This window comes from Salegentibacter haimaensis, assembly GCF_054121495.1.
Window position 1 is genome coordinate 1 of record NZ_JBSYGH010000009.1, and the last position, 45,196, is coordinate 45,196.

Sequence of the window (45,196 nt, forward strand, 5' to 3'; positions counted from 1 at the left end):
CCCACGGGATTGTTCTAACGCATTTTCCTGTTCCCGCAAACAAGAATTAGTGAATACGGCACATCCAGCCGGCGGCCACTTTGGCCTTAAAAATTTATATTTGGTAGGGGCAGCGAAGCTTCTGGTTTAGAAGTCGCTTTGAGAGAAGAGTTTATCACACAAAAAAAGGCGTGAAAGCTCAACTTACCGACTTTGGGTACTGGTATACCGTGCAACGATAAGAGAGCCCACGCCCGGGTCGTGAGCATCCTTGCTTATCATCTCGTTGCATAAAATTACCAGTTTTAAAGTCGAGATTCAAAGCGAATGCTTCTAATATTTTTTACTAAAGAAGTTTCGCAAAAATAATAATAACATTCAAATATAAAATAAAAAATCGGTTCGCCAAAACGTACCGATAAAATATTTGATACTTCTTTAATTGCATATATGGAAAGGGAGTTAGAAGAGAATATAAAATTAAAGACTGCTATTAGTTTAAATATTCTCTTGCAAAAGATTAAAAGTCGGCAGGCCCCAAAAGCAGATGCTGCCTTTAGTTATGGGACGATTGCTTCTAGGGCTTTTATAAGAAAGGCCACTGTTTCTAATATTTTTAATGCCAAGACTAATCCAGGTACACCTACTTTAATTTTAATAATTGAAGCTATGGGATTTACAATTATTGATTTTGCTGAGATTTATGAGTCGTTTTCAGCCTTTGATCTGAAAGGACTCGAGGCAAAATTGAATAGGATTAAAAATTAAATTACTTTTCTTAAAAAAAGGTGCTTTAATGGGTTAGGTGGAAAATAATTGCTATTAGAATTTGTACTATAATTACAAATGAAGCTTGGTTATTTAATTCTAATTGATTACTAATTATATTTTTCAATAGGAATTATTAACCTGATAGAACTTCAGATCAACTATTAATGCTAAAAAAGGAAAATACCTATTAATTTACATTATCTCAACATTATAAATATTTTCTATTACAGACTTAATAAAGCTATGTAAATTAAATTGGTGACTGAATAGACTTAATATCCCCTCCCAAAATTTCTGAAAATTCCTTGGCACCCAAATCATTTAAATGAGTGCAATTATAATAATAATGATTTTGGGGAAAATGCTTTGAGTAATCCCAAAGATTTGGCAGCTGTAATTTTAACTTCTCTAAATAAGAGAGATTCAAAGTATTAGTACATAATGGCGCGGTGAAGTATATTATTTTAAGATTGCTTTGGAGGGCGAGGGAATCAATACGTTTAATGGCTATATTTTCTTCAGCTATTTTTGATGGGAGAGAAGTCTTTAAAGTATTATTTGAGTGTAACTTTATAGGAGAATAGCCTTTACTAAGATCAATAGATGGTTTATTGCCTATTGATGCGTTAAAAGCTTCTCTGAAACCTATCCTGAAATCGTATTTCATATACCGGTAAAATGGTATGTTCTTTAGATAGAAATAATCGGGATGTCTCTCTTTAATAATTTTATGTACTACTGAATTATTAATATATGGCATTAAATAGGAGGTCAAATATTCAGATTCCCCCTCTAAATTATAATTGTAATCTACCTGAATGAAAATTATTTCAGGTCTAATCTTTCTCTCTAGCATTAATTGAAGAAGATGATATGAGTCTTCTAGTTTGGCCCCCTGAATTCCCAAATTAATAGCTGTTCTACCAGTTTGAAGTTCTATTATTTCAGTGTCAATGTGATTGTCTACTCTTGATGAACCAAGAAAAACATAATCTATCTTTATATCATTTGTAGTTAACAAATACGAAACCTTATTTCGAGGAGTACCCGAAGTATAGGTAAAGGTGAACAAAAAATCTAATGCATATAGAATAATGACACTAAAGAGAATAATAAAAGAAATATATTTAATAAATTTTCCCATCAAAATTGAAAATAAATAAAACTTGAATGTTCACTATACACTCCTAGCACAAATATTAAAATGATGATCAGTCCTAGCTTTGGAAGTTTCGAGGGGCCTGAAAAAGGATGCTCTTTTTTTCTATGGAAATATTCAATTGCTACAAATCCAAAAAGCAAAAGTAATAGTTCAATACTATGCCGCTCTATACTTAAAAATTCAATATTGAATTTTTTATTAGTAAAAAGAGTTTTTAAATATTCAAAACTCTGTTGAATTCCTGGAGATCTAAAAAATATCCAGGCAAGGGAAACCAGGATGAAAGTATATAAAGCTTTTAGATACTTCAGAAATGACCAGGATGGTAGAACTGAAACTCTATTGTTTCTAAATATAATTACCGGTATAAAGAAAAGAGCGTGCAGTGCTCCCCAGAATACGAATGTCCAGTTAGCACCGTGCCATAGGCCGCTGATTAAAAATACGATGAGAATATTTCTAATTTGAAAAAAGGTGGTCCCCCTCGATCCACCTAAGGGAAAATAGAGGTAATCCCTAAACCAGGTAGATAGCGAAATATGCCAACGTCTCCAAAATTCAGCAATATTAGTAGAAAAATAGGGATATCTGAAGTTTCGCATTAACTTAAAGCCAAGTAATCGTGCTGTTCCTATTGCCATATTAGAATAACCTGCGAAATCACCATAAATTTGGAAAGCAAAGTAGATTGCGCCGAGCATAAGACTAAGTGAATTTCTATTCTGGTAATTATCAAAAATCACATTTACATAGGTGGCACAGCTATCGGCAATTACCATTTTTTGAAATAGGCCCCATATGATTAAATGAATGCCGCTAATTGCCAATTGTGGATCAAACGTTCTCTTTTTTTTAAATTGGGGAAGTAAATTTGCGGCACGTTCTATAGGGCCGGCAACTAGCTGAGGGAAAAATGCGACAAAGGCTGCAAAATTTATAAAATTGGAAGTGGGTTTTATTCTGCGATAATAAATATCGAGGGTATAGCTAAGCGTTTGAAAGGTATAAAAAGATATTCCAACCGGGAGAATGATATTCAGGGTCTCAAGGTGCATTTGAATACCTAACGATTCACCGGCAATTTTCCAGGAGTCTATAAAAAAATTGTAATATTTAAAAACACCCAGAAGACCGAGGTTGAATATTAAACTGCAGGCAATGAGAATTTTTCGTTTGTTTTCTGAAAAATCATTTTCCAGTTGTTTTCCAATTATGAAATCTATAGAAGTACTTAGAGCTATTAAAAATAAAAAGCGATAATCCCACCAGCCATAAAATAAGTAATTAATAAATAGAAGAAATATATTTTGTAATCTAACAGACCTATTAAAAACTTTCCAGTATAGGAAAAAAACAGATGGCAGAAAAAAAAAGAAACTTATCGAGTTAAATATCATTTTTAAATTTAGAGCATCATTTTTCTATAGTAAGCTCTCGTAAATCATTGCAATATAAGGATTGGAATTCAGATAATAAAAGAGCAAATCTGAAGTACCCCCATTTGTTAGGACAGCTTAGCTGCTAAATTAAGTTCTATTTTTCATTTATTATGCAGCTTTTCTTTCCTGTTTTAAATATCGGTTGATGGGTATATCGTTTTCTATTCCCTGATGTCTTCTTCGATGGTTGTAAAAATCAAAATAGTTACTCAGTTGTCGGTATAAGCCTACTCCAGATTCCGGTGGATTGAGGTAAATGTTTTCATATTTCACACTTCTCCAGAGCCGTTCTATAAAAACATTATCTATAGCCCTTCCTTTACCGTCCATACTTAGTTTAATATTCTTAGAGAGAATGCTATGAGTGAAGATTTCTGAGGTAAATTGACTGCCCTGATCCGTATTGAGGATCTCCGGTTTACCGTGAAGTGCGATGGCTTCTTCGACAGTTTCCTTGCACCAATGGGCATCCATTGAATTGGAGACTGACCAGTTTAGCACAAAGCGGCTATGGAGGTCAATAATGGCTACCAAATACATAAAACCTTTCCGCATAGGAATATAGGTAATGTCGATTGCCCAAACCTGATTGGGACGATCTACAGTGAAGTTCCTCAATAAATAAGGATAAACCTTATGTTCTTTGTGACGTCTGGAAGTATGTTTACCCGGCATAATCGCTTGGAGACCCATCACCCTAGAGTAGAGGCGCTCAATACGTTTTTTGTTGACCTGATATCCTTTGTCCAGGGTAAGCCAGGTATGCATCCGTTTGGCACCCTTAAACGGGTGATGGGTATAATGTTCATCCATTAAACGCATAAGTTCCAGATTGAGTTTACTTTCTCCTCGAGGTTTATAATAAAGCCCGCTGCGGTGGATTTGCAATAGTTTACATTGCCGCTGGAGGCTAAGTTTTGAATGACCCTTGCTTATCATTGTTCTACGCTCCTTTAAAGGTTTTATCGCAAGGCGTTTTTTAAAAAATCATTCTCCACTTTAAGCTCCCCAATTACCTTAAGAAGCTGGTCTTTCTTTTCCTCTTCCTCTGATTTTTTTGATTTTTCACCTTTTGAAAAAACCGTATCGGCTTCTTTTAGGAAATCGCGTTTCCAGGTATTGATTTGCTGTGGGGTGATTTCAAATTTTTGTGCTAGTTCCTTGACAGTTTGTCGCTCTTTTAGGGCTTCAAGGACTACTTTGGTTTTAAACTTTGAGGTAAATTTTCTTCGTGTCATAATACAGTAAAATTAAAGTTATTTTTGAACTTAACTTACTGTCCTGATTTTTGGGGGATGATCAATCTATGCAGAATATAAATTGAGAAGGTTAATGCTTCTAGAGAATTGATTAAATTTCTGATCGAAGTAAAAAGATTGTTTCTAAACCTAATTATTTCTAATGACAAAAGAAAAAACGGAACTATTTTGGTATTCCATACATAAATTTAGAAAAAGACCTCGTTTTCTAAGCAGACACAATATTAGGAGAATATTGGGAAAGGAGAAAGAAAATTATGGAGATTTACTTTCAAAATATCTAGTGGAAAAAATATTAGGTAGAAAAACTAATTGGTATAAACCACAAAGTTCTAAAAAGAAAACAAATTATCTTGCTATTGGAAGTATTCTAAATTATGCTGATAAAAAAAGTTGTATTTGGGGTAGCGGAATTCTAGATCGAAAACATTTAGTATCTTGTGATAAAATATTTGCGGTACGAGGCCCGTTAAGTAGAAAACGTTTATTGGATTTGGGAATTGATTGTCCCGCTGTCTACGGAGATCCCGCTCTATTATTGCCTGAATATTATAATCCCAAAATTAGAAAAAGGTATCAGCTAGGGATAACGCCCCATATAGTAGACTATAGGCGGGCTAAAAATCTAATCATAGACAATCCTAATATCAATATTATCGATTTATCCACATATAATATTGAGAAAACAACCAAAGCTATTTTAGAATGTGATGCAATTATCTCCTCTTCTTTGCACGGACTAATTGTTGCTCACGCATATAACATACCCGCTGTTTGGGTAAAGTTTTCTAATGACCTCTACGGGGATGATATAAAATTTTATGATTATTTAGCATCCGTAAATTTAAAGTATTATACACCTGAAAGAGTTTTAAACCCTCTAAATTTAGTAAGTTTAAAGAATATTTTGAATAATGTAAATAATATTCCAGATGTATTACAAGTGAATATGCTCAAAGAAGGTTTAATAGAAAGTTGCCCATTTAAATGAGTGTCATTTTAAAAGCTGAAAATATATCAAAACAATACCGTTTGGGTACTGTTGGTACCGGGAGTTTACAGCATGATATTAACAGATGGTGGCACAGGTTACAGGGAAAGGAAGATCCCTATTTGAAAATTGGAAGTGTAAATGATAGAAGTGCCAGGGCCACCGAAGATTATGTGTGGGCCTTAAGAGATATAAACTTTGAAGTAAAGCAGGGGGAGGTATTGGGGATTATTGGAAAGAACGGAGCCGGGAAATCCACGCTTTTAAAAATTCTATCCCGGGTTACCGCACCAACTACGGGGAGTATAAAAACCAGAGGAAGAATAGCGTCTTTACTGGAGGTAGGAACAGGATTTCACGGAGAACTTACCGGTAGGGAAAATATTTTTATGAATGGGGCTGTATTGGGGATGACGCGCACTGAGATAAAACAAAAACTGGATGAAATTATCTCTTTCTCCGGTTGTGAGAAGTATATAGATACCCCTGTGAAACGCTATAGTAGCGGGATGACTGTAAGGCTTGGATTTGCTGTTGCTGCCCACCTGGAGCCTGAAATCTTAGTGGTAGATGAGGTGCTGGCTGTAGGGGACGCTGAATTCCAGAAAAAAGCGATTGGGAAAATGCAGGATCTTTCTACGGGAGAGGGGAGAACGGTTTTGTTTGTTAGTCATAATATGCGAAGTGTTAAGAATCTATGTGATCGAGGAATTGTTTTAAAAAATGGTATAATATCTTTTAATGGCGATATTCAATCATCTATTGAAAGTTATTTAAGTGAGAATGTAACTAAACAATGGTTTTATATAAGTGAAAAGGAAACTCAAGAGATATTTATAAAAAAAATTGAAATAATTACCAGTTTTAAGAATGGTGTTCACAATTTTAATGAAGATATTAAGATCAGGATTGAAATCTATACCGATACGAAAATTGCAGATCCTGCAATCTCATATCAAATTTTAAATAATGATAATGTTCCTCTGATCCATGAATTAAATTTAAATAATGAAAATAAATTTTGCCAAGAAAAAGGAATTTATTGTTTAACCTCAACTATTAGTAAACTAAAGTTATATCAGGGCCATTACAAATTAAACGTCTATTTAGCTGATAGAAAAACAAAAAAAAAATTGGATGCGGTTATTGAAAAATGTTCTTTTGAAATTATAAATACTAAGTTTAGATCTTATTATTGGGAAAATGGTTCTGCATTGTATAAAGAGGATAACACTCATTGGGAAATAAGTAAATTAAAATAATGCGAATCAAAAATCCTATCAATCCAAAAAAGGGAACAGTAACCTTTATCGAAAACTTTAAGACAAAAGAAATTGTAGATCGGTATAAGAGGCTGGATATACAAGTTAGCCGATTCTTTGATAAAGAGAATATTCAACTTTATAAATGTGTCCAAACGGGTTATCGATTCTATTATCCATTTAGTATTATTGGAGATGCTAAGTTTTATGAAGATCTATCCAATAGTCGAAAAAATTACTACTCAGAAAGATGGGAACATACCAAAGCATTAGAGTTTATTCAAAAAGATAATATTACTCTAGAAGTCGGCTCGGGTTTTGGATCTTTCTTAAATTTATTAGATGCAAATGGTATAAAAGCTAAAGGTTTAGAACTTAATAGTGTTGCAGTTAGAAAATGTAAGGATCAGGGATTATTAGTTGAGAATAATTTGATAGAAAAGGAAGCAATAGATAATAAAGAAAAGTATGATGTAGTATGTTATTTTCAGGTTCTGGAACATATAGCAGAAGTAGGGAAGTTTATACAGGCTTCTCTTGATCTATTAAAGATTGGTGGGAAATTAATAATAGGAGTACCTAATAATAATCCATATCTCTTTAAAAATGACAGAATGCATACTTTAAACCTTCCACCTCATCATGCCGGACTTTGGGATGAAAAATCCCTAAAAAACCTTCAAGAGATTTTTCAATTAAGGTTGGTCCATATTGAATTTGAACCATTGGAATTATCCTATTCAGAATTTATTGAACAATGGTCTAATAACCAAAAGAACAGCCTTGCTAGAAAAATAACTAAGGTAGTGCACAAGAAATTTCCCAAAGTATTAAAGAAGGTTTGTTGTAAACTAATAAATGGTAGAAACATCTTCGCCGTATTTGAAAAAATTTAATATGGGTGAGTTTTTAGATTTGAAATTGAATAAGCGCAATCTTGATAAGTATTTTATAAGACAATCAATTTTAACCGCTTTAAATGAAATACTTCCACATTTTAAAGAGGATTTACTTGATATTGGTTGTGGCAAAATGCCTTATAAGGAATATATTTTAAAAAATTCACTAGTAAAAAATTATGTGGGTTTGGATATAGAATCGGCTTTACTTTATGATAAGAATTGCACTCCAGATTTTACTTGGGATGGAAAAACAATGCCTTTCGAAAATGAAAAATTTAATTGTGCTTTCGGAACTGAGGTTTTAGAGCACTGTCCTGGGCCTGAAATTATTTTAAAGGAGGTATATAGAGTATTAAAACCAGGGGGTATTTTCTTTTTTACAGTTCCATTTCTATGGAATTTGCATGAAGTTCCTCATGATGAATATAGATATACTCCATTTTCTTTAAAACGTCATTTATTAAAATCTGGTTTTCAAAATATTGAATTAAAAGCAACTGGCGGTTGGCACGCATCTATGGCACAGATGCTAGGATTATGGGTTCGAAGAAGTCCCCTATCACCGAATAGTCGAAAGATTTTTTCATTTTTTATAAAGCCAGTTATGGAATATTTAATAAAATTAGATAAACCAATGGAGGTGGAATTCAAAGAAGGTCAGATGATAACAGGTATTTCCGGTATAGCAATAAAATAATATTTAAATGAATATCGCCATAATTTCTCCTTCTAAAAATGCTTATTCAGAAACTTTTATACAAGCTCATAAAAATCTAAAGGGAAATATCTTCTATTATTATGGGGATAAAACATTTCTAAATTTAGAAGGGGAAGGTTCACTTCATAAAACTTCAGGGAGTTTTTTTATTAAGGTCAAAAGAAAATTAGGAAGAAAACCCTATGAATATTATTTTAATGAGCTTTTAAAGAAGTCTTTCATTAAAAATAAAATTCAGGTTGTTTTAGCGGAGTATGGAACTACGGCACAAGAACAACTTCAAGTTGTAAAGGAATTAAAATTACCACTCATAGTTCATTTTCATGGATTTGATGCTTCTAGAAAAGATATATTGAAGCGAACCAAAAATTATCGGGACGTTTTTGAATACGCGACTTACATTATAGTAGTTAGCAGAAAAATGTATGACGATTTACTACACCTGGGGTGTCCCGGGAATAAATTAATTTATAACGTTTGTAGTCCAAATGATGAGTTTTTTAAAATAGCCCCGCAATTTAAATCCCCACATTTTATTTCTGTAGGTCGTTTTGTAGATAAGAAAGCGCCGTATTATTCATTGCTAGCTTTTAAAGAAGTAGTATCTAAATTCCCTGAAGCAAAACTTAAAATGGCGGGAGAGGGCTATCTCCTAAATTCCTGTAAAAATTTGGTCCTTCATTTTGGCTTAGAAAAAAATGTAGAATTTCTTGGGATTATAACTCCGGAGGAATTCAGAGGCTATCTTGAAAATTCTTTAGCTTTTCTCCAGCATTCATTAACCGCAGAAAATGGGGATTCTGAAGGGACTCCTGTAGCTGTTTTGGAGGCAAGTGGTGCGGGACTTCCCGTAATCTCTACTTATCATGCGGGAATTCCAGATGTTATTACTAATAATGAAACAGGATTTCTTGTCCCCGAGCACGATGTGCAGGGTATGACAAAAGCAATGCTAACATTATTAAAGGACCCTACCTTGGCAAAAGAGATGGGAGATAGGGGAAAGAAAAATATAAGTATGAATTTTAATATGAAAAGCCATTTGGAAACTATAAATAAACTGGTTTACGAAGCTGTAAAATAATGTCCAAAATGCGCGAGGTTTGATAAAAATATATGAATTGTAAATTAGTTTCTATAATCATTCCTACCTATAATAGGGCGCATCTAATAGGTGAAACCCTGGATTCTGTCCTTGCGCAAACCTATCAAAATTGGGAGTGCATAGTCGTAGATGATGGCTCTAGCGATTATACCGATGAATTGTTAGAATTCTATTGTAAAAAAGATGATAGAATTAAATTCTATAGGCGATCGTCTAATCACCGAAAGGGTGCTAATGCGTGTAGGAACTATGGCTTCGAAATGAGTAAAGGAGAGTATATCCAGTGGTTTGATGATGATGACATAATGTTTAAAGAAATGATTGAAACGAAGCTAAAATTTATTGACGCTGGTCATTCTTTTATTATTTCTACAGGATATTTGGTGGATGAATTCCTTCTTAATAGCAAAGCTTTAAAACTTGAGTTGAAGAACGAATTATTTAAAGGAATGATTTTATGGAAAAACCAAATAATTACAAACTCTGTTTTATTCAAGAGAGAATTCTTATTAGGTCGTTCACTATTTAAATCCGCGATCACCAGAGGGCAGGAAGCAGAATTTTTTTCTAGATTATTTTTCAATTTAGATCCGCATAGTTATAATATTGTTGATAAGGCTTTATTCCTTTATAGGCAACACCAGTTTTCAAAAACTAACGAAGATAAATATTATATTAATTCTCATAGAGAATCTCGGAGTTATATAGCAATTGAAAATTTCAAAAAAAGTATAAAGATAAAAGACTTAGAATTATTTAATTATCTCTATAAAAATATCCTATTAAATTACTTTGAAAGTATTGATAACTCCCATTATAAAAATGCAAAGTATATTTTAATTAAAGTTACTTCCTGTTTAAAAAGTATTGATATTAAAGTTGCATCTAAATTTTTATTTTTTGGAGGGATTATTTTTAGTCTAAAAAGAAGAAGTTACAGAATTGAAAAAAAATTACTGAACCTTAACATAAAAATGTGAAGCCTTTAGTCTCTATTATAATACCTACGTATAATCGTTCCCATTTAATTGGGGAAACTTTGGATTCTGTAATTGCTCAAACATTTTCAAATTGGGAATGTATTATTATAGATGACAGGTCTGATGATTATACAGAGGAATTAATTAATCTCTACAAAGAAAAAGATCCAAGAATAAAATTTTTTCAGAGACCTCCAGAAATATCAAAAGGGGCAGCAAAATGTCGGAATATTGGAATTCAAAATTCCAGTGGTGATTTTATTCAATTTCTAGATTCTGACGATTTATTGGCTTCCAATAAATTAGAAGAACAACTTAAGATTTTAGGCAATAAAAAAAACAGTATTAGTATTTGTAAATGGGGATATTTTAATTTAAACAAGGATGCTTTTAAAAGGGTTAAATATCATTATAATTCTTATGGAGACTATTCGGCAGGGATAGATTTATTAGAAAAATTAGGAGAGAATAATGAGTTTTTACCTGCTCATGCTTATTTAATCTCTATGGAAATAATCAAAAAATGCGGATTGTGGGATGAAAATTTATCTAATAATGATGATGCAGAGTTTATGACACGAATTTTGCTAAAAGTCAGTAATATATGTATGGCGTATAATACCGTAGTTTGTTACCGTTATAATAATACAGCCTCCCTTAGTCATATAAATAATAAGGAAAAAATTGTTTCTGCTATTAGAAGTTGGACTCTAATTGAAAAACATATTCAAGCTGTTTTTCCAACTCTAATGTCCGAATATGTACTTTCAGGTAAGAGGGTTATATATAAAACTATTAAGAACAGCTACCCAGAATTGGTGAAGAAGAATTTTAATTTTTTTAAACCTATTCTCCCTTTTTATAAACAAATATTAGGGATTACTTGAAGACAGTATTGTTTAAAATATGGAAATTTCCCAGATTATCCGAAACATTTATTCTTTCGCAGATAATAATAGCGATAGAGTGTGGGTTTAAGGTTAAAATATTAGTAGAGGACTTGTATGATTTTCGAGAAAATATGCAAGAGGAGTTAATAAGAAAATATAATATTGAAAAAAAAATAATTATTGAAGATTATAAGATTCCTTCTAGTAGATTCAAAAGGTTTTTGAAAGCTTTATACCTTCTATTTATTAATATTAGGAACTGTTACACTTTACTGTTATTTATTCAATCAAAAGAGAAAAAATTTCAACTAAAATGGATTTTTCAGTTTAATTTTTATAAGCAATTTCAGAATATTGATATAATTCATGTACAGTACGGAACCAATGTTAAACCTGTTGATGTTTTAAAAAAAATAAATTTACTAAGGTCTAAGCTTATTGTTTCTTTTCATGGTCACGATGCCTTTTTCCCAATTAATGGAATAATACCTAATAATAACTACTATGCTGATTTATTCAATTCTGAGAATTATATTGTTGCAAATACTCCATATTTATACAAACAAATATTAAGCTTGGGTTGCGAGAAGAAGAAATTAAAGATTTTTCCTATAGGTGTTGATACAGAATTTTTTGTTCCAACAAATAAAGGTAAATCCAATTCTGGACAATTTCAAATCGTTAATGTTGGTAGATTAGATAAAGTTAAAGGGCACATATATTTAATTGAATTAATGAAAATTTTAATTCAAAAGGGCTATAAAGTCTTTCTGACTATAGTTGGTGAAGGGGAAGAAAGACCTGCTTTAGAAAGCAAAATTAAAGAATATAAGTTAACGGATTATATAAGTTTGGTTGGTAGTAGGAATCAAAAAGAGGTGAAACTCTTTTTACAAAATAGTGATTTATATATTTTTCCAGCAATTCCCGTTGAGAACGGTAGAAGGGAAACTCAAGGTTTAGCTACTTTGGAGGCCCAAGCTTGTGGTTTGCCGGTAATAGCATACAATTCGGGGGGAATTAAATATACTTTTCTGGATAAAGTAACTGGATTTCTAGTTGCGGAATTTGATTTTGATAATTTATTGATTAAAACAGAAGAGTTAATTAATAACCCTGTATTGAGAAAAAAAATGGGATTAGAGGCTAGAGTTTTTGTACAATCGGAATATTCTCAGAGTAAATTGAAAAGAGAATGGTGTGAACTTTATGAAAGTCTATAATGAACGAAAAGAAATTAATCTCAATAATTCTTCCAGTTTATAATGGGGAGATGTTTTTAGCAGAAGCGATTGAAAGTATTCTTATTCAAACATATGAAAACTTTGAGTTAATCATAGTAAATGACTGCTCGAAAGACAATTCTTTGAAAATTGCAAAACATTACGGGCAGAAAGATTCAAGAATAAAAATAATATCAAATGAAATAAATAAAAATCTTCCGGCAAGTCTTAACATAGGTCACAATTATGCTAAAGGTGAATTTATAACCTGGAGTTCTGATGATAATATTTTAAAAAGAGATATGCTAAAAGTGCTAATAAATTGCATCATTAAAACTAATTCTGATATCGTTTTCTCAAACTATGATGTAATTGAAACAAATGGTACATATAGAAGAACTCACAACTTTGGACCTGTTTGTAGTTTACCTTTTGGAAACAGTATAGGAGCAAGTTTCTTATACAAAAGAAAAGTTTTTGAGTGTCTTGATGGTTATGATAAAGATTTACATACTTTAGAAGACTATGATTTTTGGTTGCGTGCTTCGATTAAATTTAAATTTCATCACATGACGAGATCATTATATTTATATCGCATACACAAGAGCAACTTAACTTCTGCTATTTCTGAAGATTCCAAAAAGAAAAATACTTTTAGAAAAAAGCATAGAATAGTTTATGAAAAAATTTCTACAACTTTAAGCTGGTCAGAAACCACTATAACATTTTTGCATATGATTAGAGGCTTTGAAGTTTGGGATTGGAAATTTTTTAGGAATAATTTTAATACGACTGTAACTGATTTAAGCAAATTTCAAAATAGGATTAATGCTAATGATAAAAGAACTGCCCTGCAAAAAATGGATGGACTTTTAAGACATGTCATATTGAACAATAATACAGATAAAAAATATATAGCTTGGCTTTTGTTTAAGAGACCCGGAATTCTTTTTGATCCATATTATAGTAAAAAAACTAGTTTTGAAATTTTAAAGAAATACTTTGAATACAACTAACTATAAAGTGGCTATACTTTTATCTACTCATAACCGGGCTCATTTAATTGAAGAAACCCTGAATTCTATTGTAGCTCAAACATATAAAAATTGGGAATGTATTATAGTAGATGATTATTCCAGCGATAATACGAAAGAAACAGTAGAGCGTTATATTCATAGGGATAAGAGGTTTTCCTATCATTTAAAAATAAGTGATTATAAGAAGGGGTTATCCGGTACAAGAAACTACGGTTTAGATTTAGCAAGAGAAAGAGGAGCAGAATTTATTCAATTTTATGATGATGATGATATCGTACATCCTCAAAATTTGCAATTATGTATAAAAGAATTTAAAAGTAATAATTATGATTTTTGTAGGGTTGGAAGAGTAACTTTTACAGGTAATTTTACTAAGGACTTTCAGAAAATTAATAGTTACGAAATAAACACTTTAGATTTTACAAATTTAGAGGATATAATAATTGGAAAAATACCATTCAATTCCTGCCAGGTGATGTGGAAAGAAAAATGTTTTGAGAATAATAAATTCAATGAAGATTTATTGTATGCAGAAGAATGGGAATTGTACTCTCGAATTCTCGCAAATCTTAGGATAAAGGGTGTTAGTATTCAAAAAACATTATACTTTGCTAGAAAACATTCTAAGTCCAATACTGGAGAATTTTGGCGGGGAAATAAAAAAAGGTTCGATTCACAGATTAAAGCTATTAAGCTTGTAATTAAGCATTTGAAAGAAAAGGATTATTTATCAGAAACCTTAATAAGGTATTTTGTTCAAATGGGAATTTTCCTGAAAGAAATTTCAATAATTAATTATCTCTTTAAAAACGCTAATATTTCTCTTCCACTTAAGTTTAGATATTATTTATTATATTATTTCTACCCAATAATTGGAAGACTTTACCGAATTAAAAAAAGATTGACCAATGGCTAAGTTGGTTTCAATTATAACTCCAGTATATAATCGGGAAGAATTTCTCTCTGAGATGATCGAGTCGGTTATAGCACAAACTTACACCAACTGGGAACTTTTATTGGTAGATGATGGTTCTACCGATAAATCCTGGCAAATTATGAAAGCTTATGCAGAAGCCGATCATAGAATTCAGGTTTTAAAGAGACCTAAAGAGAGATTTAAAGGTGCAAACGCAGCAAGAAATTATGGTTTTGAAAAATCAAAAGGTAGTTTTATTAATTGGTTTGATAGTGATGATAAAATGCACCCCGAATTTATTGAGAGGAAAGTTAAGTCTTTCATTGCTGCTAAAAATCTTGATGTAGTATTTTCCAAAACTATTCGAACCAACTTTCAGGATCTCGAAATTTATGACAGGAGATTAAAGTGCTCAAAAAATTTACTGAGAGATTATATTTTGAGGAAGATTTCATGGTATATGCCAGACGGGATGTTTTGTAGATCTTATCTGGTCAATAAAAGTTTATTTAATGAAAATTTATTGGCTGGGCAGGATCGTGATTTTTATATACGCTTATTTTGTCAGGAGTTACCTAAAATTAAAATTCTTGATTTCCATGCAACGTTTTATAGGATTCATTCATCCAGTATCTCAGACAATATATATAGAAAGGGAAACTCTAGAATGCAACTTTCCCATTATAATAGTTTGGTTAACCAAATTAAATTATTGGAACAAAATGGGCTATTAGATGGTGAGTTAAAATACCATTATTTAAAAGAGATTAGCAAAAGGTTACCTGCTGTTATAAAAACTGATAGTAGTTTAAATGAATATATAGGAGTTTTAATGAATATATCAGAGGGTAATATGCAATCATCGAAGATTTGGGGTAAATTAATAATTTCCTATTTCAGTTTTAAGGTTTTTGGGAAGGGTGAAAAATTTTTAAGATAGCCATATGAAACTACTTCTCTGTTTTGGAACCCGACCAGAGGCTATTAAAATGGCTCCCGTTTTCCATGAGCTTAAAGGGAAAAATATTCCTTTTAAAATATGTATTACTGCGCAACACAGGGAAATGTTAGATCAGGTACTAAAGTTTTTTGAAATAGAGGTTGATTATGATCTGGACCTTATGAAGACAGGGCAAACTTTAAATGGGTTGAGTGCTGAAATTTTCAGAAGAATTGATGAGGTGTTTGATGATTGGTTGGGGCCTCTATCCTTCGACTCGCACTTAGGACAGGTTTCGGCAAGCTTGGGGCAGGTTAATTTAGGACTTCGACAGGTTCAGTCTGACGGTCTACTTCAACAGGCTCAGTCTGACGGTCTACTTCAACAGGCTCAGTCTGACGGTCTACTTCGACAAGCTCAGTCTGACGGTCCACTTCCCTCCGGTCAGGCTCAGCCTGAGGGGCTGGTTTTGGTACACGGGGATACTACTACTGCAAGTATGATAGCCCAAGCAGCTTTTCATCGAAATATCAAAATAGGTCATGTTGAGGCCGGGCTTAGAACATATAATAAATTTGCTCCCTTTCCTGAAGAAATCAATCGGCAAATTATCGGAAAACTTGCAGATTACCATTTTACTCCGACCAAAACAGCAAAGAAAAATTTAGTGAGAGAGGGAATTAAAGTAGAAAATATATTACTTACAGGTAATACTGTAGTAGATGCTTTGGAATGGGCGATTCAAAAAATTGAGAATAATAGTTTACCGGAAGAGGCAGAAAGGATTGGATCTATTTTGGATGTAAATAAAAAAACTATTCTGGTCACAGGACATCGTAGGGAGAATTTCGGAAAAGGACTTGAAGAGATCTGTAATGCAATAATAGAATTAGCGGGGAGTGGGAAATATCAAATTATTTATCCGGTACATCTTAATCCTAAAGTAAAGAATGCGGTGGAAAGGAGTTTAAATGACATGCCAAACATCTATTTAGTTCCCCCCGTTAATTATCCCACTATGCTATGGTTAATGGGAGTAGTTGACTTGATAATATCAGACTCAGGGGGTATACAGGAAGAGGCACCTGCTTTTGGTAAGATAGTACTGGTTACACGGAAAGTTTCTGAGAGAATGGAAGGGATAGAGGCAGGTTTTTCTTTCCTGGTGGGTACAGATAAGGAAAAGATAGTGCAATTAGTTGATGATTTAATTAGTAATCCGCCGGATTTTAAAGGGAAAGTTAACCCCTATGGGGATGGAAAAGCCTCGATGAGGATTGTGGAGTTTTTGTCTTCGGTCCTTTAACTTAAAAAGGCTTCGACAAGCTCAGCCTGACGTGAAGGCTTCGACAAGCTCAGCCTGACGTGAGGGCTTCGGCAAGCTCAGCCTGACGTGAGGGCTTCGGCAAGCTCAGCCTGACGTGTGGCTTCGACAAGCTCAGCCTGACGTGAGGGCTTCGACAAGCTCAGCCTGACGTGTGGCTTCGACAAGCTCAGCCTGACGTGAGGGCTTCGACAAGCTCAGCCTGACGGATTCTTTTGGCAGGTTGTAGTATTTCGTCACACTGAGCTTGTCGAAGTGTGGTTAGTAGTAGAATGCCATTTGAAAGAATATTGGTTGGTAAATTGGGCTTAAGAGATTATGTACTATTGAATTTTTTATAACTGGAAGGGCTTAAATAAGTCCCGAATGACGGTAGGGTTGCGAGGAGCAAGGCTTCGACAGGCTCAGCCTGACGTGGGGCTTCGACAGGCTCAGCCTGAGGGTAGGGTTTCGACAAGCTCAGCCTGATGTGGGGCTTCGCCAAGCTCAACCTGGCGCATTGGTTTAATGCTTGCATGAGTTTTAAACAGGCACGGACTAAGTTTAGGAAATTTTGCGCAAAATGATATCTTTACCCCAAAGCTTATAGCAATTGAAATCTAATTCCCCCAAAAGAATCCTCGTTGTATCAGAGTCGATTGATGTAAATGACAGTAGTGGATCTAAGGCCAATGTTGCATTGATCGAGAATTTGGCAAAGGCGGGGTTTGAAGTCTTGGTTTATCACTATACCCGGAAGGATATTCAATTAAATAATATTCGTTGTATATCGATCAAAGAAGACCGAAGGAGTTATTTGTTTCTACTTAGCAGGTTGCAGAGAAGGATTCAACATGGCTTTAATGTAAATTTGTCAAAATATCTTGAGCCAATTTTCGGGTTTTCATTTACCTTATTAAATGACTCCAAGAGTATAGCAAAGGCCTTAATGAGGGAAAAGGACTTCCAGCCCGATATAATTCTCACTTTGAGTAAAGGGGCCAGTTTTAGACCTCATCACGCAGTATTGAAGTTGCCAAACTTCCATCATAAATGGATGGCCTATATTCATGACCCTTATCCTTTTCATTATTATCCTGAACCCTATACCTGGTCTGAGCCTGGTTATCTATCGAAAATCGCATTTTTTGAAGCTGTTGCCGCCCAATGCAAATGGGCAGGATATCCCTCTTTACTATTAGCAGAATGGATGGAAGATCATTATCAAGATTTTAAAAATAAAAGGGTGATCATACCACACCAGTTAAATGCTGAGAAGAAGTTTTGTGGAGTATTACCGGACTGGTTTGATCCCGGAAAGTTCAACATATTACACGCAGGAAATTTGATGAAGCAACGGGACCCATTACCACTAATTAAAGCTTTCCAAAAATTTCTGTTAGCGAATCCAGGTGTAAAGAGAGAAGCCCGTTTACTACTAATAGGCAGTGCTTCCTATCATTTATCTGAATTAAAAGGACTGGAAGAGGTAGTAGAGGAGCTATATATAAGTGACGGATATGTTCCTTATGAGGAGGTATTGAAAATGCAGGAGAAAGCGGCTGTAAATGTTATATTGGAATCGGTAGCAGAGATGAGTCCTTTCCTGCCAGGGAAATTCCCCCATTGTATAGTCACAAACAAACCTATTCTGCACCTGGGGCCAGAGTTAAGTGAAGTTAGAAGGTTGCTGGGTGCAGGATATCCCTATTATGCAGAAGCCAATGATATAGATGAAATATCTTTGATGCTGGAAAAGCTATATTTTAGCTGGAAGGAGAATGGAGAAATACTTCAAGCGGAATGGAGTGAACTAAGCAAATATCTTTCTGCAGAACACTTAGAAGAGCAAATAAATAATTTTATGTAAAGATGGAAGCATCGGTATTAATTGTGTCTAAAAACCGCTGTACTGAGCTTCATAGAAGCCTTAAAATTCTTCAGGAATATATAGATAAGGAAAAACACGAAATTTTGGTATTCCTCGATGGCTGTACAGATAATTCAAAAAATCTTATAGAAATTTTCCCGGCGGTAAAATTCGAATTTTCAGAATATAGTTTGGGAGCATCCAGGGCTCGGAGCATACTTTACTCAAAAGCCAGAGGTAAGATATTATACGGATTTGATGACGACTCCCATCCACTAGAACCGGACTTTATTAAGATAACTGAAGCGCTTTTTTTAGAAAATGATAAGTTAGGCATTTTGGCATTCAAGGAAATAAAGGGTGTTTATGCTAGTGATAATAATATTCCCCTTGATTTAAAAGAAAAAAAAGAAGATTATTTTGTCAAGGATTTCCTTGGCTGCGGGTTTGCAATCAAAAAAGAAATATATGATAAAACCCGTGGCTTCCCGGTATGGATAGATATCTATGGAGAAGAGGTATGTGTAGCGATTGAAACCCTGGAACTTGGATACGATATCTTGTATACCCATCAAATTATGATAAATCACCGAACTGAAAAACAAAAGTTAAATAAATGCGGAGCCAATTATTACAGGTTCGAGAAACAACTTAAGAATACTGCTTCTTTTTATCTGGTTTATTATCCTATTTCTTTAGTATCATATAAGTTAGCCCGATTATTTATCCTTAATTTTCAGAAATATGGTATTAAGGATTTAATGTACCTCAAGGGGTTTTGGAAAGCCGTCGGCTTATTTATTTATAACTTTAAAAATATCACACTGCATCGTAAACCAGTTCCCATTAACATTATCAAAAAGTTTGAAAAACTACCTAATCCACAATACTAAAACAATTATTTGTGATTAATAAATTTAATTCTATAACCATCATCCCCGCCCGCGCCGGTTCAAAAAGAATTCTTAATAAGAACAAGGTTCTTTTGAATGGAGAAGCCTTGATAAAATATTCAATTAAGTATGCCAAAACAAATCTTCCTGAAACTGGTAGAATTATAGTTAGTACAGATGATTTGGAGATCAAACAGATTGCGATAGATGAAGGAGTGGAGGTAATAGACAGGCCAATAGAGCTGGCAGGAGATGAGGTGCCTACACTTGCGGTATTGCAGCAAGTATTAGAGTTAATTGATGAAATCTCACTCGATACTGTGATTTTATTACAGCCGACTAATCCGTTAAGAACCAAAGATTTATTGAAACGTGGTTTGGGAAAATTTAGAACCGGGGAATATGATAGTTTGATGAGTGTGAGCCGAAATTACCAGAAATTCGGAAGATTGGATGGCAATTGTTTTAAACCTTATAATTATACCATGGGGCAAAGAAGTCAAGACCTGGAACCACTTTATTTCGAGAATGGGCTCCTCTATATATTTAAAAAAGAATTGTTACAAAAAGGGGAAAGCCTGGGCAAACATAATTTTGCTTTAATCGAAAATCATCCAGTTGCCAGGACAGATATTGATACCTATGAAGATTTAGAATATGCAGAATTCCTGCTTGCTAAATATAAAGATGAACTTTTTTAAAAATTGCAGAAAATGAACCCGGTTATAGAAATAGCAGGTAGGAAAATCGGTTTGGATCACCAACCATTAGTGATTGCCGAAATAGGGATCAATCATGGGGGTTCATTAAAAGTAGCCAAAGAAATGGTAGATGCTGCAAAGCGTGCCGGGGTTGAGGTTATTAAACATCAAACACATATTGTCGCCGATGAAATGAGCAGCGAGGCAAAGCAGGTAATACCCGGAAATGCCGAGATTTCAATCTATGATATTATGGAAGCCTGTGCTTTAAGTGAGGAGGATGAATATGAGTTAATTCAATATGTGAAAGCTAATGGGATGATTTTTATATCGACGCCATTTTCACGTGCAGCTGCAAACAGGTTACAGGGCTTTGATGTTCCGGCATACAAGATAGGAAGCGGGGAGTGTAATAATTATCCTTTACTGGAACATATAGCCAAATTTGGCAGACCGGTTATTTTGAGTACCGGAATGAACTCTATAGGTAGTATTAAAAAAGCCGTTCAGATTTTTGATACCTATAATGTGCCACTAGCCTTATTACATACTACAAATCTTTATCCGACTCCGCCACATTTAGTCCGTTTTGGTGCTTTTCAACAATTAAAAGAGAGTTTTCCCGATAAGGTTATTGGTCTCTCTGATCACACTTTAAACAATAACGCCTGCCTTGGAGCAGTGGCTTTGGGAGCGTCTATACTTGAGCGCCATTTTACCGATCATATGAATAGACAAGGGCCTGATATTAATTGTTCTATGGATGAAGAAACCTGTGCGGCATTGATTAAAAACAGTGCTGAAATGGCCCTTATGCGCGGAGGTGAGAAGGTAGCGGCCAGTGAAGAGCAGGTGACTATAGACTTTGCTTTTGCGAGTGTTTGTAGTATAAAACCCATTAAGGCGGGGGAAGTTTTAAGCGAAGAGAACTTATGGGTTAAACGGCCTGGTAAGGGAGGAATTCCGGCCGTGGAGTTTAATGCTATACTGGGTAAAAGGGCTGCGAGGGATATTAAGGTGGATGTGCAGTTGAAAAGGGATGATGTGGAGGGTTTTGAAGGGACTTCGACAGGTTAGGCTTCGACAGGCTAGGCTTCGACAGGCTCAGCCTGACGTTATCACAAGGTTTTTCGCAATACTTCGTCACACTGAGCTTGTCGAAGTGTGAGTTAGTAGTTGAGAAGTAGGTTTGAAATCGTGGGTGTGTTGGTGAGTATAGCAGAGTAGTACTCTACAGGTGTTTTGCACAAAAGGCTAGGCTTCGACAAGCTCAGCCTGACGGGGTGGGAACGAAGGGCGGTTTTTCCCAAAAAGGGCTTCGACGGGCTCAGCCTGACGGGAGGGCGATGAGCGGTCTTCTTCAAACAGGGCTTTGACGGGCTCAGCCTGACGGTGGGGCTTCGACAAGCTCAGCCTGACGTTATCACAAGGTTTTTCGCAATACTTCGTCACACTGAGCTTGTCGAAGTGTGGGTTAGTAGTTGAGAAGTAGGTTTGAAATCGTGGGTTTGTTGGTGAGTATGGCAGAGTAGTACTCTACAGGTGTTTTTCATAATAGACTAGGCTTCGACAGGCTCAGCCTGACGGTGGGGGCTTCGACAAGCTAGGCTTCGACAGGGTCAGCCTGACGTGAGGGTTTCGACAGGGCGGGCTGCATCAAACCAGGCTTCGACAAGCTCAGCCTGACGGTGGGGGCTTCGACGAGCTAGGTTTTGACGGGCTAGGCTTCGACGGGCTCAGCCTGACGGGGGTATATTTATTATTTTTGGTATAATGAAAAAGTTTTTTGTGTATATACTGGAATGTAAAGATGGTTCTTATTATACGGGGGTCACTTCCAAACTGTGGCAAAGACTTGATGAACATAATGCAGGTTTACACCCTAAGTCTTATACTTTTAAACGAAGGCCGGTTATTTTAAAGTGGGTTGAGGAATTTGATGACTCTTTTTCAGCTTTTCTTGTGGAAAAACAAATTAAAGGCTGGAGCCGAAGGAAAAAGCTTGCTTTGATTGAACAGGATTGGGAAAAACTGGTGAAGTATTCGAGGAATTATACCGAGTATGGGAAGGACGGGGTAGCAAAGGGGATTACGGACAATGAGGATTGATTTGAGTTATTCGGACTTCTAAAACCTGGCTTCGACAAGCTCAGCCTGACGTTGAGGTCTTAGACAAGTTCAGTCTGACAGTGGGGCTTCGACAAGCTCAGCCTGACGTGGGGGCGATGAGCGGTCTTCTTCAAACCTGGCTTCGACAAGCTCAGCCTGAGGTGGGGGTTTCGACTAGTAAGGCTTCGACAGGCTCAGCCTGACGGGGTGGGTACGAAGGGCAGTTTTTTCCAAACAGGGCTTCGACAAGCTCAGCCTGACGATTGGGATGCGAGAAGTAGTTCCTTTAGACAAGGCTTCGACAAGCTTAGCCTGACGGGGTATTTCTTAAAACTCTATTTGTAGAAGTGTGAGTTAGAATTAGAGGTTTGGTGATGGGAGAGGATTTTGTAAATTCACGACTTTAATGATACATGGATAAGAAAATACTTTTTTTGACCGGGACCCGGGCCGATTTTGGGAAGATTAAATCTCTTATTCAGGCTGTAGAGAATGATGAAGACTTATCAGCATTTGTATTTGTTACAGGAATGCATATGCAATATGATTACGGTTTGACCCTTCTGGAGGTTGAGCGATGTAAGTTTTCTAATATTCATACTTTTCAAAACTTTACTCACGAGACAACTATGGATTTGAGCCTGGCAAAAACCATTGAAGGTTTGTCGGTGTATGTTCAAGAAATAAATCCCGATTTAATCGTGGTTCATGGAGACAGGGTGGAAACATTGGCAGGGGCAATAGTTGGTTCTTTAAATAATATTCTGGTAGCACATATTGAGGGGGGTGAATTATCGGGGACGGTTGATGAGCTTATAAGACATAGCGTATCCAAACTTAGCCATATTCACTTTGTTTCAAATGCAGCAGCGGCGCAACGCCTGAAACAAATGGGTGAGATGGACTCTTCAATTTTCGAAATTGGATCGCCAGATGTTGATATTATGTTCTCAGATAACTTACCTGATATTCAAAGTGTACTCAAGTATTATGAAATTCCTTTCGAAGAATATGGAATATTATTATTTCATCCGGTTACGACCGAATTTGAGAAAATAGAAGAGCAGGTTAACATTTTGGTGAAAACTATCATTGAGGATAATTACCCTTATGTTGTAATATACCCCAACAATGACCTTGGTAGTTCCAGGATTTTAAAAGCATATAATAGGTTAAAAGATCTTGAAAAAATCAGGCTGATACCATCTTTAAGATTTGAATATTTTCTCACCTTATTAAAAAATTCAAAATTTATTATTGGAAATAGCAGTGCCGGAATACGTGAAGCTCCCTATTATGGAGTTCCTGTAATTAATATAGGATCAAGGCAGAGGAATAGGTGTGAAAATCCGGATATAATTAATGTGAATTTTGAATATTCAAAGATATTATCTTCGCTTTCCAGGGTGAGGCAAATGAAGCGACCAGATATTTCAAATAAAATTTTTGGAACTGGCGATAGCACACTACAGTTTCTGGAATCAATAAAAACTGAGGAGTTTTGGAATATAGACCATCAAAAACAATTTAGAGACTTAACTAATCCACATAGCGATTAAATTGGCAAGTAGAGAAATGGCAAAGACATTAGGCCTTGTAATTACTGATGGGGTAGGTTTTCGGAATTTTATTTTAAGTGGCTTTTTGCGGCATTTAAAACGAGAATTTGATAGAACGATAATATTTTCTGCACTGCCCGGGGATGTTTTTCGGGACTATTTGGATGATGATTTAGTAATAATCGAAGAGCTGGTAGAATACCGGGAACCGGGAAGCACCTGGTTTTTTAGAAAATTAAAGGAGGTTGCGCATTTAAAGCGTAATGAGACCAATAATTTTGGCTTTCAGGATAACCTGGCGCTTAATGCTTCGACTGCTAAAACAAGGCGTGGAAAGCTTACCAGAATAATTTACAGGATTGCACAAGTTTTTAATTCTGAATCTCAGATTGACTTTTATTATCGCCTACAGCTAAAGTCGCTTTCGCAAACGAGTTTAAAAAAGCAAGCTTCAGAATTGCTGGGGTTTCATAAACCTGATCTTTTATTCTTTACCCATCAAAGGCCTCCCTATATTGCTCCGCTATTATTAGCTGCAAAAGAAAATAATATTATGACCAGCAGTTTTATTTTTAGCTGGGATAATCTGGCTTCTAAAGGCAGAATGGCTGGTGATTTTGATTTTTATTTGGTTTGGAGCGATTTGATGAAGGCTGAATTGCAGGAGTTTTATACCAGGATAAAGGCCAATCAAATTAATGTAGTAGGAACACCTCAGTTTGAATTTTACAGGTTGCCAGAATATTCTTCTAAAAAAGTAAGTTTTTTTGAGAGATTTGAATTAAACTACAATTTAAAAACTATTTGTTTTAGCTGCGGGGATGTTTCCACCAGTGCTAATGATGAAATTTATATTCGAACTATAGCAGAGGCAATAATTGATGGGAAATTAAGAGAACCAGTAAATTTTATTGTACGCACATCACCTGCAGAAGAACCAGATCGTTTTAAAAAAATAAAAGAGGAATTTGAATTTATAATCTGGAATTTTCCTAAATGGAAGCAAGCCAGAGAGGTTCACAGCGAACTATGGTCTCAGAGGGTGCCTACCCGAGAGGATTCGATAGATTTGAGAATGCTTCTTGAATATTCTGATATAGGAATAAATATGTGTTCAACCATGAGCCTGGATTTTATGGTTTTTGATAAGCCGGTTATAAATCCTGTTTTCGGGAATAAGGAAAATGCTCTTTATGATGATCAGCGGTTTTTAAAGTTTGCTCATTATAACCGGGTAGTTGAAAGTGGAGCAGTGGCAGTTGCTAAAAACAGGGAGGAGTTAATCAAGGAAATTAATTTCAGTTTGGAAAATCCGCTTTCTCGTCTGGATAATCAAAGAAAACTATTAAAATTACAGATAGGCGCTGAGCTCCAGGGAACCGGAGAACGAATAAGTCAAACCTTAAAAGATTTCAGTAAAAATTAAAAATAATAGATCTATAGCAGTAGTTTGTCACTATAGTCTTAACCCGAATAGAATAGGGGGGATGGATCGTTTTTTTGTGGCTTACGATTTGGCCTGTAAAAGTTTAGGCTTAGAGGTTACCTGGTATTTTAGCAACTGTGAAGCTCATAGTTTTTATGATAACATGAATGTCGTAAGTGCGGGAGATAAAACAGCCGGGGAATTATTTCTAGCGGAAATTAATTCTAAGAAATACGATGTTGTAGTAACTCATTTTGTGGAGTTATGTACTTCGTTTTATAAGCAGGTGAAAAATAATAGTAAACCTTATATTATAGCGGTAGACCATAACCCACGGCCGCTAAAAGGTTTTCCGTTAAAAAAGCGTCTAAAAAATAAGCTAAAGGGAGTTTTCTATTCCAGGTATATAGACTGTTTCGTTGGAGTATCCCAATATACAGCAGATTGTATTTTTCAGGATTATGGTAGTAAGCTGAGAAACAAAACAAAGGTTGTGTACAATGGAATTGACACCGGAGTTTATTTAAAACGAAGTGAAGAAAACTTTGGGAAATTTATTGTTGCTTCACATTTGAGGGAGTCGAAAGGCTTACAGGATCTAATAGAAGCCGTTCAATTACTTGCAGATGATCTAAAGAATAAACTTTCTATAGATATATATGGGGAGGGACCAATGGAAGGAGAATTAAAGGCGAAGGTTAGAAATTATAATTTAGAACGGCATATCAATTTTAAAGGTAGTTCTTCAAAATTACCTGATCTGTTACGGAGGTATTCATTTCTTCTGCAACCCACCTATATGGAGTGTTTTAGTCTATCTATTCTTGAGAGTCTTTCTGCTAATGTTCCTGTGATAACTACTCAGGTGGGGGGGAACAGAGAAGTGATATCACCGGGTGAAAATGGATTTATCTTCCAGGCCGGCGATATTGAAGGATTAAGGAGAATATTAGAAAAGGTGCTACTTAGAGAATTAAGGATAGAAAATGATGTTAGCAGTAAGATAGAACAAGAATTCTCACTGGAACAAATGGTTGAAGCCCACTTAAAATTACTGCCATGCATATAGGGTTTATCACACCTGAATATCCGCATCCACAATCTACTTCATCTGGAGGCCTGGGAACCAGTATTAAAAATCTGGCCATATCGTTGGTAGAGAAAAATGTAATGGTAAGTGTTTTTGTTTATGGCCAAAAACAGGATTTAAGAGAGGAAGAAGGCGGAATTAGATTTCATTTTATCAAACAGAAGGAATATAAATTTTTAGCCTGGTATTATTACCGAAAATTTCTTCAGCGATATGTCAATGGCTATATAGCAGCAGAAAAAATTGATCTGATCGAAGCGCCGGACTGGACCGGGATTTCTGCATTAATGGAATTTTCGTGTCCGCTGATTATACGAATGAATGGTTCTGATGCTTACTTCTGTGCATTGGATGGGCGAAAACAAAAATGGAAGAACCATTTTTTCGAAAGAATGGCGTTGAAAGGGGCAGATGGGTTGATTTCGGTGAGCAGGTTTACGGCTGATAAAACCCGGGAAATTTTTAGTCTGGAAAAGCCTATAAAGATAATCCCCAACAGTATTGATGTAAACCGGTTTTCGACCAGGGAGGAAGAGGTGGTTCCTAATAGAATTTTATATTATGGAAGCCTGATACGGAAGAAGGGGGTGTTAGAGTTGGCGAAAATTTTTAATCAGGTAATCAAGGAAGTGCCGCAAGCTGAATTATATTTAATAGGGAAAGATGTGCAGGATATATTTGAGCAGAGATCGACACTGGAGTTGTTTAAGGAAAATTTGAGTCCCCAGGCTGCAGGGCAGGTCGTGTATATACCTGAGGTAAGTTATGCAGAGATTGGGGAGCATATAGGCAGAGCTGCAGTGGTGGTGTTGCCAAGTTTTGCAGAAGCTCTGCCGATGACCTGGCTGGAGGCTATGGCGATGGAGAAAGCTTTAGTTACCTCCAATATCGGTTGGGCTAAAGAAGTTATGATTGATGGAGAAACGGGATACACGGTAGACCCGAAGGATCACCAGGCTTATGCCGGGAAAATAGTTGCCTTATTAAATAATCCTCGAATTGCTGAGGAAATGGGAAATAAAGCCCGACTAAGGATATTTTCAAATTTTTCAACAGAGGTGGTGGTAGAAAAGAATATTGAATATTATAAAAAATTGCTGGGTGCTTAATGTATGTATCTGAGTAGATCGAATGAAATTTCCAATTTTAATATGGAATTAAAGAATTATACTACTACAAATGGCGAAGTGCTTTTATATACTGGAAATCCAGATACAAGCCTTTTGGAAAACCTTGTAAAGGGTCCCGGGGATTTATGGCATAGTAGTTTAGACCAGGGGTATCTAAATATTTTTCCTGAACTGGTATATCAAACCGCAGTATTCTGGTGGTATCTTAATGATTTGCCGGAACTGGAGGAGTCGGTAAACTGGAGGATTAATCCCAATGCTTTTGTGATTAGAAAAAGGGTATGGGATTTCTTTAAGGGTTTTGACGAAAGCTTTGATAGTATCGCAATGAGTGGCCTGGATATGGGATATCGTATGTTGAGATTTGGGGGAGGTACTCCTATGTATGTTAAGGGTTTATTTCAAAGAGAGGCCGAAACCGTCCAAATTCCGAAAATAGATATTTATAGATTCTACAGGAAGAATTTTAAGGCCCGGCATAGTTTATATTTGTTTGCTCGCCAGATTCCAAATACTTTGCTTGAGAATATTAAAGCTTTTAATCAGGCTAAAGTAACCAAATTTGAAGCTTTTAAAACTCTACCTGCACGCCCCCTTGGAGATTTCAACGGAGAGCAGGGAGTAGATGTGATTATTCCTACGATGTCGAGGCAGGAATATACCTTACAATTATTAAAGGATTATAAGAATCAGAGCCTACTTCCTAACAAGGTGATCATTATTGATGCCACTCCTGAAAAAGAACGGCGTACAGACATTTATATAGACGAAGATTATCCATTTGAATTAATAGTTCGATGGCAGCAAAGCAAAGGAAGTTGCCGAGCCAGAAATGAAGCGATTAGGCTATGCACTTCCGATTATATAATTTTCGCCGATGATGATACCCGAATCTTACCAGATTTCGTCGAAAATCACATAAGATTTTTGCAAACCTATGGAGTTGATGCCTGTACCGGCCTTGATATCCAGGCGCAGCATTATAAGCAAGATCTTGAGGACCTTAAAATACTGATACAAGAGCAGGGAGAGAAAGCCAGGAAAAGTGGAGCAGCACAAGGTTTTAATAATGCCAATTCGTGTGTTAAGCGTGGAAAGGTAGAAGAATTAATAGGGAATGATGTGAATTTTGACGGAGGATATGGAGAGGACTCAGACTTTGGATATAGGTTAATCAAGAACGGCAATATTTTAATGTATAATCCGTATTCAATCAATTTACACTTAAAGCCCCCCTCTGGGGGTTATCGAGTATGGGGGTTGCAGGCCTCGGTATTAGGGAAGAAGCGTAAGAAACAGGCCTGGGAATTGGACCAGCCGGTGGGAAAAATTAAACCCGTACCTAGTCCAACTATTGTTTATGGCATCCTAAAACATTTTAAGCCAACGCAGGTTAAGGAGTATAAATATCGCTACTTGTTCTTATATTTAACCAAAGACTTAAAAAAACTTCCGATAAAATTATTTAAGCTTCCGTATAAAATCCAACAGTTCAATAAGGCATTGTTATATGCGGAAAAACTTAAGAGCCGGGGGGAACGATTCAGTTAAAATTTATGAATTTCACGCTAATAGTCTGTACTTATCAACGTCCCGATGCTTTATTAAAACTTTTGAAATCGGTTGGAAAACAGTCGATTTACCCTGACGAAATTATAATTGTTGATGGTTCTACGGATTCTGATACTGAGATGGTTTTAAAAGAGCATCAATTTAAGAATCTCAGCTATTTCAGGGTGGAAGAAAAGGACCGGGGTCTTACCAGGCAAAGGAATTACGGAATAAATCGGGTACAGGCTTCTGCTGAAGTTGTTTGTTTTCTCGACGATGATATAGTACTTACCGAAGATTATTTTAAGAATTTGCTGCAAACCTATAATGATTTTCCTGATACGATTGGAGTAGGGGGATATATACTTGATGAGGTAAAATGGGAAAATACAGAGGGGAGTTTTACAGGCTTTGATGAGTTTGAATTTGATGGCTGGAAAAGAAAACTGGGGAGCAGAAATGTATTACGCAAAAAACTTAATCTGTTGAGTGAAGTGCCCCCGGGTTATATGCCTGAAGAAGGGAATGGGTTTTCAACCGGATTTTTACCTCCAAGCGGAAAAACTTATCCCGTTGAATTTTTTATGGGAGGTGTAGCTTCTTACAGAAAAGAGATTTTCAATAAAATTGGGTTTTCAGAATATTTTGAGGGTTACGGACTCTATGAGGATATGGATTTTTGTTTACGGGCATCAGGATTGGGGCAGTTGTATGTAAATACCGCGGCACAACTATATCATTATCATGAAGAGAACGGCAGACCAAATAAGTATCGTTATGGAAAGATGGTGGTAAGAAATGGCTGGTATGTATGGCGTATTAAATATCCTAATCCGCGCAGGAAAGCAAGGTTGAAATGGCATAGTACCGCTTTGTTATTAACTTTGATCAGGTTTGGAAACAGTATAAGTGGAAATGCCAGAAAAGAAGCCTTTACAGAAAGTCTGGGAAGGTTGACCGGTTGGTGGAGTTTGTTATGGAATAGACCAAAAGTTACTACAAAATGAAGCGAATTTTAAAGATTTTACTTCTGTTTGGTATATTGGGAATAGTAATTCTGATGATTTTCAACTACAGATATCCGTTCTTTACTCACAGTGTGGGCAATTGGTCTGTAGGTTTTACTTTTAGTCCGGAGGTTTTTCCAAAACCAAAACTTAGTATTGATAATATTATAAGTTATTCTGAAATTGATTCTTTACTGCCCGAGGAGATCGATTATATAGCTGATCCTTTTTTTCTAAAGGATAGCAGCGCTTATTATATCTTCACAGAAATTAAAGGAAAAGGAAATGCCGATATAGCTGTATTTAGGTCGGAGGACGGGCTGAGCTATGAATATGGCGGAATAGTGCTGGACGAAGATTTCCACTTGTCATATCCGCAGGTTTTTAAACATAAGAACGAGTATTTTATGCTCCCCGAAACCGCGGGTTCGAATAATGTGTTGCTTTATAAGGCGAAAAATTTTCCGTTCGACTGGCAGATTAGCGACACCTTGATTAAGGACAGGCACTTAAAAGACCCTAGTATATTGTTAAGCGATGATCTCAATTTAATCGTAGCGGTAGATGACGATTTAAAACAATATATGTTTGTAAGCGATTCTTTAAGAGGTTCCTGGAAGGAAGCAGAAAATTATAAACAAAGATGGGGGAATGAGTCCAGACCGGGGGGAAGGTTTTTTAAGGAGGGTGAGAATTGGTATCTTCCATTACAAAACCGAAGTAAGGGTTATGGTACAGGAATTTCTCTTTACCAACTGAAGAATGAAGAGGGATACCTGGAGCTTGTTAAAGCTGAGCATATGTATTTAGGTCCGCAACAGCATATAAAATGGTTTAATCGCGGGATGCATCATTTGGATATACAGGATATTGGAGAGGATTATTATATGGTTTATGATGGAGACAGGAATGTTTCTGGTGAAAAAAGCTTTCAGTATAAAAGGACAATAAAATTCAATCTAATAGATCTTTACAATTACTTCAAGAATTAATAATCTTAAATTTTATGCTGAAAAGATATAGAACAGACTTAGAGAAGTATCATAGGTATAGCGATAATTCTAAACTAATTCTTTTTCTTACTCAACAAGGTTTATGGGCTTTATTGGTATATAGGATTAATAATTCGATTTTCAGTAGTAGGTTTCCTAATTTCATAAAAACGCCTTTACTATTTGTCGGTTTAATTTTTCAGAAATCAATGGAAATAATTACAGGAATTTCATTACCATATTCAGCGGAAATCGGTGATTTTTGCTATATAGGGCATTTTGGAGGAGTTATAATCAATCCAAAAGCTAAGATTGGTGAGAACTGTAATATCTCACAAGGGGTAACTATTGGAATAAGTGGTAAAGGTTCGAAAAGAGGTGTGCCAGTAATTGGAAATAATGTATATATAGGAGTCAATGTTGTGGTAGCTGGAAATATTTTTATAGGAGATCACGTAGTTATAGCCTCCAATTCCTTAGTTACCAGATCAATTCCCTCGAATAAAACAGTTATGGGTGTGCCAGCTGAAGTAATTTCAAGTATTAGTAACAATTCTTATATATAATGAAATTTTTAGTAATATCTGGGGCGCCAATTTTACTAGAGAATTCTCAAAAGTCTGCATATCCCCCCTTCGTTCGAGAAATGGATATTTGGTTTAAAAGAAAAATGGATATTTGTATAATTGCTCCCTGTAACTATCCTTATCCCTTAAGTACAAAACCTTTCAATAGACAGGATTTTAAATTGGTAGGTCTACCTTTTATAAAATTTAAAAGCCTAAAAGATTTATCTATTAACCTTTTAAAACTGCCTTTAATTTTTGCTCGCTTATTAATTGAGATTAATAAATGTGATCATTTGCATTTGAGATGCCCGGGGAATGTGGGGCTTTTGGCCGTTATTGCGCAGGTATTCTTTCCGAAGAAAAAAAAGACGGTGAAGTATGCCGGGAACTGGGACCCGAAAGCCAGTCAGCCGTGGAGCTATAGATTGCAAAAATGGATTTTAAGCAATACATTTTTAAGTCGGAATATAAAAGTGCTTGTCTATGGGGAATGGCCGGGGCAAAGCAGGAATATAGTTCCTTTTTTTACAGCCAGTTTTTCTGAAAATGATAGGGAGCAGGTAAGTAAAGAATTCAAAACGCCCTATAGATTTATCTACACCGGGAACCTGGTAGAAGGCAAGGGATTAGCTGAAGCCATAGAACTTATTGCCTCCTTACGGGCCAGGGAACTCGATTGCAGGTTGGATATTTATGGAGATGGTAAGCTGGAAGGTTCGCTTAAAAAACTGGTTCAGGAAAATCGGCTGCAGGAGTTTATCAGGTTCCATGGCAGAGTGAGACTAGAAGATTTGAAAGAAGCTTACCGGAAGGCTCATTTTTCTGTCTTGTTATCGCGAAGCGAAGGTTGGCCAAAAGCTATTGCCGAGGCGATGTGGTTTGGGTGTGTTCCTGTTACTTCTTCAGTTTCTTGTTTGCCATGGATGCTAAAAGCCCCCTCCGCCCCCGAAGGGGGAACTGTAATGACTAGATTAGGGCTTAGAGGAATATTAGTGCCTGATCCCAGGTTTATGGTTCAGAATTCAAAATTTAAGATTCAAGGTTCAACGTTTAATGTTCAAGGTTCAAAGTTTAAGGTTCAAAGATTTACTGACATTGGGGAGAAAGTTCTGGCATTAATTGAAAATCCGGAGGAGTATAGGAAAATGTCTTTTGAGGCGCAGGAGTGGAGTCAGTCATATACTCTTGAAAAGTTTGAAAATTCAATTAGGAAATTGGTTTAAAAATTAGCGTTCAATGTTCGATGTTCAACGTTCAATGTTCAGGGTTCAAGGTTCAACGTTCAATGTTCAAAGTTCTATGTTTAACGTTTGTTTCAAATTAAGGTTTAATTGTCTATTTTCAGTTTAGAATTTGAAAATTAGATAATTATGGCAAAGGTTGAACATTTTGAGGATTTGGAGGTTTGGCAGTTAGGTAGGGAAATTTGTATGCACGTAGAGGAGTTATTTATAAATACGTCTCTGGGAAAAAGATATAAATTAAGAGATCAGATGGATAGCAGCTCGGGTTCTATTATGGATAATATCGCGGAAGGATTCGGACGAGGAGGTAACCTTGAGTTCCGTAATTTTTTGGGTTTTTCACGTGGCTCGTGTGCTGAACTTAAGTCCCAATTATATAGGGCAAAAGATAAAAATTTAATTTCTGAAGAACAGTTTAAACAACTTTCTGAAAAATGTGAAAAGGAAATCGCGAAGATTACAGCTTTTATTTCATTTCTGAACCGATCGGAATTTAAAGGTTCGAAGTTTAAGAAATAAATTTTCAAGGTTCTATGTTTAACGTTCAGGGTTCAATGTTCAACGTTCAACGTTCAATGTTCAACGTTCAATGTTTAAGGTTTCTTAGAACACATCAACACTTTGAACGTTAAACGGGAAACAATATTAAGAGGTAAATGTGATCAAAAAAACACAGAAAAAACTAAGAATAATACAACTAGTTGATAGTTCAAACCCCGGCGGGGCAGAGCGGATGGCGGTGAATATTGCCAATGCTTTGGTGGGGGAAGTGGAGGCTTCATTTTTATGTTGTACGCGAAAGGAAGGGCTTTTGAAACAGGAGTTGAATGAGGAAGTGGGCTATTTCTTTGCGAGGAAAATGCATAGTGCCGATTTGAAGGCATTTTTAAGGCTTAGAGAATTTATTAAGCGGGAAAGGATTAACCTGTTGCAGGCACACGGCACTTCCTGGTTCTGGGGGGTGCTTTTGAAAGTTTCGGGATTGAATTTGAAGCTGGTATGGCAGGATCATTACGGGGAAAGTGAGCGGCTGGAGCAAAGGAGAGTTTTTTTGCTAAAGGCCCTGGCCAGGTTTTTCGATGGGGTGATTGCTGTAAATTCGAAACTGGCGAGCTGGGCCCGGGAGTCGTTGAAGATGGAACGAGTAATCCAATTAAATAATTTTGTAGTGGCTACTAAAGAGAGTTCGCCTATAAAATTGAAGGGGAATCCGGGCGATTTTAAGATTATATGCGTAGCAAACCTAAGACCGCAGAAAGATCATTTGAATTTACTTTTGACTTTTGAATTGGTATGCCAGGAAGTTGATAATGTAAGTTTGCACCTGGTAGGTCAGGACCCCAAGACTGAATATTCTTCCAGCATATTGGAAAGAATAAAAAATTCAGAGGTTGGGGAACGCATTTTTTATTATGGAAGCATAAGCGGGGTAACAGGTTTATTAGAGCAGGCCGATATAGGGGTTTTGAGTTCCCGGTCGGAAGGTTTGCCGCTTGCCCTTTTAGAGTACGGCCTGGTAGGCCTGCCCGTGGTTTGCACCAAAGTAGGAGATTGTGCTAAGGTGATTGGTGATGAAGGTATTATAGTTGCTGCCGGAGATTCGGAAGCACTGAGCCTGGCAATTTTAAAATTTATTCGGAATGATGAGCTTAGAGCATTCCTGGGGTGTCAACTCAAGAAACGAACGATTGAAAATTATGGAGAGTCAAAATATCTAAAGGATTTAGTGGCATTCTATAAAATGCTTTAATTTCACTCGAGTTTTAAGTTAAAAAATAATTATAAGGAGAGCACTACATTAGAACATCAGCCATTTTCTGGTGTATATTTTTTGAAATAAATTTACTTATAGCAGAATAACCTGAATTAATTCGAATACTCATAAAAACTCTGGATCACATAAATTATGTTAGGTTGTTATTGCTGCATTTACTGCTGGCAGTAATTATTTATGCCTATCGCCCGGCAGGACAGTTTTTACTCTTTGGGACACTGGGGTTCTGGATATTTTATATCATCTTAAAAGACAATAAGAATAATGAAGCCTTAATGGCTGCGGCATATATTGCCGGGGCTGAAGTTTTATACCGAATGACCGGATCGATGGCTTTCTATGAGACCGGAAAATATTCGGTCATTTTATTTCTGCTCATAGGGATGTTTTATAAGGGGACCTCAAGTAAAACTGTCTCTTTCTGGATTTATCTGCTAATTTTATTCCCCGGAGTTATTGTGGCCTCATTTACCCTGGATTATGAGGTTGAATTTAGAAAAGCAATTGCTTTCAATCTTAGTGGCCCTGTAACCCTTGGAGTATCGGCTTTATATTGCTATTATAAAAAAATTACCAAGACGCAATTCAATTATGTTTTATTAATGCTGCTGCTGCCATTAATAGCCAATATGATCTATTTGTATTTGTATACACCCAGTATAGGCGAGAGTCTAATGCGTACGGGTACCAATTCAAATTATGCGGCATCGGGCGGCTATGGTCCTAATCAGATTTCTACGGTAATGGGGATGGGAATGATCATATTATTTACACGTCTTTTCCTGATTAAACATAAACTGATTAATTTAATAGATCTGGCATTGCTGGCCTTAATAAGTTACAGGGCATTAGTCACATTTTCCAGGGGAGGGGTATTAACGGCTGTTATTTGCATCATAGGATTTCTAGTAGTTTATTTTTATAAACAGGATCTGAAGCAGCAAAAGGATATACTTCGTAAGCTTGTCGTTTTTATATTGGTTTTTGTAAGCATGTGGATATATACCAGCATAGCAACCGGAGGTTTAATCGTAAACCGATATGCGGGAAAAGACGCTCAGGGTCAATTGAAAGATGATATTACCACCGGTAGAACAGAGCTAATTATTACTGAACTTCAGGGGTTCTATCATAATCCTGTAATTGGAATCGGGGTTGGTAAAGGAAAAGGTCTTAGAAGTGAAATGACCGGAATAGCTACTGCTTCACACAACGAAATAAGCCGTTTGCTGTCTGAACACGGAATCCTGGGATTGTTTGCTATACTCATTCTTATCGCCGTTCCCATAATTTTCTGGACCAAGTTTAAGAACAATTACTATTTTTTGGCGTTCTTAGCATTTTGGTTTTTAACCATCAACCACTCGGCTATGCGAATAGCTTTGCCGGCCTTTGTGTATGGCCTGGCCCTTTTATATATAGTAGATGACAAAAAGCATCCTGTACATAGGAAACGACTTACGGGTTAAGAGTTTTACGGCCACTTATATCTCCTTTTTCAGCAAGATGCTGCGAAAGGAGGGATACAGGGTGAAGACTGCCTCGACCCGAAACAATAAGGCGCTAAGACTGGTGGAGATGCTTGGGCTTATCGTAAAACACCGAAAAAGTACCGATATCGTACTGATCGATACCTATGGAGCGATGAATTTCTACTATGCCTACCTGGTAGGAAAAACCTGTAAGCTTTTAGGACTGGAGTATATCCCCATTCTGCACGGGGGGAACCTGCCCGAGCGGCTGGAAGGCTCAAAAAGCTTCAGCAAAAGTCTGTTCGGAAATGCCAAAGCCAACGTGGCTCCCTCGCAATTTTTATATGAGATCTTCCAAAAAGCAGGATTTGAAAATACCCGAATCATTCCCAATTCGATAGAGCTGAAGAATTATCCGTTTAAGAAGCGCGAGAATTTTCAGCCAAAATTGTTGTGGGTGAGGAGATTTCAGAAGCGTTATAATCCGTTAATGGCGCTGGAAGTTTTGCGGGAGTTGAAAAAGACTTATCCTGATGCTTCGATGTGTATGGTGGGACCCGATAAGGACGGGAGTATGAAAAGCTGTAAGGCCTATGCCAAAAAACATAATTTAAACGTGGAGTTCCCCGGAAAGCTGAAAAAGAAAACCTGGGCCAGGCTTGCGCGCAATTATGATTTTTTCATCAATACCACCAGCATAGATAACACTCCAATTAGCGTTATAGAGGCGATGAGCCTGGGGCTTGCGGTGGTTTCTACCAAAGTGGGGGGAATGCCAAAACTCATAGAACACCAACATGATGGTATTCTGGTAAAGGAAAAGGATGCCGAGGGAATGGCTACAGAAATTACCCGTTTAATTGAAAAACCTGAAGTTGCTTCGGAAATCTGCTGCCGGGCGCGACAAAAAGTTGAAAAATTCGACTGGGAACAGGTGCGCGAGAAATGGAATGCCTTATTGCAGGAATGAAAAGACTGCTGTATATAGGAAACATGCTTGAAGCCCGTGGCGGGGCACCTACACAGATCGATTTTCTCTCTAAAAAATTCAGTGAAATTGGGTTCCAGGTAAGGGCGGTTTCCAAACGGCGAAACAAGGCTTTGCGACTGTTTGAGATGTTGTGGAGTATTTTTCGACAAAGGAATTCAACCGATCTGGTCCTGATCGATACCTATTCGACCTCAAATTTCTGGTATGCGGTGGTGGCAGGGAAATTATGCCGGGTTCTGAAACTGCCCTATATTCCCATTCTTCACGGGGGAAATTTGGTAGAACGATTGGAGAATAACCCGAAAGTATCTTCCCAATTCCTGCGAAATGCTGAAACAAATGTAGTTCCCTCGCTTTATTTGTTTGAAAATTTAAATCAGCGAAGGATTCCGAAGCTGCAGTATATTCCCAACGCTATAGAGCTGGAAAATTATCCTTTTTGTCTTCGGAAGGATTTAAGCCTGAAACTCTTTTGGTTACGGGCTTTTGATGGGATATACAATCCGATGATGGCCATTAAAGTGCTGGAGATTTTGCTAAAAGATTTTCCGGAAGCAGAGCTTTGTATGGTAGGACCCAATAAAGACGGAAGCTTGCAGCAGTGCAAGGAGTACGCAAAGCGGAAAAATATGCCGGTAAGGTTCCCCGGCCGACTCTCAAAACCGGAGTGGATCGCGCTTTCCCGGGAATATGATATTTTTCTGAATAGCTCGAATATAGACAATACGCCGGTGAGTATAATTGAGGCGATGGCTTTGGGTCTTCCGGTGGTTTCGACCAATGCGGGAGGGATTCCCTGGCTGGTGGAAGATCAAAAAGAAGCCTTGTTGGTGAACCCGGGTGATATTGATGCAGCTCTAACAGCAATAAAAAGACTGTTGGAAAATCAGTCCCTGGCACAACAAATCTCGCTGAATGCCCGGAAACGGGTAGAGGCTTTTGACTGGGCTGTTGTTAAGGAGATGTGGATGGATTTATTGAAGTAGTTTGTTGTTTGTTGTTTGTCGGTTGTGGGTTCTCGGTTCTCTGTAGCCTGTTGTCGGTTCTCTGTTGTCGGTTCTCGGTTTGACCTTGCCTGAATAAGGTTGCCTTTTTCAGGTGTCACCCCGACAAAGGAGGGGTCTCATCTGAGTGAGTGTTGTGGGACGGATTTTTTGCTTTTTCTGAGTGTTTTTTGCATCGAATTCACGAATGTTTTTGGAATTAATCACCACGGTTGAAACCGTGGGCTATAATTTTTGGCCTTGATCTTTTGCAGGCCACCACCCTTTAGTCCCGATAGCTTTTGGAACCGCGTGAAACAGCAGGCTGACATTTTCTTCGCAAAGAATGTCTGTTTCTTTTTCGTAAAATACGGTTTTATACAGTTTTGTCCCCCCGACAAAGGAGGGGTCTCATCTGAGTGAGTGTCGTGGGAAGGATTTTTTACTTTTTCGGAGTGTTTTCTGCCACGAATTCACGAATGTTTTTTGATTTAATCACCAGGGTTGAAACCGTGGTCTATAGATTTAGGCTTTGGTCTTCTGCAGGCCACCACCCTTTAGTCCCGATAGCTTTTGGAACCGCGTGAAACAGCAGGCTGACATTTTCTTCGCAAAGAATGTCTGTTTCTTTTTCGTAAAATAAGATTTTATACAGTCTTCCGAAGGCCACCACCCTTTAGTCCCGATAGTTATCGGGAGGGGAAGTGGCCGGGTTTTGTTTCTTTCTGCCTCGAATGCACGAATGTTTTTTGATTGCTGTAGGTTCAGACTTGTTTAATCTAGAATAGAACGCAGATGACGCTGATCTTTTGGATGAGTTATGAGTTAAGGGTTAGGTGTTGATTTAATCACCACGGTTGAAACCGTGGTCTATAAATTTAGGCTTCGGTCTTCTGCAGGCCACCAGCCTTTAGTCCCGATAGTTATCGGGAGGGGATGTGGCCGGGTTTTGTTTCTTTCTGACCCGAATTCATAGTTGTTTTTTGGGTATTATTTTTCAGGAATAATTAGTTTTCAATCAAGTGTATTTAACACCTGAAAAGCAAACCCCTCCGGCCTATGGCCACCTCCCCTTGAAAAAAGGAGAGGAGCTTTTGATGAATACGTAAGGGTTAGGTGGGTGTCGTGCTAAATTTTTAACAGTTAATTTCGATCTATACACTTTCTCTGGGCTAAAATATGAAGTATATTTAACTTTGATATAATGTGTTTATACTATGGATTTCGATCTTCAAAATAGAAAATTAGAACTTATTCAGTGGCTATCTACTCTTAATGATGAGTCTATCATTAAAGAAATAATTAAGTTACGTGAAAAGGAAAGAGTGGATTGGTGGGAAGAAATTTCCCTGGAAGAACAAAAATCGATAGAACTTGGAATTAATGATGCTGATGCCGGAAAGCTAAAACCACATTCTGAAGCGAGAAAATTATATGAAAAGTGGTTATAAAATACGATGGACAGACCACGCACTTTCCGAATTAGCAGATACAATTAATTATTTAGAAAAAAACTGGTCAGAAAAAGAGCTGAAAAATTTTTCCCGGCAACTTGATCATATTATAGAATTGATCTCCAAAAAAACCAAAACTTTTCCAGATTTCCGAAAAAAATAAGTTTGTTAGAAGAGCTGTAGTCGCGAAAGTCAATATCCTCTATTATCGCGAAGCTAATGATAACATAGAAATTTTATCATTATTCTCAACCAGACAGAATCCCGGTAAAATCAATATTTAAATTTTAATTTTTAAGCAATAGTATTTAACTTCTGTAGGGCAAACCCTTCCGTCATTGCTTCGCAATGCCACCTTTCCTTGACAAGGGAAGGAGCTTTTTCTGGTTAAGTTACTAGTTAAGAGTTATGTGTTAGGTGAGGATAGAAAATTCCTTGAATTTTGAATCTTAAACTTTGAATTTTTTAACTTTGAATTTTTTAAAGCTTTTATTGTCCCCGGAAGAAAATTACCGTGGTTAAAGTTTTGAGAAGAATGTTGAGGTCTAAAAAGAGATTTCGGTGTTTGATGTAGTAGAGGTCGTATTGCAGTTTTTCGAGGCTGTCGTCGTGGCAGTCGCCATAATCGGCCATTACCTGCGCCCAGCCGGTGAGACCGGGTTTTATAATGTGCCGGGTGTCGTAAAAAGGAATTAATTCTGAAAGTTGATCTACAAAGACAGGGCGTTCGGGCCTGGGGCCTATAAGACTCATTTCCCCCTTTAATACATTGTAAAACTGCGGAATTTCATCCAGCCGGGTTCTTCTTAAGAATTTTCCGAAGCGACTAATGCGCGTGTCATTTTTTATAGTGTATTGCGGGCCGTTGACTTCAGCATTGTCGGGCATACTGCGCAATTTCAGGATTTGGAAATTTTTACCGTGTTTTCCCACTCTTTCCTGTCGGTAAAAGAGTTTTCCGGGATTTCCGATGAGATTTCCGAGGAGAATCAAAGGCAGTATTATAACAAGAAACAGGAGCCCGATTAAAGAAACGAGCACATCCAGAATTCTGAAAAACAGGCGGTAGGCCTTGTTGTGATTGCTTCGGCTAAAGGGGAAATACCGGTAGAAATCCTTGTCTACGTGCTGCACCGGGATGCGATGGGTGATTTCTTCATAAACCTGCGTATAATCCCTAATGGGGAATCCGCGTTTTAGAAGTTCATTCAGTTGATTATAAAGAGTGAGCATTAGGCCTTTTCGATAAGCACTGGTAACTACAATTTCATTGATATGGTAATTGGAAATGGTGCCAGCAAGATCGTCTACTTCAAAGCGTTTGAGACCCTCTGTGGCTAAAACCGATTTTTCCTTGATATCGGTATTCACATAGCCTACCACCACGTAATTGGGATCGGCCTTTTGCAGGGAGCCGGCTATGAGGTTAATATCGAAGGAATCCCCTACCACCAACACACGTTTGTAAAACCTGGGGGTGGAGATGAGATTGATGTACATAAACCGCCAAATAAGCAGGGGAACTGCGATAGCCAAAAAGAAAAATAGAATTTGCAGTCGGTTTTCGGGCAGGCTTGGCGTTAAAAAGGGGGTAAGCATAAAAAACAGCACGGTAAGGGCTGAGGTGAGCAGGGAATTTTGTAAAATGCTTTCCCATCTACTGGCTTTTTGAAGATCGTACATTTCAAACACATTGGCAAAAAGATTGAAATATGCCAGGAAAACCAGGGTCCAGAGCCAGTATTCAGAAGTAATTCGGAAATAATCGAAGCGAAAAATGATACTCACCAGGTTAAGGGAGAGCAACACCGCCAGTATATCAAATACCCGCAACAGGACCTTGCGTTCGGAAATCTCGAAATGAAACAACGGACGTGCAGACATAGCAGGTTAGTTACCGGGTTAAAGATAGAATTTTTTGAATATTATGGGGTTGTTGTTTGTAGTTTGTTGTTTGGGGTTTGTGGTTGGTTGTCTGTTGTGGGTTGTGGGTTCTCGGTTCTGGGTTGTCTGTTGTCTGTTCTCTGTTCTGGGTTGGCTGTTATCTGTTGTGGGTTATCTGTTGTCTGTTATCTGTTGTGGGTTATCTGTTGTCTGTTGTTTTGGGTTTGGAGTCTGTTTCTCGTTTTCCTGGTTAACCCAAACCCCTGCCGACCTGGAATCTTAAATTTTGAATTTCCCGCAGGAACTGGCAACGCGCAACCAAACCTCTAACTTCGTACTTCTAACTTCCAAACCTAGGCTCCTGGTCTTTTGCGTTTGTATTTCACCATGGCAAAGAGGAAGATGAATAGGGCGAGGAATTGTGCTATGCGGGCCAGGTAATCGCCGTATTTCACATAAAAGGTTTCCCCCCGGTTAAGAGCAACTTTGGCTTTAATACTGCCCAATTCTTCATAACCCAGGCTGTGCTGAATTTTTCCGGTGGGATCTATTACCGCCGAAATGCCTGTATTGGCACTGCGAACTACCGATCGCCTGGTTTCTATAGCCCGAAGCCGCGCATAACTAAGGTGTTGCTTATGGCCCTGGGTATCGTCCCACCAGGCATCGTTGGTGATTATGCTTAGCAAATTTGCACCATTTTTCACATATCCAGTCACATATTCGCCATAAACCGATTCATAGCAAATTATTGGTGCGGTAGCAATTTCATCGTCAAGATGAAAGACCGAGCGATCGGCCTGGGTGGTTTTCATTGCCACCGTACCTCCAAGATCTATCATAATATCACCTAAAAGCGGCTTTAAAATATCCCGATACGGGAAATTTTCAACACCCACTACGAGTTTTGATTTGTGATAAAACTGCACCGGCTCACCGGGATTCATAAAAAATGCCGAGTTATAGTCGTCATACCAGTCGTATGGCCCAATTTGGTTGGTCTGCTTCCGCACTCTCCCAGGGTCGTTAAAGCGGTCGTAGAATGAAATTCCGCTGAGAAAGGATGCGTTGGGATAGTTTCTGTTGAATTGTCTTCCGAAAAAAGCAGCTTCCGAATTTTGGAATCCGGGTAGGGGGGTGCCATCGGCAAAAACCGTTTCAGGCGCGATGATGAGTCTCGTACTGTCACCTGTTTTTTCTGAAGCCAGCTCCAGTAAAAGTTCACCAATTCTGTTATCGCTGGTATGATATTTTTCGGTGTAGGGATTGATATTGGGCTGAAGTATTACCACTTCAATTTCTACTTCGGAAGCTTCCGCAGTATTTAGCAAAATAAATGAAATCAATGCCGGAATGAGCAACAGGGTCAGACTTTTAAAAATACCCCGCGAGATTATGGCCTTATCTCTAAATTCCCGGTAAAGTAAGACCGATTTAAATATCGCGATATTGATAAGCCAAATCCAGAGCGTGCCGCCAAAGGTGCCGGTATATTCATACCACTGGATCCAGGAAGGAAATTCAGAAAAAACATTCCCCAGGTTAAGCCAGGGCCAGGAAAATTCCCAGGCCAGGTGTATCTTTTCAAAAACCATCCAGATGCTCACCAAAAATGCCGAAGCTGCACTAAATCCAGTTCTTTTGGCCACCAGGTGATACAGCATAAAAACTCCAGCCATAAGCAGGGAATTCACGAGAATCGCGAAAGCTCCGCCAAAGGCAGTGCTAAAATAGATCCAGTAGGTGGTGATTATATTCCATATAAAAAAGCTAAGGTAGGAGAGACCAAAGACTTTCCATTTAATATACTTTGCCGCTGAATTTCGTACCTGAAATTCAGCAAAGAGCAGGGGTACGAAGCCAAAAAATATTAGAAGTGGAAATCCGTAGGTTGGCCAAGCGAATGCCAGGAGGAGTCCGCTGGAAATTGCAAGTACGAGGTTCTTCATAGGAGCTAAATCTTTTCAAAAATAGGAAACCCGGCGGTTTTTTTGGCAAAATTCGGAAGTGGCTTTGGTTTTGGCCGGAGGCTTTTTTAGTATTTTTACCCGACAATCGCGTTTATTATTAAAAATCAAGCTAATGCCAATCAAGAAACATATACCTAATCTTATTACCTTATTGAATCTCCTTGCGGGTTGTATAGCGCTGCTTTATGCGGTGCAGGGCAACCTGATTTTCGCCGCGGTATTTGTTGCTGCAGGAATTTTCTTCGATTTTTTCGACGGCCTTGCAGCCAGGCTTCTGGATGTTAAAAGCGAGCTGGGGCTTCAATTAGATTCCCTGGCCGATGCCGTAACCAGCGGGGTGGTGCCCGGAGTGGTGATGTACCAGATGATTAGAAAAGCCCTGCCCAATACCCGTGAAGTCTCGACCGAATGGAGAATGGGAGGAGACTGGTTTGATTGGAATTTAAACACATTAGCCCTGATTGGATTGTTTATTGCCCTGGCCTCGGCCTACAGATTGGCCAAATTCAATATAGACGATCGGCAAACCGATTCGTTCATCGGGCTACCCACTCCCGCCAACGCTTTGCTTATTTTGAGTTTGCCCTTAATTCTCACTTTTCAACCCGATTCCATTATCTCAGGATTTCTTTTGAATGAATGGTTCTTGATTGGTCTTACGCTTTTAAGTTGCTATTTGCTTAATGCTGAAATTCCGCTTTTTGCGCTGAAGGTTAGCGATTGGTCCTGGAAGGAAAATAAACTGCGAATTGGCTTTTTATTACTCTGTTTGGTGTTGATCGTGATTTTTAAGTTTGTAGCTATCCCGCTTATTATTTTGAGTTATGTGATTTTATCGCTGGTGTTTCCCAAGGCCCCCTAGCCCCCAGTGGGGGAATTTTGGAAACTGAACTCCTGCAAGGTTTTTTTTAAACCTTGTAAGTTTGATTTTGGCCTGACAAAAATAGGTGTTTGTTTTTTCTATATACCTACAAGGTCTTTGAGACCTTGCAGGAAGTTCCACTGGTAAACCCCCAGTGGAGGAAGGCCTCCTGGCCCCCAGTGGGGGAATTTTGGAAATTGACCTCCTGCAAGGTTTTTTTTAACCTTGTAGGTTTGGAATTGGCCTGAACCAAAAGAGGTGGTGGAAATTTTTTTATATACTTACAAGGTCTTTGAGACCTTGCAGGAAGTCTCACTGGTAAGCCCCTGGCCCCTAAGCCCCCTAACCCCCAGTGGGGGAATATTGATTTTCTTATTCGTGGATTTGGTTATGAATAGATGATCCTTTAAATGAAGGGCCTTAACCTCTAAAGAGAATACAGGCCTCCTGCATGGTTTTTGAAACCTTGTAGATTTGGAATTGGCCTGAGCAAAGATATGTAGAATCCTAAGCCTTCGAAAGGGAAAACTGACCTCCTGCAAGGTTTTTTTTAACCTTGTAGGTTTGAAATTGGCCTGAACCAAAAGAGGTGGTTGTTTTTTCTAAATACCTACAAGGTCTTTGAGTGCTTGCAGGAAGTCTCACTGGTAAGCCCCTGGCCCCTAAGCCCCCTAACCCCCAGTGGGGGAATATTGATTTTCTTATTCGTGGATTTGGTTATGAATAGATGATCCTTTAAATGAAGGGCCTTAACCTCTAAAGAGGGTACAGACCTCCTGCAAGGTTTT

The 45,196-nt window shown here is 37.4% G+C and carries 40 protein-coding genes and 1 CRISPR repeat array; of the genes, 34 read left to right on the forward strand and 6 right to left on the reverse strand.

Annotated elements, in window-relative coordinates; all coding sequences use genetic code 11:
* Positions 1 to 429 precede the first annotated feature (429 nt).
* On the forward strand, positions 430 to 747 hold the full coding sequence (locus tag ACW6QP_RS09615; protein WP_457910660.1) for a hypothetical protein: 318 nt from the start codon (positions 430 to 432) through the stop codon (positions 745 to 747).
* A gap of 253 nt (positions 748 to 1,000) precedes the next feature.
* Here ACW6QP_RS09615 and ACW6QP_RS09620 read toward each other — a convergent pair whose 3' ends face one another.
* The 4 genes from ACW6QP_RS09620 to ACW6QP_RS09635 all read right to left on the reverse strand — a co-directional run bounded on the left by ACW6QP_RS09620 (position 1,001) and on the right by ACW6QP_RS09635 (position 4,589).
* Positions 1,001 to 1,771, reverse strand: coding sequence for a hypothetical protein (locus ACW6QP_RS09620; RefSeq protein ID WP_457910661.1), 771 nt, complete (start codon positions 1,769 to 1,771; stop codon positions 1,001 to 1,003).
* A gap of 122 nt (positions 1,772 to 1,893) precedes the next feature.
* Entirely contained in the window at positions 1,894 to 2,967 is a 1,074-nt protein-coding gene (locus tag ACW6QP_RS09625) for an MBOAT family O-acyltransferase (protein WP_457910662.1), read from the reverse strand.
* A 492-nt stretch (positions 2,968 to 3,459) separates the two neighbouring features.
* Complete coding sequence (locus tag ACW6QP_RS09630; RefSeq protein WP_457910787.1) at positions 3,460 to 4,317, reverse strand: IS3 family transposase; 858 nt, start codon at positions 4,315 to 4,317, stop codon at positions 3,460 to 3,462.
* Positions 4,314 to 4,589, reverse strand: coding sequence for a transposase (locus ACW6QP_RS09635; protein ID WP_457910663.1), 276 nt, complete (start codon positions 4,587 to 4,589; stop codon positions 4,314 to 4,316). Before ACW6QP_RS09635 ends, ACW6QP_RS09630 begins: the two co-directional genes overlap by 4 nt.
* A 163-nt stretch (positions 4,590 to 4,752) precedes the next feature.
* Here ACW6QP_RS09635 and ACW6QP_RS09640 point away from each other — a divergent pair, with 163 nt between their 5' ends.
* From ACW6QP_RS09640 to ACW6QP_RS09795, 32 genes are all read left to right on the forward strand, one after another.
* Complete coding sequence (locus tag ACW6QP_RS09640; RefSeq protein ID WP_457910664.1) at positions 4,753 to 5,601, forward strand: polysaccharide pyruvyl transferase family protein; 849 nt, start codon at positions 4,753 to 4,755, stop codon at positions 5,599 to 5,601.
* Positions 5,598 to 6,863, forward strand: a complete 1,266-nt coding sequence (locus ACW6QP_RS09645) for an ABC transporter ATP-binding protein (RefSeq protein ID WP_457910665.1) — start codon at positions 5,598 to 5,600, stop codon at positions 6,861 to 6,863. Before ACW6QP_RS09640 ends, ACW6QP_RS09645 begins: the two co-directional genes overlap by 4 nt.
* Positions 6,863 to 7,759, forward strand: coding sequence for a class I SAM-dependent methyltransferase (locus ACW6QP_RS09650; RefSeq protein ID WP_457910666.1), 897 nt, complete (start codon positions 6,863 to 6,865; stop codon positions 7,757 to 7,759). Before ACW6QP_RS09645 ends, ACW6QP_RS09650 begins: the two co-directional genes overlap by 1 nt.
* Position 7,760: 1 nt before the next feature.
* Positions 7,761 to 8,462: a class I SAM-dependent methyltransferase gene (locus tag ACW6QP_RS09655; RefSeq protein WP_457910667.1), complete on the forward strand. Its 702-nt coding sequence runs from the start codon at positions 7,761 to 7,763 to the stop codon at positions 8,460 to 8,462.
* A 7-nt stretch (positions 8,463 to 8,469) separates the two neighbouring features.
* Positions 8,470 to 9,567, forward strand: a complete 1,098-nt coding sequence (locus ACW6QP_RS09660) for a glycosyltransferase (RefSeq protein WP_457910668.1) — start codon at positions 8,470 to 8,472, stop codon at positions 9,565 to 9,567.
* A gap of 32 nt (positions 9,568 to 9,599) precedes the next feature.
* Complete coding sequence (locus ACW6QP_RS09665; RefSeq protein ID WP_457910669.1) at positions 9,600 to 10,568, forward strand: glycosyltransferase family 2 protein; 969 nt, start codon at positions 9,600 to 9,602, stop codon at positions 10,566 to 10,568.
* Positions 10,565 to 11,455, forward strand: a complete 891-nt coding sequence (locus tag ACW6QP_RS09670) for a glycosyltransferase family 2 protein (RefSeq protein WP_457910670.1) — start codon at positions 10,565 to 10,567, stop codon at positions 11,453 to 11,455. The genes ACW6QP_RS09665 and ACW6QP_RS09670 overlap by 4 nt, the downstream gene beginning before the upstream one ends.
* 134 nt (positions 11,456 to 11,589) lie before the next feature.
* Positions 11,590 to 12,681 (forward strand): glycosyltransferase family 4 protein, encoded by a 1,092-nt coding sequence (locus ACW6QP_RS09675; RefSeq protein ID WP_457910671.1) that lies wholly within the window; start codon positions 11,590 to 11,592, stop codon positions 12,679 to 12,681.
* Positions 12,681 to 13,697 (forward strand): glycosyltransferase family 2 protein, encoded by a 1,017-nt coding sequence (locus ACW6QP_RS09680; RefSeq protein WP_457910672.1) that lies wholly within the window; start codon positions 12,681 to 12,683, stop codon positions 13,695 to 13,697. Before ACW6QP_RS09675 ends, ACW6QP_RS09680 begins: the two co-directional genes overlap by 1 nt.
* A 7-nt stretch (positions 13,698 to 13,704) precedes the next feature.
* The gene (locus tag ACW6QP_RS09685) at positions 13,705 to 14,634 is read left to right on the forward strand and encodes a glycosyltransferase family 2 protein (RefSeq protein WP_457910673.1); all 930 of its coding nucleotides are present in this window, start codon (positions 13,705 to 13,707) and stop codon (positions 14,632 to 14,634) included.
* A complete protein-coding gene (locus tag ACW6QP_RS09690) occupies positions 14,627 to 15,574 on the forward strand; it encodes a glycosyltransferase family 2 protein (protein WP_457910674.1) in 948 nt (315 codons plus the stop codon). The genes ACW6QP_RS09685 and ACW6QP_RS09690 overlap by 8 nt, the downstream gene beginning before the upstream one ends.
* 4 nt (positions 15,575 to 15,578) lie before the next feature.
* A complete protein-coding gene (wecB, locus tag ACW6QP_RS09695) occupies positions 15,579 to 16,880 on the forward strand; it encodes a non-hydrolyzing UDP-N-acetylglucosamine 2-epimerase (RefSeq protein WP_457910675.1) in 1,302 nt (433 codons plus the stop codon).
* Positions 16,881 to 17,826: 946 nt separating this feature from the next.
* A complete protein-coding gene (locus ACW6QP_RS09700; protein WP_457910676.1) occupies positions 17,827 to 18,747 on the forward strand; it encodes a UDP-glycosyltransferase in 921 nt (306 codons plus the stop codon).
* Positions 18,748 to 18,749: 2 nt separating this feature from the next.
* Entirely contained in the window at positions 18,750 to 19,640 is an 891-nt protein-coding gene (locus ACW6QP_RS09705) for a glycosyltransferase family 2 protein (RefSeq protein ID WP_457910677.1), read from the forward strand.
* Between the two features lie 11 nt (positions 19,641 to 19,651).
* A complete protein-coding gene (locus ACW6QP_RS09710; protein WP_457910678.1) occupies positions 19,652 to 20,341 on the forward strand; it encodes an acylneuraminate cytidylyltransferase family protein in 690 nt (229 codons plus the stop codon).
* Between the two features lie 12 nt (positions 20,342 to 20,353).
* Positions 20,354 to 21,418 (forward strand): N-acetylneuraminate synthase family protein, encoded by a 1,065-nt coding sequence (locus tag ACW6QP_RS09715; RefSeq protein WP_457910679.1) that lies wholly within the window; start codon positions 20,354 to 20,356, stop codon positions 21,416 to 21,418.
* Positions 21,419 to 22,114: 696 nt separating this feature from the next.
* Complete coding sequence (locus tag ACW6QP_RS09720; RefSeq protein ID WP_457910680.1) at positions 22,115 to 22,450, forward strand: GIY-YIG nuclease family protein; 336 nt, start codon at positions 22,115 to 22,117, stop codon at positions 22,448 to 22,450.
* Positions 22,451 to 22,477: 27 nt separating this feature from the next.
* Positions 22,478 to 22,769: direct repeats of the CRISPR family, unit length 25 nt; unit sequence GGCTTCGACAAGCTCAGCCTGACGT.
* Between the two features lie 94 nt (positions 22,770 to 22,863).
* Positions 22,864 to 24,009 carry a UDP-N-acetylglucosamine 2-epimerase gene (gene neuC, locus ACW6QP_RS09725; protein ID WP_457910681.1) on the forward strand — a complete coding sequence of 382 codons (1,146 nt, stop codon included), beginning with the start codon at positions 22,864 to 22,866 and terminating at the stop codon, positions 24,007 to 24,009.
* A 16-nt stretch (positions 24,010 to 24,025) separates the two neighbouring features.
* Positions 24,026 to 25,435 (forward strand): hypothetical protein, encoded by a 1,410-nt coding sequence (locus ACW6QP_RS09730; RefSeq protein ID WP_457910682.1) that lies wholly within the window; start codon positions 24,026 to 24,028, stop codon positions 25,433 to 25,435.
* A gap of 61 nt (positions 25,436 to 25,496) precedes the next feature.
* Positions 25,497 to 26,504: a glycosyltransferase family 4 protein gene (locus ACW6QP_RS09735; RefSeq protein ID WP_457910683.1), complete on the forward strand. Its 1,008-nt coding sequence runs from the start codon at positions 25,497 to 25,499 to the stop codon at positions 26,502 to 26,504.
* On the forward strand, positions 26,495 to 27,634 hold the full coding sequence (locus ACW6QP_RS09740) for a glycosyltransferase family 4 protein (protein ID WP_457910684.1): 1,140 nt from the start codon (positions 26,495 to 26,497) through the stop codon (positions 27,632 to 27,634). Before ACW6QP_RS09735 ends, ACW6QP_RS09740 begins: the two co-directional genes overlap by 10 nt.
* A 42-nt stretch (positions 27,635 to 27,676) precedes the next feature.
* On the forward strand, positions 27,677 to 29,206 hold the full coding sequence (locus tag ACW6QP_RS09745; RefSeq protein WP_457910685.1) for a glycosyltransferase family 2 protein: 1,530 nt from the start codon (positions 27,677 to 27,679) through the stop codon (positions 29,204 to 29,206).
* Between the two features lie 5 nt (positions 29,207 to 29,211).
* Positions 29,212 to 30,213, forward strand: a complete 1,002-nt coding sequence (locus ACW6QP_RS09750; RefSeq protein ID WP_457910686.1) for a glycosyltransferase family 2 protein — start codon at positions 29,212 to 29,214, stop codon at positions 30,211 to 30,213.
* The gene (locus tag ACW6QP_RS09755) at positions 30,210 to 31,205 is read left to right on the forward strand and encodes a glucosamine inositolphosphorylceramide transferase family protein (protein WP_457910687.1); all 996 of its coding nucleotides are present in this window, start codon (positions 30,210 to 30,212) and stop codon (positions 31,203 to 31,205) included. Before ACW6QP_RS09750 ends, ACW6QP_RS09755 begins: the two co-directional genes overlap by 4 nt.
* A 14-nt stretch (positions 31,206 to 31,219) precedes the next feature.
* On the forward strand, positions 31,220 to 31,771 hold the full coding sequence (locus ACW6QP_RS09760; protein ID WP_457910688.1) for a serine O-acetyltransferase: 552 nt from the start codon (positions 31,220 to 31,222) through the stop codon (positions 31,769 to 31,771).
* A gap of 296 nt (positions 31,772 to 32,067) precedes the next feature.
* A complete protein-coding gene (locus ACW6QP_RS09765) occupies positions 32,068 to 32,997 on the forward strand; it encodes a glycosyltransferase family 4 protein (RefSeq protein ID WP_457910689.1) in 930 nt (309 codons plus the stop codon).
* 147 nt (positions 32,998 to 33,144) lie between these two features.
* On the forward strand, positions 33,145 to 33,537 hold the full coding sequence (locus tag ACW6QP_RS09770) for a four helix bundle protein (RefSeq protein ID WP_457910690.1): 393 nt from the start codon (positions 33,145 to 33,147) through the stop codon (positions 33,535 to 33,537).
* 139 nt (positions 33,538 to 33,676) lie between these two features.
* Positions 33,677 to 34,768 carry a glycosyltransferase gene (locus tag ACW6QP_RS09775; RefSeq protein WP_457910691.1) on the forward strand — a complete coding sequence of 364 codons (1,092 nt, stop codon included), beginning with the start codon at positions 33,677 to 33,679 and terminating at the stop codon, positions 34,766 to 34,768.
* A 170-nt stretch (positions 34,769 to 34,938) separates the two neighbouring features.
* Positions 34,939 to 36,261, forward strand: coding sequence for an O-antigen ligase family protein (locus ACW6QP_RS09780; protein WP_457910692.1), 1,323 nt, complete (start codon positions 34,939 to 34,941; stop codon positions 36,259 to 36,261).
* Positions 36,218 to 37,234 (forward strand): glycosyltransferase family 4 protein, encoded by a 1,017-nt coding sequence (locus ACW6QP_RS09785; protein ID WP_457910693.1) that lies wholly within the window; start codon positions 36,218 to 36,220, stop codon positions 37,232 to 37,234. Before ACW6QP_RS09780 ends, ACW6QP_RS09785 begins: the two co-directional genes overlap by 44 nt.
* Entirely contained in the window at positions 37,231 to 38,241 is a 1,011-nt protein-coding gene (locus tag ACW6QP_RS09790; protein WP_457910694.1) for a glycosyltransferase family 4 protein, read from the forward strand. Before ACW6QP_RS09785 ends, ACW6QP_RS09790 begins: the two co-directional genes overlap by 4 nt.
* Positions 38,242 to 39,455: 1,214 nt before the next feature.
* A complete protein-coding gene (locus ACW6QP_RS09795; protein WP_457910695.1) occupies positions 39,456 to 39,689 on the forward strand; it encodes a hypothetical protein in 234 nt (77 codons plus the stop codon).
* A 492-nt stretch (positions 39,690 to 40,181) separates the two neighbouring features.
* On the opposite strand, the gene ACW6QP_RS09800 is transcribed toward ACW6QP_RS09795, so the two are convergent.
* Positions 40,182 to 41,576, reverse strand: a complete 1,395-nt coding sequence (locus tag ACW6QP_RS09800) for an exopolysaccharide biosynthesis polyprenyl glycosylphosphotransferase (RefSeq protein ID WP_457910696.1) — start codon at positions 41,574 to 41,576, stop codon at positions 40,182 to 40,184.
* Positions 41,577 to 41,929: 353 nt separating this feature from the next.
* Positions 41,930 to 43,525 (reverse strand): apolipoprotein N-acyltransferase, encoded by a 1,596-nt coding sequence (lnt, locus tag ACW6QP_RS09805; protein ID WP_457910697.1) that lies wholly within the window; start codon positions 43,523 to 43,525, stop codon positions 41,930 to 41,932.
* A gap of 133 nt (positions 43,526 to 43,658) precedes the next feature.
* On the opposite strand from lnt, the gene ACW6QP_RS09810 reads away from it, so the two are divergent.
* Entirely contained in the window at positions 43,659 to 44,408 is a 750-nt protein-coding gene (locus tag ACW6QP_RS09810) for a CDP-alcohol phosphatidyltransferase family protein (protein ID WP_457910698.1), read from the forward strand.
* Positions 44,409 to 45,196: the final 788 nt, after the last annotated feature.

Coding starts and splice junctions, on each gene's coding strand:
- ACW6QP_RS09800 (WP_457910696.1), bottom strand. CDS start 41,576: ATGTCTGCACGTCCGTTGTTTCATTTCGAGATTTCCGAACGCAAGGTC.
- ACW6QP_RS09785 (WP_457910693.1), top strand. CDS start 36,218: ATGACAAAAAGCATCCTGTACATAGGAAACGACTTACGGGTTAAGAGT.
- ACW6QP_RS09755 (WP_457910687.1), top strand. CDS start 30,210: ATGAAGCGAATTTTAAAGATTTTACTTCTGTTTGGTATATTGGGAATA.
- neuC (WP_457910681.1), top strand. CDS start 22,864: ATGGATAAGAAAATACTTTTTTTGACCGGGACCCGGGCCGATTTTGGG.
- ACW6QP_RS09640 (WP_457910664.1), top strand. CDS start 4,753: ATGACAAAAGAAAAAACGGAACTATTTTGGTATTCCATACATAAATTT.
- ACW6QP_RS09615 (WP_457910660.1), top strand. CDS start 430: ATGGAAAGGGAGTTAGAAGAGAATATAAAATTAAAGACTGCTATTAGT.
- ACW6QP_RS09690 (WP_457910674.1), top strand. CDS start 14,627: ATGGCTAAGTTGGTTTCAATTATAACTCCAGTATATAATCGGGAAGAA.
- wecB (WP_457910675.1), top strand. CDS start 15,579: ATGAAACTACTTCTCTGTTTTGGAACCCGACCAGAGGCTATTAAAATG.
- ACW6QP_RS09760 (WP_457910688.1), top strand. CDS start 31,220: ATGCTGAAAAGATATAGAACAGACTTAGAGAAGTATCATAGGTATAGC.
- ACW6QP_RS09625 (WP_457910662.1), bottom strand. CDS start 2,967: ATGCACCTTGAGACCCTGAATATCATTCTCCCGGTTGGAATATCTTTT.
- ACW6QP_RS09740 (WP_457910684.1), top strand. CDS start 26,495: ATGCATATAGGGTTTATCACACCTGAATATCCGCATCCACAATCTACT.
- ACW6QP_RS09735 (WP_457910683.1), top strand. CDS start 25,497: ATGGATCGTTTTTTTGTGGCTTACGATTTGGCCTGTAAAAGTTTAGGC.
- ACW6QP_RS09680 (WP_457910672.1), top strand. CDS start 12,681: ATGAACGAAAAGAAATTAATCTCAATAATTCTTCCAGTTTATAATGGG.
- ACW6QP_RS09700 (WP_457910676.1), top strand. CDS start 17,827: ATGAGGGAAAAGGACTTCCAGCCCGATATAATTCTCACTTTGAGTAAA.
- ACW6QP_RS09795 (WP_457910695.1), top strand. CDS start 39,456: ATGGATTTCGATCTTCAAAATAGAAAATTAGAACTTATTCAGTGGCTA.
- ACW6QP_RS09645 (WP_457910665.1), top strand. CDS start 5,598: ATGAGTGTCATTTTAAAAGCTGAAAATATATCAAAACAATACCGTTTG.
- ACW6QP_RS09790 (WP_457910694.1), top strand. CDS start 37,231: ATGAAAAGACTGCTGTATATAGGAAACATGCTTGAAGCCCGTGGCGGG.
- ACW6QP_RS09810 (WP_457910698.1), top strand. CDS start 43,659: ATGCCAATCAAGAAACATATACCTAATCTTATTACCTTATTGAATCTC.
- ACW6QP_RS09730 (WP_457910682.1), top strand. CDS start 24,026: ATGGCAAAGACATTAGGCCTTGTAATTACTGATGGGGTAGGTTTTCGG.
- ACW6QP_RS09705 (WP_457910677.1), top strand. CDS start 18,750: ATGGAAGCATCGGTATTAATTGTGTCTAAAAACCGCTGTACTGAGCTT.
- ACW6QP_RS09655 (WP_457910667.1), top strand. CDS start 7,761: ATGGGTGAGTTTTTAGATTTGAAATTGAATAAGCGCAATCTTGATAAG.
- ACW6QP_RS09635 (WP_457910663.1), bottom strand. CDS start 4,589: ATGACACGAAGAAAATTTACCTCAAAGTTTAAAACCAAAGTAGTCCTT.
- ACW6QP_RS09750 (WP_457910686.1), top strand. CDS start 29,212: ATGAATTTCACGCTAATAGTCTGTACTTATCAACGTCCCGATGCTTTA.
- lnt (WP_457910697.1), bottom strand. CDS start 43,525: ATGAAGAACCTCGTACTTGCAATTTCCAGCGGACTCCTCCTGGCATTC.
- ACW6QP_RS09665 (WP_457910669.1), top strand. CDS start 9,600: ATGAATTGTAAATTAGTTTCTATAATCATTCCTACCTATAATAGGGCG.
- ACW6QP_RS09660 (WP_457910668.1), top strand. CDS start 8,470: ATGAATATCGCCATAATTTCTCCTTCTAAAAATGCTTATTCAGAAACT.
- ACW6QP_RS09720 (WP_457910680.1), top strand. CDS start 22,115: ATGAAAAAGTTTTTTGTGTATATACTGGAATGTAAAGATGGTTCTTAT.
- ACW6QP_RS09650 (WP_457910666.1), top strand. CDS start 6,863: ATGCGAATCAAAAATCCTATCAATCCAAAAAAGGGAACAGTAACCTTT.
- ACW6QP_RS09715 (WP_457910679.1), top strand. CDS start 20,354: ATGAACCCGGTTATAGAAATAGCAGGTAGGAAAATCGGTTTGGATCAC.
- ACW6QP_RS09745 (WP_457910685.1), top strand. CDS start 27,677: ATGGAATTAAAGAATTATACTACTACAAATGGCGAAGTGCTTTTATAT.
- ACW6QP_RS09770 (WP_457910690.1), top strand. CDS start 33,145: ATGGCAAAGGTTGAACATTTTGAGGATTTGGAGGTTTGGCAGTTAGGT.
- ACW6QP_RS09675 (WP_457910671.1), top strand. CDS start 11,590: ATGCAAGAGGAGTTAATAAGAAAATATAATATTGAAAAAAAAATAATT.